Here is a 57,671-nt window from a genome sequence, read left to right as displayed (position 1 = left end):
CGTGAGTGACGGGTCCGTGCTGGGCTGGGGCCGGGTCCGCTCGTCGTCGATCGCGTTGCGGACCTTCACCGACACCAACGAGCCGGAGCACTCCTGCGCAGCGGTGGCCGGGTCGGGCGACGGCACGACGGCCGGTTCCCCGTCCACCGGCGGCGGCACGCAGGCGGGCTCGCGCACCCACAGGTCGAGGGTCAACTCGTCCCGGCGCCAGCACGTGTAGCTCCCCTTGGCCGGCTGCTCGGGGCAGCGGCTCACCTTCCACGGCCGCCAGCCGTCGTCGGTCAGCGCCCGCTCGTAGACCTGGGTCGTCTCCCCGGGCGACCGCTCGGACGTGGCCGTGCGTTCGCGGAGTCGGCAGTCGAGCAGGCACCACCGGCTGCCGCTGACGTCGTCGACGGGTTGCACCGCCGCCCAGCCCGGCACGTCCAGCTCGTCGAGGGTGCCGAAGACCGGATCGCGGCTGAGCGTACGGATGCCGAAGTAGAGCGGGATCGCGCCGAGCAGCAACACGCTGACCAGGGCGAGGATGCCCGCCCGCAGCCGTCGCCGCTCACGCATCTGGCGGCGCAGCTCGGACCGTGCGCCGCGCAGTCCGCCGGAGCCGGCCGCGTCGTCGTCCGGCGACTCCGGCTCGACGGGTGGGCGCGGCACCGGTGCGTCGGCCGGCGCGGCAGGCGGTACGACCGCCGCGGCGGCCCGCGCCACCACCGGTTCGGCCGCGCCTGGCCGCGGCGGCACCGGCGGGACACCCGACGGCTCCGGCCGCCCGGGCTCGCGGTGGGGCGGGAGGGCCCGCCCGGCGGCGCGGTCCTCGGGCCCGGGGCGGGGCGCCGGGGCGGCCGCCCGGGCCACTCCGGACGGACCGCCCGGTCGAGGGCCCGCGCCGGACCTCGGCTCGGGCCCGTCCCGCCCGGCGGCCGGCGGCCGGACGGCGCCGGAGACCCCAGCGGGGCGGACCGGCTCCGGCGCGGCGCCGGCGGGGCGGTTCGGGTCGGCCGACATCTGGCCGGTCGGCCCCGGGCCGGGGGCGCCCGCTGCGGGCCGGGTGGAGCCCGGCGAGGGCTCGGGGAGGTGCCCCTCGTTCCGGCCGGGCCCGGGGAGGCGCGGACCGGGCCGGGTGTTCGGGCCCGTCTCGGACGGCACCGGCACGGCGGCGGTGCCGGGCGACGCGACGGGACGCGCGGACCCGGCCGGACCGGCGTCCGGGCGCGCGGCACCCCGCACGGGACCCGCCGGACCGGCATCCGGGCGCGCGGCACCCCGCACGGGACCCGCCGGGGCCGCATCGGGACGCGCGGCACCCCGCACGGGCCCGGCCGGGGGCACGTCCGGGCGAGCCCGGCCGGCCGGGCTCGGGCCGCCGGGCGGCGACGGTGGGCCGGCCGGCGCGGGGCGGGCGGCGCCCCGGGCCGGTGCGCCGGGATGGGGCTGGTCGGCGGGCCGGGGCGGCTCGGCGACGGGTCGGCCCCGCCCTGCCGGCGAGCCGGCCTCGGGGGCATCGTCGGTTCGCGGCTGCGCTGCGGGCCGCGCCCGGCCGGTGGGGACCGCGCCGGTATCGCCGCCGCGCTGCTCCGGTGCCGGGCCGCCCGGCAGGGGCGGCGGCACGGACCGCTTGATCGTCGGCAGGGCCGGATCGGTGTGGTGGGCACGGCCGGCCTGCCGCAACCAGTCGGCCGGGCGCTCCGGCCGGCCGGCGCGGGATTCACCGGGCTGGCGCCGGCGCCCCGCTTCCCCGTCGACCGGGAGCCGCGGGTGGGCAGGGTCCTCCGCCCCGTCCGCAACGGCCGGGCGGCCCGGGGCCACCGCGTCGTCCGCACGGTGGGCGGGCGGTGGACCCGCCACAGCGGCGCGGTCGGCCCGGCCGGCGCTCTCGTCGTCGCCGGCCGCGCGCCGGCCCCGACCCGCGACCTCGCCGTCGTCGGGCGCGGCGCGCCGGCCGCGGGCGGCGGGCGGCGGGGGGGCCCCGACGCCGGGCGGCGCGGCGGACGCGGGTGGGGTGTTGCCGGAGCGTGGGACCGGCGGCACGTTGCCGGACAGCGGTACCGGCGGGGCGTTGCCGGACAGCGGTACCGGCGGGGCGTCCTCCTCGGCGGCGCGGCGCCGGCCGGTCGGCGCTTCGGGGCGCCGGTCCCGGTCGGTCGTCCCCTGGCCGCCCGGCACGGCGCCGGGCGACGGCGGGGCGGTCGTCGGCACGGACCGGGTGCCGTCGGCCGGCACGGGCACGTCGGCGTCGGCCGGACCTCGTCGCATCCGGCCGGAGCGGGGGTCACGTCCCTCGGCCGGTGCGCCGCGCAGCTCGGCGGTCGGCGGCTGCGCAGCGCCGGGAGGCGGGACGCTGACCCGGGCCGCGCCCACGGCACCGCCGGGCAGCGCGGCGGACGGCGGCGTACCACCCGGCACCGCCGCCCGCCCGTCGGGACGCCGACCCGGCGTCGCCCCGGCAGGGTGCGGCGCGTCCGGTGCCTCGGGGTACGGGGGCACCGCCACACCCGGGCGGGGTCCGCTCGGCACACCGGTGGGGGGGTGGGAGGGCGGGCCGGGCTGCGGCCGGGTCCGGGGGGCGGACTGCGGGTGCGCCGGGAGACCGGCGCGCGGATTCGGCGGAATCCCCTGCGGGCCGGCCGGAGGGACCGCCGGGCCGGGCGCGTGCGGGCCGGGCGCGGCGCCGGCCGGCGGGCCCGACGGACCGGCCTGCGGTCCCGTCGGGGTGCCCGGGGCGGGGCGGGGCTGCCGCTGCGGGCCGTCCGGGCCCGGTTGCGGCAGGCCGGCGGCCGGGGGCCGGCGGCCGGGCTGGTGCGGGGGGACGGAGCCGGGGGCTGCGGAGCCGACCGGTCGGGGCGGTTCCGGCGCGCCCGGCCACGGTCCGTCGACCGGGCGGGACCGCGGGGGCTCGGCCTCGCCGCGGCGCACCGGGGGCGTGGCGGCCGGACCGGGGCCACGGTGGGGCGGCGGCCCGGCGGGGCCCGCAGCCGTCGGGTCACCCGGGCGGGGGCCGGCCGGCGAGGCGGGCTCCGCCCCGTCCGGACCCAGCTCGGTCCGCTGCTGCTTGGCCGAACGCAGGTCGTCGATCCAGCCGAACTCCTCGCCGCTGACCGGCTCCTCCGGCTCGGCCTCGGCCTTGCCCCGCCCCCATCGGCGCCCCTTGGCGCGGGAGTCGCGCCGCTCGTCGGGGCCGTCCTCCGGTCGCTCCGAACCACGCGATCTCACTGGTGACCCTCCCCGGCGGCGTCGCTGCCGCCCTCTCGCGCCGCGTCGGCGCCGCCCGTTTCCGTCTGTCGGCGGCCGTTGCCGGCCGATCCACCCCCGAGGGCCGCCGGCGCCTCCGGGGGCGCGGCCGGCAGCCCCCGGACGATACGGCGCAGCAGCGGCAGCCGCGTGGCGACCGCGCGCTCCGCGCCGTGCTGGCTGGGCCGGTAGTAGTCGGTGCCGGCGAGGTCGTCGGGGGCGTACTGCTGGGTGACCACGCCACGCTGGTCGTCGTGGGGGTAGCGGTAACCGGTCCCGTGCCCCAGCCCCTTGGCGCCCGCGTAGTGCCCGTCGCGCAGCCCGCGCGGTACCGGACCGCCCCGACCCGCGCGCACGTCGGCGATGGCCGCGCCGATCGCGGTCGTCGCCGAGTTCGACTTCGGCGCGGTGGCGAGGTGGATCACCGCCTGGGCGAGGTTGAGCTGCGCCTCGGGCAGCCCGACGTACTCCACGGCGTGGGCGGTGGCGGTGGCCACGCTCAGCGCGCTCGGGTCGGCCATGCCGACGTCCTCGCTGGCGAAGATGACCAGGCGGCGGGCGATGAACCGGGCGTCCTCGCCGGCGACCAGCATCCGGGCCAGCCAGTGCAGCGCGGCGTCCACGTCGGAGCCGCGCATGCTCTTGATGAAGGCGCTGGTGACGTCGTAGTGGGCGTCGCCGGCCCGGTCGTAGCGCACGGCCGCCACGTCGACCGCCTGCTCGGCGGTGGCGAGGTCGATCCGTCCGGTGCCGAGAGCCGTGGCGGAGGCCGCCGCCGCCTCCAGCGCCGTCAGCGCCTTGCGCACGTCGCCGGCCGCGAGGCGTACGAGATGGTCCTCGGCCTCGGTCTCCAGGGTGAGCGCGCCGCCGAGCCCGCGCTCGTCGGCGACCGCGCGGCGCAGCAGGTCGCGCACGGCCGCCTCGTCCAGCGGCTGGAGGGTGAGCAGCACGCACCGCGACAGCAGGGGTGAGATGACCGAGAAGTACGGGTTCTCGGTGGTCGCCGCGAGCAGCGTGACCGTGCGGTCCTCGACGGCGGCGAGCAGCGAGTCCTGCTGGGTCTTGCTGAACCGGTGCACCTCGTCGATGAAGAGCACCGTCTGCGGGCCGCCCGAGCGGCGCTGGCGGCGGGCGGTCTCGATCACCGCACGCACGTCCTTGACGCCGGCGGTGAGGGCCGACATGGCGACGAACCGGCGGTCCGTGGCCCGGGCCACCAGGTGTGCGATGGTCGTCTTGCCGCTGCCCGGCGGGCCCCAGAGGATGACCGACATCGGCGCGGTGGCCGAGACGAGCTGGCGCAGCGGGGCACCGGGCGCGAGCAGGTGGTCCTGCCCCACCAGCTCGTCGATGCTGCGCGGGCGCATCCGGACGGGCAGCGGCGAATCCTCCCCCACCGCCGTGAACCCGTCCACGCCGACGGAACCCGCGGGCGCGGGGGGCGCTCCGGCGGGCTCACCGAGGGAGAAGAGGGCGTCGGACTCCATCACGGGAACAGTACCGGGCCCGGCCCACGGCGTCGGAAGCGCGCCGCAGGGCCGGGCCCGCGATGATCGGTTACGGTCAGCCGCGGCCGGGACGCCGGCCCCGGTACCACCGGCCGCCACCTCCGCCGCCCCCGCCGCGCGGGCCCCGGCCGACCCCGGCGAGGTAGAGGGAGAGCAGCAGCAGGCCGATGAGCACGAGAGTGTTCCAGTTGAACAGGTCCGGGGCACCGAAGTTGGTGTCCAGCAGGTCGATGAGCAGGGCGAAGCCGAAAACGATCGCCGCGAGAATGGCGAGCATGGCGTTCCTCCGGTGGGGGTTACCAGTGGGTCGGCGCGGGATGTACCCAATCGGTCCGTCCGTCAATCTCCACGGTGGATCGGCCGGACTGCGACCAGCTCCGACGGCGGCCGGGGCGACGTCGGCTTCCTCGCCGGCCTGACCGTCGCCCCCGACCGGCGGGGCCGGGGTCTGGGCGCGGCGCTGACCGCCGCGATGACCCGGGCCCTGCTCTCCCGCCACGACACCGTCGCGCTCGGCGTCTACAGCGTCAACGTCGCCGCGATCCGGCTCTACCGGCGGCTCGGCTTCACCGGCGCCCTGGCCCGCAGCTCGGTGCAGCTGGCCTGAACGCCCGCCGCGGTCAGGCCCCGCGCCGCGTGCCGGAGACGGGTGCCGCGTCGGGGACGCAGTCCGATCCGGCACGGGCACCCGAGACCGGCCCGGCCGCAGGGGCGCGGTGGCGGGCCCGCCAGGCCGGCAGGTAGAGCGGCGCGGCGAGGGCCAGCACCACGGCGCCGACCAGCATCGCGACGGAGACGCTGACCGCGTCCGCGAGGGCGGTGAGCACGATGGCGCCGGCCGCGAAGCCGGGCTGGCCCATCATCGAGTTCAGCGAGAGCACGCTGGTCCGGTAGGGGCCGTCGACCTGCCGGTGCAGCAGCCCCATGTGCAGCGGGTTGGACGCCCCGTGCACCGTGTAGCAGGCGAGGTAGGCGACCAGCACCCCGACCGGGCCGGCCAGCAGGCCCATCCCGACGATCGTCGCGCCCTGCACGATCCGCAGCAGGGCGGCGCTCGGCGCGGCGCCCAGCCAGCGCAGCAGCAGCGGGGTGAGCGCCGCGCCGGCCGCACCGGCGAGCCAGGCCGCCGAGCTGGCCGGCCCCAGCAGCGCCGCCGCCCGGTCCGGGTCGCCGACCACCTCGGCCAGCCGGACCGGCAGCAGCGACTCGAAGGTGACCATCCCGAAGCCCCAGAACAGCTCCACGCAGACCAGGGCGAGCAGCACCCGGGAGCGGCGTAGCAGCCCGAGCGCCTGCCCGACCATCCGGGGCGCCTCGACGACCGACGCGCGCAGTGCGCCGGCGCCCCGGGCCGGGCGGACCTCCCGCAGCAGCACCAGCAGGGCGACCAGGGCCGCCGCCTGGAGCGTGATCGCGAACAGCACCGGAACGGTCAGCGCGCTGACCGGCCCGATCGGCCCCAGCGCGACCAGGGCGCCGCCGAGCAGGGCGCCCGCGCCCATGGCGACACCGACGACCGTGCCGGCGTGGCCGAGACCCGGCTCGTAACGGGCGTCCGGGTCGGCGGCGAGGGTGGCGTCGACGTACCAGGCTTCCATCGGGCCGCTGTCGAGGGCCCGGAAGACGCCCTGCAACGCCCAGACCAGGAAGAAGAGGGCGAACGAGTCGGCCACGGCGAAGAGCGTGAGCGAGCCGAGGTTGACCAGCCAGGCCACCACCAGGACCGGGCGGCGCCCGAGGGCGTCGGCGAGGCCGCCGGTGGGCAGTTCCAGGGCCAGCACGACCAGGCCCTGGGCGACGGTGACCAGGCCGATCTGCGACAGCGTCAGGCCACGCTCCTGCATCAGCAGGATCATCACCGGGACCATCAGGCCGGTGGGCAGCCAACGCAGCCCGTGCAGCACGAGGAAACGACGCCGGACCTGGCGTACGGACAGCGTGCTCACCGGCTGCCCTCGATCCGGGGGAACGCGGCCAGGAAGACGAGCACCGGCTCCGCCTCCGGCTCGTCGGGAACCTGTTCGTCACGGTAGCGTTCGAGCAGCTCCCACACCTCGTCGTTGAGGGCCCGCAGGCGTGCCGGGCCGAGCGTCAGCAGGATGTCGCTCATTCCGGCGGCGTCGCGCCACTGCCGGGAGTAGCCGTGCGCGGCGGCCATCCAGCGCTCGGCCTGCTCGGCCATCAGCCGCGCCTGGTCAGCCTGGATCCACTGCACCGCCGCCCGGGCGTCCGGGTCGTCGTCGAAGTCGGTCGGCTCGAAGTTGCTGATGTCGTGCGCCGCCTGCCACCACCGCTGCCGGCCGGTGCCCCGGTCGAGGTCCTCGGTCACCAGCCCCACCTCGGCGAGCTGGCGCAGGTGGTAGCTCGTCGCCCCGGTGTTGGTGTCCAGCTTCCCGGCCAGCGTGGTCGCGGTCGCGGGACCGTCCGCGCGCAGCGTGCCGAGCAGCCGCATCCGCAGCGGATGGGCGAGGGTGCGCACCTGTCGGGCGTCCAGGTGGACGGTACGCGGGGCGGTCGCTCGCTCGTTCTCCATGGATGCAGAATAGTGCTGCACACTTTCTGTGCACAATAGGTGTGCACAGAAAGTGTGCATAAGTCGTACGCGGATCCTCCGAAGGGCGAGCAGTTCGCGGACGCCGCGCAGGCGGATCGGCAGCAAGGCGGACCACTGCCTCCCGCTTCCGGCCGTGGATCATGAGGTTCGCGCCACGTCATCCGACGAATGTCGACGCGAACCTCATGATCGACGCGTGGGCCGGGGGCCGGGGCGGGTACCGCCGGCCGGCGGGACGGATCAGGTGGGGTCGGCGACCGGGGCGGCCGGGCCGGCCGTGCCGGTGTGCGGCGCCGCTACGGCCTTCGGCTTGGCGTCGATGCCGGCCTCGGTGCGCTGCTGGCCGGTGATCGGCGTGGGCGCGCCGGTCAGCGGGTCGAAGCCGCCCCGGGTCTTCGGGAAGGCGATGACCTCGCGGATCGAGTCCGCGCCGGCGAGCAGCATGCAGACCCGGTCCCAGCCGAAGGCGATGCCGCCGTGCGGCGGGGCGCCGTACTTGAACGCCTCCAGCAGGAAGCCGAACTTGTCCTGCGCCTCCTCCGGGGTGATGCCGAGCAGGTCGAACACGCGCTTCTGCACGTCGCCCCGGTGGATACGGATCGAGCCGCCACCGATCTCGTTGCCGTTGCAGACGATGTCGTACGCATAGGCCAGGGCCCGGTCCGGCGCCTCCTCGAACCGGTCGACCCACTCGGCGTTCGGCGAGGTGAACGGGTGGTGCACGGCCGTCCAGCCGCCCTCGTCGGTCTTCTCGAACATCGGTGCGTCGACCACCCAGCAGAACGCCCAGGCGCTCTCGTCCACCAGCCCGGCCCGCCTGGCGATCTCGATGCGGGCCGCGCCGAGCAGTTCCTGCGCCTCGCGGGTGTCGGCGCTGGCGGCGAAGAAGACCGCGTCGCCCGGCTTGGCGCCGACCGCGTCGGCGAGCCCGCCCAGGTGCTCGGCGGAGAGGTTCTTCGCCACCGGCCCGCGCGCCTCGCCGGTCTCGGCGTCGAGCACCACGTACGCCAGGCCGCGCGCGCCGCGCGCCTTGGCCCAGTCCTGCCAGCCGTCGAGTTCCTTGCGGCTCTGCGCCGCGCCACCCGGCATGACGACGGCGCCGACGTAGCCGCCCGCGTCGATCGCGCCGGCGAAGACCCGGAACGCGGTGCCGCGCAGGTAGTCGGTCAGCTCGGTCAGCTCGACGCCGTAGCGCAGGTCGGGCTTGTCGGAGCCGTAGCGGGCCATCGCGTCGTGCCAGGTGATGCGCGGGATCGGCCGGGAGATCTCGTGGCCGGCCAGGTCCTTCCACAGTGCCGAGACGATCGCCTCGCCGAGGTCGATGACGTCGTCCTCGGTGACGAAGGACATCTCGATGTCGAGCTGCGTGAACTCCGGCTGCCGGTCGGCACGGAAGTCCTCGTCGCGGTAGCAGCGCGCGATCTGGTAGTACCGCTCCATGCCGCCGACCATCAGCAGCTGCTTGAACAGCTGCGGCGACTGCGGCAACGCGTACCAGCTGCCGGGCTGCAGGCGCACCGGCACCAGGAAGTCGCGGGCGCCCTCCGGCGTGGACCGGGTCAGCGTGGGGGTCTCGATCTCCAGGAAGTCCCGCTCGTGCAGCACCGTCCGGGCGAGCTGGTTGGCCCGGGAGCGCAGCCGCATCGCCTTCGCCGGGCCGCTGCGGCGCAGGTCGAGGTAGCGGTAGCGCAACCGGATGTCGTCGCCGGCCTCGACCTGGTCGTCCACCGGCAGGGGCAGCGGCGCGGCCTCCGAGAGCACCTCCAGCTCGGTGGCGGTCACCTCGATCTCGCCGGTCGGCAGCTCCGGGTTCTCGTTGCCCTCGGGGCGGCGGGTCACCTCGCCGGTCACCCGGACGCAGAACTCGTTGCGCAGCGCGTGTGCGTCCTCCTCGCGGAACACCACCTGGACCACGCCGGAGGCGTCGCGCAGGTCGACGAAGATCACGCCGCCGTGGTCGCGCCGGCGGGCCACCCAGCCGGCGAGCGTCACCGTGGTGCCGGCGTCCGTCGCGCGCAGGCTGCCGGCGTCATGGGTACGGATCACGACTCGCGTCTCCTCATCTGCGGTACAAGCGTTACCCCTGGCATTCTGTCAGCCGTCCCCCGCGCCCCGTTGCGGGGTGAGGAAGGCGGGGTCGGCCGACGACGCGGATCCGCTCTCGCCCCTACAGCGGGATGTCCCAGGCCTTCGCGGTCAGCACCACCGTGCCGTCGTCGTTGACGTCCGTGACCTGCACCAGGGCCATCTTCCAGGTGTCGCCGCGCTCCCGGGCGTCGGTCAGGTTGGTCCGGATGCAGAGCACCACGCTCTTGCGGGCGGGGACGTTGATGTCCGTGCCGATGCCGCCCTTGTCGATCCGGTCGTCGCAGTCCGCGGCGCTGAGCGTCGCGGCGTCGACCTGGGCGCCCTTCGTCCCGGGGGCGAGGTTGAAGTACGACGAGTTGCCGCCGCACCGGGCGGTGAACCGAAGCTCCTCGCCGTCGCTGACCCGCACCTCGGGCTTGTCCAGGTCGATGTCCAGGTTGGTGTTGCAGCTGGCCCGCAGGGTGAGGCGCTCGTCGACGTACTTCTCCTTGAACGGGGTCTGCGGGTCGATCGACGGTTCGGCGCTCCCGCTGGTGCCTGGCTCCGGCGGCGGCTCCGCCCCGGTCGTCGCCGGAGCCGGCGGGGTCGACGTCTGCGCCGGCTCGCCGGTGCCCGGCGGCTCGCCCACCCGGCCCGCCCCGGCCGCCCGGGCGATGTCCCGGGCATCGTTGGCCTGGTCGAGCGCCCGCAGCGACAGCACCGTGGCGAGCAGGCCGAGGACGACGGCCAGCGCGGCGGCGCCGACCGCCACCAGGGGCCACCGGCTGCCGCCACGTGGCTTCGCCGGTGGTGGGCTGCCCGGCTTGGGAGGCGGCGGCAGCGCAGCGCCGTGCTGGTCCGAGCTCATCTCGTGCTCCTCACGTCGGTGGCCGTCCGACCGCCGCCCGGGCAACGTGTGACGGGCGGCCCGCCGGGCACGGGGCGCATTTATCCCAGAAAGCCGGCAAGATCGCTGTCAGCAACCCGTCACCGGTCGGGAACGCCTCGTCACCGCCGAGTCGGGATAATGAACCGCCCCTCGATCTTGTGCAGGTGAGCCCCCATGACCGAGCCGTCGACCGGCACGGACTCCTCCCGCCGCCGGCGCGGTCTGACGCCCGGCGAGAAGACCGGTGCGACGATCGGTCTGGCCAGCCTGCTCGTCGCCGTGCTCGCCTGGCAGTGGCCCCGGCAGGGCCAGGACCCCCGGCCCACCCCGCCGCCGAGCCCGTCCCGGGTGTCCACGACCGCGCCGGTCACCACCCCGGCCAGCACCGGCAGCGTCGAGCCGGGTCGGGCGTACCTCGACACGCTGACGCCCGAGACCGGCGCCGGCTACCTGCGACCGTTGCCGCGCGCGCTCGCCGGCCGGCCCGATCTGCCGCACCCGGTCGTGCTCTCCTGCCCGACCAACGACGGCGAGGACCGCAGCCGCTCGGTCAGCTACCCGCTGAAGCGGCGCTACCTCGCCTTCTCGGCCACCTTCCATGCCTGGTACCCGCCGGGGCAGGACCCGGAGTCCGCCGTACGGATCAGCGCCGTGGTGACCGTCCGACAACCCGACGACACCCTGACCCGGCAGCCCAGGCCGGGCCGTACGACCACCATGTCCCGCCCGGCGGAGTCGCTCTCCTTCTCTGTGGAGGGGGCCGACCTGCTGACCCTGACCGTGGAGTGCGACCTCGGCGAGGGCCTCGCCGTGCTCAGCGACGCGGGGCTCACCCGCTGAGCGATCTCCCCCGACGGTCGACCCCGGGCCCCGGTCGGCGCCGGTGAGCCGGCCGCCGCGCTGGCACAGGTGCTCCCCCCAGGAGGGCAGTTGGTGGACCTGTTCGCCCGGCGAACCGCTCGCGGCACGCGGACGGGCCGCCGGGATCACCCGGCGGCCCGCTGCGGTGCGTTCGATCAGAAGATGCTGACGCCGTAGCGGCTCAGCGCCTCGCCGACCGGCTGGAAGTAGGTCGTGCCGCCGGTGCGGCAGTTGCCGCTGCCACCGGAGGTGAGGCCCAGGGCGGTGGAGCCGCTGAACAGCGAGCCGCCGCTGTCGCCCGGCTCGGCGCAGACGGTGGTGCGGATGAGGCCGGAGACCGAGCCCTCGGCGTAGTTCACCGTGGCGTTGAGCGCGGTCACCCGGCCGCTGTGCAGGCCGGTGGTGCTGCCGGAGCGCTGCACCGACTGGTTGACGTAGGCGTTGCCGGCGGCGGTGATGTCCCGGTAGCTGCCGTTGTAGAGGTAGACGTTGCCGGCGGCGTTACCGGAGTTGTTGTGCCGCACGATGCCGTAGTCGTTGCCCGGGAAGCTGCTGCCGGCGCGGCTGCCGAGCAGGCTGGTCTGGCCGGAGTTGCTGTACCAGCTCGAGGAGATGTTGGTGCAGTGCCCCGCGGTCAGGAAGTAGTAGGTGCTGCCGCTGCGGACGTTGAAGCCGAGGGAGCAGCGACCGCCGCCACCGGCGTAGATGGCCTGGCCGCCGGAGATGCGGGTGCTGAGCACGCCCGACTCGGCCTCGATGCGGATCGCGCCGTTCATCTTCGCGGCGGCGGCCTTCACCCGCTCCAGCTTGGCACCGGTGACCGTGCTGTCGACGGAGACGACGACCTGGTTGGTGGCCGGGTCGGTCCACCACGCCGTGCCGGGGATCTTGGCGGAGCGGTCCAGCTCCGAGGTGGCCCGGGCCAGCTCGCTGGCGCCGCGCTTGACGATCTTCGGGGTGGCGCCGGCGGCGCTGACCTGCCGGGCGGCGAGCGCGTCGGTCACGGTGACGACCATCTTGCCGTTGGCGTCGGCGTACGTGCCGGCGGACCGGTCGCCGAGGCGCTCGGCCAGGCCGGCGGCGGCGTCAGGCGAGGCGAACGAGGGTGCGGCCTGGGCGGGCGCGCCGATCAGCGAGCCGGCGACCATGGCGCCGGCCGCGGCGACGACGGCGGCACGACGGAGCGAGGACCTCGTGGGTCGCATGCAACAACCTCCAGGGAGGGGTGACGGACCCGCGTCGGGGCGACACGGGCCGGGAGCAGCCCTGCCGATCTGGGGGTACCGGCCGAGCTCACTGAAGTATTCACATACTTGAGTTCGTAGGCAAGACCCGACTTTGTCCTTTTCGCCCCTGCTACGGCGGCCATCAGCCCGAAACATTGTGGACACTTACGCGCATCGATATGCTCGCCCCACCGTCCCACCATCCGGTACGCGTGATCCGGAGGCCACCATGAAGTCCGTCCGACGGCTGCTCGCTCCCCTCGCCACCCTCACCGCCCTCGTCCTGCTGGCCGGCAGCCCGGCCGCCGCCGACCCCGGCCCGCCCCCGAACTCGATGGCCAGTCTCGGCGACTCGATCACCCGCGGCTTCAACGCCTGCGGCTGGTACGTCGACTGCACCTCCCGGTCCTTCAGCACCGGCGACAACTCCACCGTGAACAGTCAGTACCTGCGCATCCGCGCGACCAACACGGCCATCAACGGGCGCAACCACAACGACGCGCGCAGCGGCGCGAAGTCCGCCGACATGTACGGCCAGGCCGGCACCGCCGTCAGCCAGGGCGTCGACTACGTCACCATGCTGATCGGCGCCAACGACGCCTGCACCGGCACGGAGGCGGCGATGACGCCGGTGGCCACCTACCGCGCCAACATCGACTCCGCACTCGGTCGCCTCAAGGCCGGGCTGCCCACCGCCCGGGTGCAGTTGATCAGCGTGCCGGACGTCCACCGGCTCTGGGCCGTCGGCAAGGACAGCGGCAGCGCCCGCAGCGCCTGGTCGCTGTTCGGCATCTGCCAGTCGATGCTCGCCAACCCGACCTCCACCGCGCAGGCGGACGTGGACCGGCGCAACCGGGTACGCCAGCGGGTCGTCGACTACAACACCCAGCTCGCCCAGGCCTGCGCCGCGTACGGGCCGAACTGCGACTTCGACGACAACGCCGTCTTCAACTACCCGTTCGCCCTCGGTCAGCTCTCCACCTGGGACTACTTCCACCCGAACGCCTCGGGTCAGCGGGTCCTGGCCAGCGTCTCGTACGCCGCCGGTTTCGGCTGGTAGCGGGCCCGGTGCGACGCGCGGACGGGCGGACCATCCCGGCCCCCGCACGTCCGCGCGTCGCGCCGGCAGCCCTCCGGACCGGTTGGGCGGGGCGGGGCGGGGGTCAGCGGGCGGCCAGGCGGGCGGCGCGGGCGTCGCGCTTCTCCTCGAAGCGGGCCGCGGCGCGCTCCAGGTCGTCCAGGTGCGTCGCGATCTGGTCGCGGGCGGCCTCGCCGTCGGCGTCGAGCCCGGTCACGTTGAACACGTCCCACTGGCGCAGCACCGGCATAACCACGTCGTCGCGGTGCTGGCGCAGGTCGTAGATGCCGGCGAGGGCGATCGCCACGGACTTGCGGGCGAAGCCGTCGATGCCGTTGCCCGGCATCTGGAACTGGGCCAGCACATCGGCGACGGCCCGCATCGTCTGCCCGGGAGCCACCTCGAAGGCCGCGCCCAGCAGGTTGCGGTAGAAGACCATGTGCAGGTTCTCGTCGGCCGCGACCCGGGCCAGCAGCGCCTCGCACGCCGGGTCGCCGGCCGCCCGCCCGGTGTTGCGGTGCGAGATCCGGGTGGCCAGCTCCTGGAACGAGACGTACGCGAGGGAGTGCAGCATCTCCTCGTCGTGAGCGTTGCGGTAGCCGGCGGACATGTGCGTCATCCGGGCCCGCTCCAGCGCCACCGGGTCGACGGCCCGGGTGACGGTCAGGTAGTCGCGGATGGCGGTGCCGTGCCGCCCCTCCTCGGCCGTCCACCGGTGCACCCACGTGCCCCAGGCGCCGTCCCGGCCGAACAGGGTGGCGATCTGGTGGTGGTACGAGGGCAGGTTGTCCTCGGTCAGCAGGTTGACGATCAGCGCGGTACGGGCCACGTCGGGGATCGTCGAGTCGCTCTCGGCCCACGCCTCGCCGCCCAGCGGCCCGTCGAAGGTACGCCCCTCGCTCCACGGCACGTACTCGTGCGGGAACCACTCCTTGGCGACGGCCAGGTGCCGGTCGAGGTTCTTCTCCACGGCGGGTTCCAGCTCACGGAGCAGGGCGGTCTGGCTGAGTGTTGTCACGACGATCTCCCTACGGTGACGTAACTTACGCCACCGTAGGTCCGATCGTGCGTACGCGCCAGTAATGTCTCAGCTGACCAGCGGCCTGAGATCCGCCCGGGGCGGCGTCCACTCCCCCGCCGCAGCGGCGGCCTGCTCGCCGGAACGGATGTCCTTCACCTCGTCGGCCGCGCCGTCCGCCCCGGGGAACCAGACGTACGGGATGCCCCGCCGCTCGGCGTACCGGATCTGCTTGCCGAACTTGGCGGCGCTGGGCGACACCTCCGTCGGCACGCCCCGCGACCGCAGCGCCTCGGCCACCCGGTTGCTGGCGGCGCGCTGCTCCTCGCTGGTCACCGCGACCAGCACACAGGTCGGCACGTCCCGGGACACCGACAGCGCGCCGGCGCCGAAGAGCAGCCCGAGCAGCCGGGTCACCCCGATCGAGATGCCCACCCCCGGGAAGCGGACGTTGCCGGAGCTGGCCAGGTTGTCGTACCGGCCACCGGAGCAGATCGAGCCGAACCGCTCGTAGCCGACCAGCTGCGTCTCGTAGACCGTGCCGGTGTAGTAGTCCAGGCCACGGGCGATGCGCAGGTCGGCCACGCAGAGCCCCGGGGAGTGCGCGGCGGCGGTCTCCACCACCCGGGCCAGCTCCTCGACGCCCTCGTCGAGCATCGGGTCGCTGACGCCCAGGGCCCGGACGGCGTCGGCGAAGGAGGCGTCCGGCGCGGAGATCTCGGCCAGCGCCAGGCACGCCTTCGCCTGCGCCTCGCTCGCCCCGGCGGTCTCGGCGAGCAGCTCGGCCACCTTCGCCGGGCCGATCTTGTCGAGCTTGTCCACCGCGCGCAGCGCCGCCTCGGGGTCGGTCAGCCCGATGCCCCGGTAGAAGCCCTCGCAGATCTTGCGGTTGTTGACCTGGATGCGCACCGGCGGGATCGGCAGCGAACGCAGCGCGTCGCCGATCACCAGCGGCATCTCCGCCTCGTGGTGCGGGGCCAGGGTGTCGCGGTCGACGATGTCGATGTCGGCCTGGAGGAACTCGCGGTAGCGCCCCTCCTGCGGCCGCTCGCCCCGCCACACCTTCTGGATCTGGTAGCGGCGGAACGGGAACTGGAGCTTGCCGGCGTTCTCCAGCACGTACCGGGCGAACGGCACGGTCAGGTCGAAGTGCAGGCCGAGCGCGTCGTCGCCGGCCGGGCCGTCGGCGTCGGCCTGAAGGCGCCGGATCAGGTAGACCTCCTTGGAGGTCTCCCCCTTGCGCAGCAGTTGGTCCAGCGGCTCCACCGCGCGCGTCTCCAGCGGGGCGAAGCCGTACAGCTCGAAGGTGTCGCGGATCTTGTCGAGGACGTACTGCTCGATCATCCGCTGCGCGGGCGTCCACTCCGGGAAGCCGGAGATGGGCGTGGGCTTGCTCATGGATGCTCCGTTCGCGGTCCCGCGCGGTCGGCGCGGGCGAAGTGTCGGCGCGGCCGGCCACGGCCGCGGGGCGGGAAAGTCGGCGCGGCCCGGCTGGAGGCCGCGGGGCGGGAGGTCGGTGCGGCCGGTCAGAGGCCGCGGGTGGGGGCCGCCGGTCGCGCGCCGCCACCCGCCACCTCGACGAGGTACGGGTTGGTCGCGCGCTCGCGGCCGATGGTGGTCGCGGGGCCGTGGCCGGGCAGCACGACGGTGTCGTCGGCCAGCGGGAGGATCTTGTCCCGCAGGCTGTTGACCATCCTCGTCATGCTGCCGCCCGGCAGGTCGGTACGGCCGATGGAGCCGGCGAACAGGACGTCGCCGGAGAGGCAGAGCTGATCCGCCTCCCACGACGAGCCGGCGGCCGGCAGCCGGAAGAGCACCGACCCGCCGGTATGGCCCGGGGCGTGGTCGACGGTGATCTCCAGCCCGGCGAGGGCGAGCGTGGCGCCGTCGGTCAGCTCGGCCACGTCCTCCGGCTCGGTGTACGGCAGCCGCCCGCCGAAGAGCGCCCTGAGATCCGCCGACAGCCCCTTGGCCGGGTCGGCGAGCATCTCCCGGTCGCCGGGGTGCACGTACGCGGTGATACCGCGCGCGCCGCAGACCGGCGCCACCGAGAAGGTGTGGTCGAGGTGGCCGTGGGTGAGCAGGACGGCGGCCGGGTGCAGCCGATGCTCGGCCAGCAGGGCGTCGAGCCGGTCGAGCACCCCGATGCCGGGGTCGACCACCACGCACTGCTCCCCCGGCGCGGCGGCGACCACGTAGCAGTTGGTGCCGAAGGCGTCCGCGGGAAAGCCGGCCACGAGCACGTCCGCTCCCCTTCCGTCGAATCCGTTGCCTGTCGGCAGCCTATCGGGCGGGGCGAGGAGGTTCCGCGCGTGCGTCCGGGGCATCGCACGCGGCGCCGATCGCGTACGTCCCTCGCGGCGCGGGCGGCGCCGATCGCGTACGTCCCGTGGGCCCGACCGGGCACAGTGACGCCTTCCGATGGATCCGGCCCGGACCTCGTACACCACTTTTCCAGCCGGTAGCCGTACACTCTGGCGGGCGTGTGGCGTGGCGCACCCGCGGCCGAACGGGCGCAGGACGCCCGACCACCGGTGACGACCAGGGCAGAGGAAGGGGAGCACGGGTGGCTTCCAGCAGGGACCGGCAGCGCAAACTGGCGCGCGCCAAGCTCGACCGGCAGCTCGCCCGCCGGGCCGCCAGCGTCAGACGTCGTCGGCAACTCCAGGCCGGCATCGGCGTCGCCGTCGTCCTCGTGCTCATCGTGGCCGGCTCGGCGTGGGCGCTGGGCGCCCTCGACGACGAGCCGAAGGAGAACACGGCCGCCGAGGACGTCTGCCTGTGGACCCCGCAGGACGCCGCCGCGAACACCAACCTCAAGGACGTCGGCACCCCGGCCACCCAGGGGCTGCCCACCGAGGGCGTACGCCCGATGACGGTCACCACCAACCAGGGCGCACCTATCACCGTCGAGCTGGACCTGGCCGGCGCCCCGTGTGCGGCGGCGAGCATCGCCCACCTGGCCAGCCAGTCGTTCTACGACAACACCAAGTGCCACGAGATCACCGCCGAGGGCGCGGTGCGCTGCGGCGACCCGAGCGGCACCGGGCTCGGCGGCCCCACCTACTCGTTCTACGACGAGAACGTCCCCACCGCGCCGTCGCCGTCGGCGAGCCCCGCGGCCGACCAGCCCGCGACCTACCCGAAGGGCACGGTCGCGATGGTCGCCAACCCGCCGGGCGCCAACGGCAGCCAGTTCCTGATGTTCTTCGAGGACTTCACGACGGCCGACCCGAAATACCCGATCATCGGCCGGGTCACCGGCGGGATCGACGTGGTGGCGAAGATCGGTGCCAAGCCGACCGTGGACAATGGGACCGGGGCCAAGGTCAAGCCCAAGGACGACGACGTGGTCGTGCAGAGCCTGACCGTCGGTGAGCCCGGCGCGCAGGGGGCCTCGGCGCCGCCCGCTTCGGGTGCTCCGGCGGCCAGCCCGAGTGCCGGCTGACCCGGCCGCCCCACCAATCTCAGCGGCACCGACCGCGCCACAGACAGCCCAGGAGGATCCAGGCGTGACGTCCACCAGAGAGCGGCAGCGCGCGGCGGCGCGCGCCCGGCTCGAGAAGGAGATGGCCGAGCGCGCGGCCAGGGCCCGCAAGCGCCGGCAGATCCAGGCGATCGTGGGGGCCGCTTCGGTCCTGGTCCTCGTCGTCGCCGGCACGGTCTGGCTCGTCACCACCCTCGGCGACGACGACAAGACCGACACCGCCGGCCCGGCGGCCGGCAACGTGCAGTGCGCCTGGAACGAGGTCCCCGCCGACCAGCGGTCCCCGCAGATCAAGGACGTCGGGCTGCCGCCCGTGCAGCAGTCGGCCACGGGCACCCAGACGATGACGATCGACACCAACCTGGGCCCGATCACCGCCACGATCGACCGCTCGGCGGTGCCCTGCACCGCGGGCAGCTTCACCCACCTGGCGGAGAAGAACTTCTTCGACGACAGCAAGTGCCACCGCCTGGTGACCGAGGGCATCAAGGTGCTCCAGTGCGGTGACCCGAGCGCGACCGGCAAGGGCTGGCGCCAGACCGACGGCACCGGCGGCCCGAGCTACCGGCTCGCCGAGGAGAACCTGCCCACCGACAAGCGGCCCCCGTACCCGGAGGGCGTGATCGCGATGGCCAAGTCGAGCGAGCCGGGCAGCACGGGCAGCCAGTTCTTCATCGTCTACGGTGACTCGCCGCTGGACCCGAACTACACCGTCCTGGGCACCGTCACCGGCGGCATGGACCTCGTGAAGCAGGTCGCGGCGGCCGGCGACGACAAGGCGTTCGCGAAGCAGGCCGGTGGCGGCCACCCGAAGAAGGAAGTCGTCATCAAGGACCTCACCATGAGCTCCCCCCAGGGCTGACAACGCCCCAGCCGTACGACGAGCGCCCGCCGGCCCCGCCGGCGGGCGCTCCCCTGTCCCACCCCGACCCACCCACCCCGGCCCGCCCCTCCGGCCCCGCTCTCGGCGATCATGAGGTTGGCGGCGATTTCGATCTACCTGGCTGCCGCCAACCCCATGATCGCCGGGACGACGAGGGTGGGTTGGTGGGTGTAGGGCGGTAGGTGCAGGGTGGCGGGGCGGGGCTCGTGGGAGGGCGGCATGGGCGGCAGAGCGGTGCGCCCCGGCTCGGTCGGTGCCGGGCCGGGGCGCACCGTTGGGCGAAGGATCGGGCGGGGTCAGGCGAGCGCCAAGGGCAAGGGCTACCGCGAGACCGACGGCACCGGCGGCCCATCGTATAGGTAACGCCAACGAGTACCTGCCAACCGACGACCGACCGGCGTACCCGGCCGGCGTGGTCGCGCTAGCCAACAGCGGCCCGGACACCAACGGCAGCCAGTTCTTCTTCATCTACCAGGACGTCCAGCTCGAACCGAACTACACGGTCCTCGGCAAGATGGACGACGCGAGCATCGAGGTCGTGAAGAAGGCCACCGAGGCTGGCCACGACGGCGCGTTCGGTCCGAACCCTGGTGGGGCCACCCGAAGAACGACATCGAGATCAAGGATCTGACGGTGTCTTCCTCCTGAGACAAGCAACTCCAGCATCGGGGCGGCCGTTCGGTGCGCCCCGATGCTGCCTGCACCTAGACGACGACCAATCCAAAGGAAACACAAGAAACCCTGAACTGCCGCTACGGCGTTCAGGGTTTCTTGCGCGGGTATCGCTGAATCTCGTTTGGAGCGGCTTCAGCTACCGGCGTGGTCGCTGGAAACCCGTCTCATTGACGAGCCGGCGAATCATGTCTGACTAAAAAATCGAGACAGACCGAGAATTCTTCCCGGGAAGCGGCCACCGTGCAGTTTGACCCGGCATGAGAAGCGTAGCAGACCCGTCCGCGAACTGCACCGAAGCATCGTTGGCCCCGGATTTGAACACTACGACGTTGGTGGTGAAGGTAGTAGTCCCGATGCCCGAGAAGCACGTGGTGATGTTGAGAGCGTTGGTGATTTGCACGGTCGAACTAGTGCACGGCACAGCCGAGATGGCGAATGCCGGCGTGCTGGGCAGAGCCAGTGTGGTGAGCCCCATCGCAACTGAAGCAACGAGAGCTCGCTTGACTCCTCTTCGCATTGAATCACCTTTCTCGCGCAGACTGGATTTCGCAGGGTGCAGCGCCCCCGCTCTGAGGATCACTCCCCGAAATCAAGCTATCACGGATTGTCATATGCCGATACCGCTGATCGCGATCTCGCTACGGTGGCCACGATTGCGCAAGGGGTTGCCGTGGTAGGCGCCGTCGACCACGACCGGCCGCCCGAAATCACCTGCAACCCCGCGGCAACCATCGATGCAACAGAACCCAGGTTCAGGCGCCGGAGGTCACGCGGTAGGCGTCGAAGACGCCGTCGACCTTGCGGACCGCGGCCAGCAGGTGGCCCAGGTGCTTCGGGTCGGCCATCTCGAAGCTGAACCGGCTCACCGCCACCCGGTCGCGCGTGGTGGTGACCGTGGCGGAGAGGATGTTCACCCGCTCCTCGGAGAGCACCCTCGTCACGTCGGCCAGCAGCTTGTGCCGGTCCAGCGCCTCGACCTGGATGGCGACCAGGAAGGTCGACGCCGAGGTGAGCTTCCAGCTGACCTCCACCACCCGCTCGGCCTGCGCCCGCAGGTCCTCGGCGTTGGCGCAGTCGTCGCGGTGCACGCTCACCCCGCCGGAGCGGGTGACGAAGCCGAAGACCGAGTCCGGCGGCACCGGCGTGCAGCAGCGCGCCAGCTTGATCCAGACGTCGCTGACCCCGCGCACCACCACGCCCGGGTCGGCGCTGCTCTGCCGGCTGCGGGGCGGGCGGGTGGCGACGGCGGTCTCGGCGATGTCCTCCGCCGCGCCCTCCTCGCCGCCGTACGCGGCCATCAGCTTCTGCACGACCGACTGGGCGGAGACCTGGCTGTCGCCGACGGCGGCGTAGAGCGAGGCCACGTCGGCCAGGTGCAGGTCGCGGGCGATCGCCATCAGCGCGTCGGAGGTGAGCATCCGCTGCAACGGCATGCCCTGCTTGCGCATCGCCTTGACGATCGCGTCCTTGCCGGCCTCGATCGCCTCCTCGCGCCGCTCCTTGTTGAAGTACTGCCGGATCTTCGTACGGGCGCGCGGGCTCTTGACGAAACCCAGCCAGTCCTGCGTCGGGCCGGCGGTGTCGGACTTCGAGGTGAAGATCTCGATCACGTCGCCGTTGGACAACGTCGACTCCAGCGGCACCAGCTTGCCGTTGACCCGCGCCCCGATGCACTTGTGCCCCACCTCGGTGTGCACCGCGTACGCGAAGTCCACCGGCGTCGAACCCGTCGGCAGCGGGATGACGTCGCCCTTCGGAGTGAAGACGTACACCTCCTGGCTGGACAGGTCGAAGCGCAGCGCGTCGAGGAACTCGCTCGGGTCGGCCGCCTCCCGCTGCCAGTCCAGCAGCTGGCGCAGCCAGGTCATCTCGTCGATGTGCGCGGGCGGGCCGACGATCTGGGTGCCCTTGTGCTCCTTGTACTTCCAGTGCGCGGCGATGCCGAACTCGGCGGTGCGGTGCATCGCGTACGTGCGGATCTGCATCTCCACCGGCTTGCCGGTGGGCCCGATGACCGTCGTGTGCAACGACTGGTACATGTTGAACTTGGGCATCGCGATGTAGTCCTTGAACCGGCCCGGCACCGGCTGCCAGTTGGCGTGGATCACACCCAGCGCCGCGTAGCAGTCGCGCACCGTGTCGACCAGGATCCGCACCCCGACCAGGTCGTAGATGTCGTTGAAGTCGCGACCCCGCACGATCATCTTCTGGTAGATCGAGTAGAGGTGCTTCGGCCGCCCGGTGGTCTCCGCCTTGATCTTGGCGGCCTTCAGGTCGGTCTGCACCTTCTGGGTGACCTGACGCAGCAGCGCCTCGCGCTGCGGCTGGTGCTCCCCGATGAGGCGGTTGATCTCCTCGTAGCGCTTCGGGAAGAGCGTGCCGAAGGCGAGGTCCTCCAGCTCCCACTTGATCGTGTTCATACCCAGCCGGTGGGCCAGCGGGGCCAGGATCTCCAGCGTCTCCTTCGCCTTCTGCTCCTGCTTCGGGCGGGGCAGGAAGGTGAGGGTGCGCATGTTGTGCAGCCGGTCGGCCAGCTTGATCACCAGCACCCGCGGGTCCTTGGCCATCGCGACGACCATCTTGCGGATCGTCTCGGCCTTGGCCGCGTCGCCCAGCTTGACCTTGTCGAGCTTGGTCACCCCGTCGACCAGCAGCGCCACCTCGCCGCCGAAGTCGGCCCGCATCTGGTCGAGGGTGTATTCGGTGTCCTCGATGGTGTCGTGCAGGAGCGCGGCGACCAGGGTGGTGCTGTCCATGCCCAGGTTGGCCAGGATCGTGGCGACCGCGAGCGGGTGGGTGATGTAGGGGTCGCCGGACTTGCGGTACTGCCCGGAGTGCCAGCGGGCCGCCATGTCGAAGGCGCGCTGGAGCAGCCGCGCGTCCGCCTTGGGATGGGCATCGCGGTGGGTCGAGATCAGCGGTTCCAACACCTCGCTGACCTGCGAGGACTGCCACGGCGCGTTGAACCGCGCCAGCCGCGCCCGGACCCGGCGGCCGGTGGGCGCGGTGGAGAGCGCGAAACCGGCGCTCGGCATGTGGTCGCCGATGACGTCGGCGGGGAACGGAAGCACGACCCCCTCGGTCGCCGCGTCCGCGCCGCCGGCCGCCGCGATCGGCGTGTCGGGGCGTACGGGCTCGGCCGGGGCGGTCGCGCCGGAACCCGTCTCCGGGGCCTGCGCGTCACCGTTCCGTGCGGTCACCGAGCCGTCCGCGTCGCCTGTCGGGTACACCGTGCCCTCCACCGGAGGGGCGACATCGTGGGACACCGGCCTCCTCACCGCTCGCCGGGAAAACACCGACCGTGAGCCGGCCGGCCTGGTCTCGCGCCGCCCGGACTGCGTCCCGCCCGGTCAGCAAAGGGCAATGCTACCCGCACGCACGGTGCCCCGCCGCTCCGCCGGACGGTCCGCACCGCCTCGGCCCGACGGCCGGGGCGGGTCAAACGGTCAGCAGGGCATGCACCGGACGCGGGGCCAGCCGCTCCCGGCCGCCGAGGAAGGCGAGTTCCAGCAGGACGGTGAAGCCGGTGACCGTCCCGCCGGCCCGCTCCACCAGGCCCAGCGTCGCCTCGGCGGTGCCTCCGGTGGCCAGCACGTCGTCGACGACCAGGACCCGGTGCCCGGCGGTGAAGGCGTCCTCGTGCACCTCCAGCGTGGCCTCGCCGTACTCGAGCGCGTAGGAGGCCGAGTGGGCCGGGCGGGGCAGCTTGCCGGCCTTGCGCACCGGCACCACGCCGACGCCGCTCGCGTACGCGATGGCCGCCGCGACCACGAAGCCGCGCGCCTCGATGCCCACGACGACGTCGAACGAGTCCCGCCCGTGGTACGCGACGATCCCGTCGATGACCTCACGGAACACGTCGCCGTCGGCGAACAGCGGCATCAGGTCCTTGAACATGACACCGGGCTTCGGGAAGTCGGGCACGTCGAGCACCCGGCTGGCGACCAGCGCGGCGGCGGCCGGGCCGCTGTCTCCCCGTACTCCGGTGCGGTGGGTCTCCGTCACGGCTGTTCCGCTCCCCTTCACGACGACGGCGTCCTGCATGCTGCTCGCACAGCATGAAGGACGCCGTCGGATCGGTTCCTACCGGGTCTGTCCGGCCCGGCTCAGCGCCGCTTGCCGCCACCCGGCCGGTTGCCACCGCCGCCGGCCGGTCGGCCGCCCCGGGCACCGGTCGGCCGCTTCCCGGCCGGTCGGGCGCCCACCCTCGGTGCGACGCCGGCCAGCGCGGCCGACTCCGGGTCGACCGGCTCGTCGTCGGACTCGGCCGCCCGGGGGGCCGCACCCTTCGGGGTCACCTCGCCGCGGCCGATCGCGCCCCGACGGGCCAGCACCCGCTTGTTGTGCGCCTGGATGCGCGGCTCGAAGTTCTTGAGCAGCACCAGCAGCGGCGTGGCCAGCAGGATCGAGGTCAGGAACGCCACCGCCATACCGACGAAGAGCACCAGGCCGAGGTCCTTCAGGGTGCCCGCGCCGAGCAGGCCGGCGCCGATGAAGAGCAGACCACCGACCGGCAGCAGCGCGACGATCGACGTGTTCAGCGACCGCATGAGGCTCTGGTTGATCGCCAGGTTGGCCGCCTCGCCGTACGTCTGGTTGTTGTTGGCGGTGATGCCGCGGGTGTTCTCCTGCACCTTGTCGAAGACCACCACCACGTCGTAGAGCGCGAAGCCCAGGATCGTGAGGAAGCCGATGACCGTCGACGGGGTGACCTCGAAGCCGATCAGCGAGTAGACGCCGGCGGTGAGGATCAGGTTCATGATCAGCGAGGAGACGGCGGCGACCGCCATCCGCCACTCGAAGCGCAGGATCAGATAGATCATCACCACCGCGATGAAGATGACCAGACCGAGCAGCGCCCGCGAGGTGACCTGGCTGCCCCATGCCTCGCTGACCTGGTTGCCGCTGATCTGGTCCGCGGCGATGCCGAACTCGTCGGCCATCTCGACCTTGACGGTGTTGGACTGCTCCGCGCTGAGCTGCGTCGTGCGCACCTCGTAGAATTCGCCGCCGGTGCCGCCGACCTTCTGCGTGGTGACCACCTTGGCGCCGTCGCCGGCCGTGGCCAGGGCGTCCTGGACCTTCACCTCGGTCTGCTCCAGGGTGCCGACGCTGGCCGGGATCTGGAACGAGTTGCCTCCGGCGAACTCGATGCCGAGGCTGAAGCCGCGCAGCCCGAAGCTGAGCAGTGCGAGCAGGACCAGGGCGCCGGCGACGCCGAACCAGACCTTACGCCGACCGATGATGTCGAGGCCGGCCTCGCCGCGGTAGAGGCGGCTCGCGAGACCACTCTTTGCCATCTCAGGCCTCCTTGACGCGCGGGTTGCGGGGCTTGGCCGGCTCGGCCGTCCGGGGCGGGAGTGCCCGGCCGAGGCCGCTGACCCGCGGGGACAGGAACGCGGAGGTGCGGGCGAACATCGTCATGATCGGGTGCCGGAAGAGGAAGACCACCACCAGGTCCAGCACCGTGGCCAGGCCGAGGGCGAAGGCGAAGCCCTTCACCGCGCCGACCGAGACCACGTAGAGCACCACCGCCGACATCAGCGTGATCGCGTTGGCCGAGATGATCGTCCGGCGGGCCCTGATCCAGGCACGCGGCACGGCGCTGCGCGGGCTGCGACCCTCGCGGATCTCGTCCTTGAGCCGCTCGAAGTAGATGACGAACGAGTCCGCCGCCACACCCAGCGAGACGATCATGCCGGCGATGCCGGCGAGGGTGAGGGTGAAGCCGATCTGCCGGCCGAGCACCACCAGCGCGCCGAAGACCAGCAGCGCCGAGAGCACCAGGCTAAGGAAGATCACCGAGCCGAGCAGGCGGTAGTAGAAGAACGAGTAGATGATGACCAGCGCCATGCCGATACCCGCCGCGAGCAGGCCGGCCCGCAGGTGACTGGCGCCCAGGGTGGCGGTGACGTTCTGCTGCTCCTGCTCCTCGAAGGTCACCGGCAGCGCGCCGTAGCGCAGCTGGCCGGCCAGGGCGCTGGCGTCACCCTGGTTGAAGCTGCCGGTGATCTGCGAGTTGCCCGTCAGCACGCCCTGGATCTCGGGCGAGGAGACGATCTCGTTGTCGAGCACGACGGCCACGCGGCACTTGCCGTCCTGGCCGAGGGCGGTGGCGTCGCAGGCCTGGCCCTCGTTGTTGAACGCCTCACGGGTCAGGCCGGTCCACTTGTCCTGGCCGGCGCCGGTGAAGTCGAGGCTGACCACCCACTGGCTGGTCTGGTCCAGCACCGCGCTGGCGTCCTCGACGTCGGTGCCGAGCACCTTGGCCTGGTCGAGCAGGTACTTCGCGGCGCCGTCCTCGCACGCCACCACCTGCTGGTCGGGGGCGGAGATCGACGCCGGCGGGCGCTTGTCGAGCTGGGCGCAGCTGATCTGCGGCACGTTGAACTGCATCGTCGCCGGCAGCACCGCGACCTCGCGCGGGTCGAGGCCCGCGAAGGGCTTGAGCTTCTCCGCCAGCGACGGGTCGGCGGCCAGGTCGGCCGGGCTCTTCAGGCCGTTCGCGGCGGCCCAGGCGGCGGCGCCGACCTTCTGCTCGACGGCCTTGCGCTGCTCCTCGACGCTCTGCGGCACCGGCTCTTCGCTGGCGCTCGGCGTCGGGGTGGCGGCGCCGGCCGAGGGCGTGGCGCTCGGCGCGGCCGACGCGCTGGCGCTCGGGGCCGGGGCCATGCCGCCCTGGCCGCCGCTCGGCGACGCGGTCGCCTTCGGCGCGGCGCTGCCCGACGGGGCGGCGCTGCCCGAGGGCTTCGCGCTGCCCGACGGGGCCGGGGTCGCGCTGCCGCCGGGCGCCGGGGTGGCGGCGGGCGCCGGGGCCGTGCCGCTGCCGTCGGCGGCCTTGAGGACCTTGCGGAAGCGCAGCTCGGCGGCGCTGCCCACCTCGGTCAGGTCGCGGTTCTCACCGGGCAGGGAGATCACGATGTTCCGGTTGCCCTCGGTGACCACCTCGGCCTCGGCGACGCCGAACGCGTTCACGCGGCTCTCGATGATCTGGCGGGCCTCTTCGAGGTTCTCCGCCGTGGGGGGCTGGCCGTCGACGCTGTTGGTCGCCTCCAGCGTCAGCCGGGTGCCGCCGACGAGGTCCAGGCCGAGCTTGGGCTCGAGCCGGTCCTTCAAGCCGCCGCTGGCGCCGCCCGCGAAGAACACCAAAAGATAGAGGACGACGAAGATGAGCCCGAGCACGGCCAGTTGCCGTCCGGGGCGCATCTGTCCCTGAGGTGGTGCCACGGCTGTCCTGTCTCCCTGTACGGTCGCGCCGCTGGTGCGGCGGGTGGCGGCCGGTCCGGCCGGCGGTTCCGACGGGCCGGCGTCGGAGGCCGGCATCCGGCTCCGGGCCCGGCGCGGGGGCGCCGAGCGGAGCGGGACCGGCCGGTTTCCGGCGTCGGGCCCAACTATCCAGTTTTCACGTCGTCTCCGCTGCCCCGTCGGGCGAAGTCGTCACCGGAGCCCGGCGACCACCACGCAGGCGGGGCGGGAGCGACCGGTCACTCCTTGACGACGTCCGCGTCCTCGGTGACCGGCTCGGCGGGGCGCTCCGCCTGGCTGACCACCCGGGCGATGGCCGGACGGGCGTAGCGGGTCTGCACGCCGGGCGCGACCTCGAGCAGGACGGTGTCGTCGTCCACGCCGGTGACCGTGCCGTAGAGCCCGCCGATCGTGACCACCTCGTCGCCGGGAGCGAGGGCGGACTGCATGGATTCCGCCTCGCGGCGGCGCTTCTGCTGGGGGCGGATCATCATGAAGTACATGACGCCGAAGAGCAGAGCGATCATGAGGATCGGCGTCAGGCTGCCGGCACCCCCGCCGCCCTCTGCTGCGTAAAGCACGGTGAAAGACCTTCCCATTGGCCGCCGGCCCGGCGCGGGCGCGCCGGAGCGGAGGCGGATTCTCACGTCCTGTACAGACCGGCGCGAGTCTAATCCCTGCACCTGGGAACGCCGAATGCGGCACAGATCACGTTCACATCACGGCTGATCGACGTCCATCGAGAACAGATCGGGCGCGGGAGGGGCATCCGCGCCAAATGTACCATTAGGGGGCGTACGGCCCAGGTGCCGCCAGGCCGCCTCGGTGGCGACCCGGCCCCGGGGCGTACGGGCCAGCAGCCCGGCCCGGACCAGGAACGGTTCGCAGACCTCCTCCACCGTGTCCGGCTGCTCGCCCACCGCCACGGCCAGCGTGGAGAGGCCGACCGGCCCACCCCGGAACGAGTCGACCAGCGCGGTCAGCACCGCCCGGTCCAGCCGGTCCAGCCCCAGCGCGTCGACGTCGTAGACCTTCAGGGCGGCCCGGGCGGTCTCCAGGGTGACCACGCCGTCGGCCCGGACCTCGGCGAAGTCGCGCACCCGCCGCAGCAGGCGGTTGGCGATGCGGGGCGTGCCCCGGGAGCGGCCAGCGACCTCGGCGGCGCCGTCGTCGGTGATCGGCACGCCGAGGATCCGGGCCGAGCGGCGCAGCAGCACCTCCAGGTCGGCCGGCGAGTAGAAGTCGAGGTGCGCGACGAAGCCGAACCGGTCGCGCATCGGCCCGGTGAGCAGGCCGGAGCGGGTGGTCGCGCCGACCAGGGTGAAGGGCTCGACGTCCAGCGGGATCGCCGTCGCCCCCGGGCCCTTGCCCACGATCACGTCGACCCGGAAGTCCTCCATCGCGCTGTAGAGCAGTTCCTCGGCCGGCTTGGCGATCCGGTGGATCTCGTCGATGAAGAGCACGTCGCCCTCGGCGAGGCTGGTCAGGATCGCCGCCAGGTCGCCCGAGCGCTCGATCACCGGGCCGCTGGTCACCCGGATGCCCGAGCCCAGCTCGGCGGCCACGATGTTGGCCAGGGTCGTCTTACCCAAGCCGGGCGGCCCCGAGAGGAGGATGTGGTCGGGCGGGGAGCCGCGTCGCATCGCGCCCTGGAGCAGCAGGTCGAGCTGGTCGCGGACGCGGTGCTGGGCGATGAACTCCTCCAGCCGCTTCGGCCGTACGGTGGCCTCCGCGTCGAGGTCGGCGTCGTGCACGTAGGCGGAGACCAGCCCGCCGTCGGGGCCCGTCACCGGGTGCGGCCCAGCAGCCGGATGGCCTGCTTGAGCAGGACCGGCACCGGCGGGACGTCACCGTCGACGCTCTCCGCCACCGCCGCCACCGCCTGGTCGGCCTGCCCGGCCGTCCAGCCGAGCCCGACCAGCGCCTGCCGGACCTGCTCGGGCCACGCCCCGCCGGTGACCCCGGCCGCGCCGTCGGCGCCGACCGGCACCGGGCCCACCCGGTCACGCAGCTCCAGCACCAGGCGCTCCGCGCCCTTCTTGCCGATGCCGGGCACCCGGGTCAGCGCGGCGGTGTCGGCGTTGGCGATCGCCTTGCGCACCGCGTCGGGGGTGTGCACGGCGAGGACCGCCTGGGCCAGCCGGGGGCCGACGCCGCTGGCGGTCTGGAGCAGTTCGAACAGCTGCTTGGCGTCGTCGTCGGCGAAGCCGTAGAGGGTCAGCGAGTCCTCCCGCACGATGAGGCTGGTGGCCAATCGGGCGGGCTGGCCGATCCGCAGGTCGGCGAGGGTGCCCGGGGCGCACTGCACCGCCAGGCCCACCCCGCCGACCTCCACCACGGCGTGGTCCGGACCGGTCGCGGTCACCACCCCGCGCACGCTGGCGATCATCTGGCTCCTCCTCGTCGTACCCGGTCGGCCGCGGCCGCCAGCTTGGAGCGCGTCCCGCCGCGCCACACGTGACAGATGGCCAGGGCGAGGGCGTCGGCGGCGTCGGCCGGCCTCGGCGGCTCGGCCAGCCGCAGCAGCCGGGTCACCATGGCGGTCATCTGCGCCTTGTCCGCCTGGCCGGAACCGGTCACGGCGGCCTTCACCTCGCTGGGCGTGTAGGTCTGCACGGGCAGCCCGGCGCGGGCACCGGCGAGCACGGCGATCCCGCTGGCCTGGGCGGTGCCCATCACCGTGCGGACGTTGTGCTGGCTGAAGACCCGCTCGACGGCGACGCTGTCGGGCCGGTGCTCGGCGACCAGGTCGGTGAGCGAACGGTCCAGGTGCAACAGGCGCAACGGCAGCTCGTCGCCGGGGTCGGTGTGCACGACGTAGTAGGCGACCAGCGTGCAGGGCCGCCCCGGCACACCCTCGACCACGCCGACCCCGCACCGGGTCAGCCCCGGGTCGACGCCCAGCACCCGCACGCCGCCCCCTCCCCCAGCCGTCAGCAGTACGTGTGTTCGACACCCTACCGAGCCGGGCGACACCCCGCCGCCGGGGACACGCCGGGCGCGCCGACACGCCGCCCGGGCGCGCGGCGGCCACACACTCCGGCCGGCGAGTATGTGTCGTCGGCCCATGTGCGCCCGCACACACAGCTCGTAACTTCATGCGCCATGACGGCAGAACCCGTGGCGGTCCCCCACGTCGTACACGTCGACCTCGCTGGTCGTACCGCCCTGGTGACCGGGGGCGGCAGCGGCATCGGCCGGGCGTGCGCCCTGCGGCTGGCCGCCGCCGGCGCCGAGGTCCTGGTGGTGGACCGCAACATCGAGGCGGCCAAGGCGGTGGCGGCGGAGGCCGGTGGCCGGGCCGAGGGCGTGGACCTCGCCGACCCGGACGCGGTGGACCGGCTCGACGCCGACGTGGACATCGTGGTGAACAACGCGGGCCTGCAACACGTGGCACCGGTGCAGGAGTTCCCGGCGGAGCGCTTCTCTTACCTGCACCGGGTGATGGTGGAGGCGCCGTTCCTGATCATCCGCCGGGCGCTGCCGCACATGTACGCCCGGGGCTGGGGGCGGATCGTGAACATCTCCTCCGTGCACGGGCTGCGGGCCTCGCCGTACAAGTCGGCGTACGTCTCGGCCAAGCACGCGCTGGAGGGGCTGTCGAAGGTGGTGGCGCTGGAGGGCGCCCCGCACGGCGTCACCGCCAACTGCGTCAACCCCGCCTACGTGCGGACGCCGCTGGTGGAGAGCCAGATCGCCGACCAGGCCGCCAGCCACGGCATCCCCGAGGCCGAGGTGGTCGAGAAGATCATGCTGGCGCGGGCGGCGATCAAGCGACTGATCGAGCCGGAGGAGGTGTCCGAACTGGTGGCGTACCTCTGCTCGCCGCCGGCCGCGTTCATCACGGGCGCGTCCATCGCGCTCGACGGGGGCTGGACGGCGAACTAGTGGCAAGCCGCACAATGTCGGTCATGTCGTCACCGGTGGAGTTCCTGGAACTGCTCGCCCGCGAGGCCGCCGCGGTGGAGTTCGAGGGGCCGCTCGTCGCCGCCCGCGCCGCGGGCGTGCCGCCGGAGCGGCTCGCCGAGCTGGAGCAGGCCAAGACGGTGGCGCTGCGGGTCCGCGCGCTGCTGGAGCGCCGCCGCCGCCGGGAGGTCGAGCTCTCCGGGTTGTACGACACGGTCAGCGACCTGGCCGGGCTGCGCGACCTGGACGACGTGCTGCGCGCGATCGTGCACCGGGCGCGCAACCTGCTCGGCGCGGACGTCGCCTACATGACCCTCGACGACGACGAGCGCGGCGACACGTACATGCGGGTGACCGACGGTTCGGTCTCCGCCCGCTTCCAGCGGCTGCGGCTGCCGATGGGTGCCGGCCTCGGCGGTCTGGTGGCCCAGTCCGGCGCCCCGTACGTCACCGCGAACTACCCGGAGGACGAGCGCTTCCACCACACCGGCGAGATCGACGCCGGGGTCGGCGAGGAGGGCCTGGTGGCCATCCTCGGGGTGCCGCTGCGGCTCGGCTCGACCTCGATCGGGGTGCTCTACGCGGCCAACCGCTCGGCCCGGCCGTTCGTCCGGGAGGAGGTGGCGCTGCTGGTGTCCCTCGCCGCGCACGCCGCGGTGGCCATCGACACCGCGCGCCTGCTCGCCGAGACGCGGGCGGCGCTGGAGGAGCTGTCGGCGGCGAACACCACCATCCGCGCGCACAGCACGTCGGTGGAACGGGCCGCGGCGGCGCACGACCGGATGACCGCGCTGGTGCTGCGCGGCGGCGGCGTGGAGGACGTCGCCTCGGCGGTCACCGACGTGCTCGGCGGGGCGCTGCTGGCGCTCGACGCGGAGGGCCGGCGGCTGGCCCGGGTCGGTGAGATCGAGGAGCCGGACCGGGTGGACATGGTGGAGGCGGTGGCCGCGTCGCGTACGGAGGGCCGCAGCGTGCGCCGGGGCCGGCTCTGGTACGCCGCCGTGGTGGCCGGGGCGGAGAACCTGGGCGCGCTGGTGCTGCGCCCCGACGACGAGCTGGTCGACGCCGACCAGCGGATCCTCGAGCGGGCGGCGCTGGTGACGGCGCTGCTGCTGCTGTTCCGGCGTACCGTCGCCGAGGCCGAGGGGCGGGTCCGGGGCGAGCTGCTCGACGACCTGATCGCCCGGCCGCTGCGGGACACGGACGCCCTGCGCAGCCGGGCCCGCCGGCTCGGGGTGGACCTGGACGCGCCGCACGTGCTGGTGGCGGTCGGCGACGACGCCATCGCCCCGACCGGCTCGGCCCGGCAGCGGGTGCTCTCCTGGGCCACCACGTACGCCTCGACCCGCGGCGGGCTGGCCGCGGCGCGCGACGGGCGGGTGGTGCTGATGCTGCCCGGTCAGGACGCGGGCGGCAGCGCCCGGGCGGTGGCCCGGGACCTGTCCCGGGTGACCGGCCGGCCGGTGACCGCCGGGGCGAGTGGCCCGTCGGCGGGGCCGGCGTCGCTGGCCGCGACGTTCGCCGAGGCGGAGCGGTGCCTGACCGCGCTGGGTGCGCTGGGCCGCTCGGGGCAGGGGGCGAGCACGGCCGAGCTGGGCTTCGTCGGGCTGTTGCTGGGCGCGGTCGGCGACGGGGGCGACAGGGACGTGGACCGGTTCCTGACCGCCACGGTCGGGCCGGTGGTCGACTACGACGCCCGGCGGGGCACCGCGCTGGTGAAGACCCTGGAGGCGTACTTCGGGGTGGGTGGCAGCCTGGCGCGCGCCGCCGAGCTGCTGCACGTGCACGTCAACACCGTCACCCAGCGGCTGGAGCGGGTCGGGCAGTTGCTCGGCGCGGACTGGCAGCGGCCGGAGCGGGCGCTGGAGGTGCAGCTGGCCCTGCGCCTGCACCGCCTGCGTACGCCCGGCACCTGACCGCCGCCGGAGCGCCTGCGCGCCCGCCGCCGGGACCGCCGGGCGGGCCCGTCAGGGGGCGCGGATGCCGTCCAGGACGCCGTCGACGATGCGCTGTGGCAGGATCGCCTCGTCGAGGTCGGGGTGCCAGCGCAGGACGCGCTGCACCAGCATCGGGCCGGTCAGCATCGCCATGACCACCTCGACGTCGAGATCCGCGCGCAGCTCGCCGGAGCGCATGCCGCGGCGCAGCACCTCGCGCATCATCTCCCGCCGGGGCTCGATGATGCTCTGGTAGAGCTGGTACTGCTCGGGGCTGCGATTGACCTCCGGCACCAGGCAGGGCATGATCCGCGCCGCCCGCGGGTCGATGTGGTGGCCGACCGCCCCGACCAGCAGGATCAGGTCGTCGCGGACCGAGTGCCCGGCGGGCTCCGGCGGGGTGCCCTTGAGCGTACGCAGGGCGTCGCGCAGCAGCGCGTCCTTGCCGGGCCAGCGGCGGTAGATGGTGGCCTTGCCGACCCCGGCGCGGGCGGCGATCGCCTCGATCGAGATCACCTCGATCGTGCTGCCCTCGGCGAGCAGGTCGAGGGTGGCCTCGACGATCGCCTCGTCCGCGCGGACGCTCCTCGGCCGCCCGGGCGGCCGGGGAACGTCCGCGGTGGAAGTCATGTCGGACATTGTCCCCGAAGCTAGGCGGTCCCGGCCAACTCGGGTTCCGCCACCGGCGCGGGCGTTCCCGCCGGGGTCGCGGCACGGCCGGGCATCCAGCGCAGCACCACGACGATGCCGAGGGCGGCGACCGCCGCGGCGAGCCCCGCCGCCCAGTGCATCGCCGTCAGGAAGGCGTCGTCGGCGACCGCGATCAGCTGCGGCGCCGCCGGCCCGAGCCGACCCGCCGCGGCGTACGCGCCGGAGATGGACTCGCCCGCCACCTGGCCCGCCCCGGCGGGCAGGTCCCGCAGGGCGGGGTCGACCTCGGCCCGGTAGACCGCGGAGAGCACCGACCCGAGCACCGCCACGCCGAGCGCGCCGGCCACCTGCCGCACCGTGTTGCTGACCGCCGAACCGACGCCGGCCTTCTGTCGGGGCAGCGCGGACATGATGGACTCCGTGGCCGGCGGCATGATGTTGGCCATCCCGGTGCCCTGGAGGAAGAAGACGACCAGCACCACCCAGACCGGGGTGGTCGCGTCGACGAAGGCGAACGCGCCGAGCGCCACGACGGTCAACGCCAGCCCGACCGTCGCGACCGCCCTGCCGCCGTACCGGCGGACCATCGCCGCGCTGCTCGGGGCGAAGACGAGCTGGGCCGCGGCGAAGGGCAGGTAGAGCAGGCCGGTCTCCAGCGGGCTGAACCCGCGCACCAGTTGCAGGTAGAACGAGCTGAAGAACATCACGCCCATCGCGGCGAAGAAGACCAACCCGACGATGGCCACCGGCGCGGCGAAGCGGGGCACCCGGAACAGCCGCACGTCCAGCGACGGGTGGTCGCTGCGCCGCTCGTACCCCACGAACCAGGCCAGCACCGCCAGGCCACCGACGATCGCGGCCCAGACCACCGGGCGGCCGAAGCCGTGCTCGCCGCCGTCGATGATGCCGTACGTCAACGCGACGAGCCCGACCACCGACAGCAGCACGCCGACGACGTCGACGCGGCCCGGATCCGGGTCCCGCGACTCCGGTACGAGCAGCGCCACCAGCACCACGCCGAGCGCCACCACCGGCACGTTGATCAGGAAAACCGAGCCCCACCAGTAGTGCTCCAGCAGCGCACCGCCGAGGATCGGGCCGATGGCGACGGCCAGGCCGACCGCGCCGGCCCAGACGCCGATCGCCCGACCTCGCTCGCGGGGGTCGAACACGTTGGAGATGATCGAGAGCGTGACCGGCATGATGGCCGCGCCGCCGACCCCCATCAGCGCGCGGGCCGCGACGAGTTGCGCGGGGCTCTGCGCGTACGCCGACAGCAGCGACGCCAGCCCGAAGAGCACCAGCCCGATGAGCAGGAAGCGCTTGCGCCCGGCGCGGTCGCCGAGGACGCCGAAGGTGAACAGCAGGCCGGCGAAGACCAGCGTGTAGGAGTTGATCGACCACTCCAGCTCGGCCTGACTCGCGCCGAGGCCGTGCACCGGGTCGGCGAGCGTCCGCAGCGCGACGTTGAGGATCGTGTTGTCCAGGACGACCACGAGCAGGCTGATCACCAGCACCCCGAGGATCGCCCACCTCCTCGGGTGTCCCGTGTTCTCGTGCGGTGGCATCTTCGTGTTCTCCCCCGGCCCCGTTTCGATACGGGCAAGACTCGTAATTCAGTGCGAGCGTAGGCGGGTCGCTATCGATACGGAACCGGTTCGTATCTTATGTGGCGGCGGTCACTCGCCACCTCTTCCCGGGTGCGCTTCGCCGCCGGGTGGTCGCCCCGCCGTGCGGGATCCGGGCCCTGCTTCAGACCTTGGCGAGAAACGGCCCCTCCGAGGGCCGTCTCCTACCAGGATCTCCATCGGTCGCAGGTGACCCGCCTGCGACCGATGTCCGGTTGCGGGACGGCTGTCCGGGTGGCCCTGGCCGATCGGGCACCCCGGGTCGTCGTCGGGGCGCATGACGGCGGGGTGCCCGGTTTCGGCGTGTGACCGGGGGCATCGTGGGGGCGGAATCGTGGCCGGGGCGGGGTCGTTACACCCTGCGTACGACCGAGCAGGGCAGGGCCACGCCGCCGCGATGGCGTGCCGGGGCCCCCGGAATGATGGCGGGCCGGCGGTCGTTACACATGGTCCGACCGACGTGCGGGGCACCCCCCGCCCCGCGCAACAGCCCGGGTCCTTCCGACCCGCGCCGGTCACACATCCGGCCGACACGGCCGATCTGATCCTTCCTCCGGTACGACGCCGGAGATCTCCTCCGGCTCGACCGGAGATCCCCCGAGTTCACGAGCGCCGGACGGTGCTTGCACCCGCGCGAAGCCGATCCCCCTCGGTGTGTGGGTGCCGACCCCCGAATGGAGCATCTGCGATGAACACGATCATCCGTAAGAGCGTTCTCGGCATCGCGGGTCTGGCCGTTGCCGGTGGTCTGGCCGCCGGTCCGCTGAACCACAGCGACACCACCGCCCCGGTGCAGGCGGCGACCCCGATCACCGCCGTCGCCGTGCAGGCTGACAAGCCGGACATGGGCAAGCTGGTGCCGCATGGTGTGCAGGGCGCGCAGTCGCGTGTCGACCTGACCGACGAGCAGGTGGCCAACGTCAAGGCGATCATCGCGGCGACGAAGAAGGCCGGCATGGACGAGCGCGCCGCCGTGGTCTCGATCGCCACCGCGTTGCAGGAGTCGAAGCTGGAGAACCTGGGTCACCTGGGTGACCGCAACGACCACGACTCGCAGGGCCTGTTCCAGCAGCGCCCGTCCAGTGGTTGGGGCACGGTCGAGCAGATCACCGACCCCGAGTACTCCACCCTGGCGTTCCTCAAGGGCCTCAAGCAGGTCGACGGCTGGCAGGACATGCCCCTGACCGAGGCCGCGCAGACGGTGCAGGTGTCGGCGTACCCCGACCACTACGCCCAGTGGGAGCAGCAGGCCGCCGACCTCGTCGCCGAGCACTGGAACAACTGACCACAGACTTTCCACCACAAGGGGGATCGCTGGCCGGCACCCGAACCCGGGGTGCCGGCCAGCGGCACGTCCACTCGACGACGCGCCCCGCCGACGTACGCACCCGGCTGGCCGGTGACGCCTACCCGGCCCGCGCCCGCGTCAGGGCAGGAACGGCGCGGAGCAGGCGGCGACGGCGGCGGGCAGCGTGGACAGGCGGGTCGCCGGCGAGCTGAGCGGCTCGATCCAGCCCGGGCCGGCACCGTACACCCGGATGGCCGGGAGGTCGCGGGCGAAGCGCACCAGGCGGTACGCGCGCCCGGTGACCGGCGTCTGGGCCCAGACCACGACGATGCGCGGGCGGACGCGGCGGGCGGCGCTGGCGAGCGCCGTCCACGGCAGCGCCGGCCCGAGCAGCAGGCTGCCAAGTGACCGTTCCCGCAGCGCTGCGGCCAGCGCGAGCAGGCCGAGACAGTGCGTCTCCTGCTCGGCGCCCGCCAGCAGCACGCCGCCGGTGGGCAGTGGACGGCCCGGTACGCGCCGGAAGACGTCCAGGCCGACACGGATGCCCTCGACGAGTGCGTGCTCGACGGCGACCTCGATCGCGGTGTGCCCGGGCAACGCGGCCAGCATCGGCACGCAGACCTGCTCCCACAGGGCCGCCGCGCCCCACTCGTCGGCCACCTCGACGACGAGCGCGGCGACCCGGTTGGCGTCGAGGTCCTCGGCGGCCAGCGAGAGCTGCTTGTGCGCGGTCTCGACGGCCCCCACCGGCATGGGATCGGTCAGCACCAGACGTACCCCCGGGTAGACGTTCACTACCCGGGGCTTCGTCGGGAGGGGTGCGGATGGATGCGCCCAGGTGCGACTACCGCCGGCGGGACGCCGCCCAGCGCGTCGCCAGGGCCGCGGCGCTGCCCCAGACGCCGCGCCGGAACACCAGCACGACGAGGACGAAGATCCCGCCGGTGACCAGGCCGATCGCCTCGAACCCGGAAAACGACAGCCAGTCCTCCAGTCGGACCAGGATGCCCGCGCCGAGCACCCCGCCCCAGAGCGTGCCGATGCCGCCGAGCACCACCACGATGACCGCCTTGCCGGAGGTGGTCCAGTGCAGCACGTCGAGGGAGACGAAGCGGTGGCCGACGGCGAACAGCCCGCCGCCGAGCCCGGCGATGAAGCCCGACAGCACGAACGCGGTCAGCTTGTAGCGGTGCACCGGGTAGCCGAGCGCGCGGGCGCGGGCCGGGTTGTCGCGGATGCCGACCAGTACCCGCCCGAAGGGCGAGTGCACGATCCGCCAGGCGGCGGCCAGCCCGAGCAGCACGATCGGCAGGATCGCGTAGTAGAAGTAGTAGTCGTCGGTCAGGTCCAGCCCGAACAACTCCCGGGGCACCCCCTGCAGGCCGTTCTCGCCGCGGGTGACCGAGCGCCACTCGTTGGCGACGTAGTAGACCATCTGCGCGAACGCCAGGGTGACCATGGCGAAGTAGATGCCGGTCCGCTTCACCGCCAGATAGCCGATCGGCACCGCGAGGACGGCCGCCGCGAGCGCCCCGGCCAGCACCGCCGCCGGGAACGGCAGGCCGAGGTGGATGGCCGTCAACCCGGTGACGTACGCGGAGGCGCCCCAGAACGCCGTGTGCCCGAAGGACATCAGCCCGGTGAAGCCGAGCAGCAGGTCCACGGCGACGGCGAACAGCGCCCAGCAGAGGATGTCCACCGCCACCGCCGGGTAGAGCCCGTTGGGCAGCCAGAACGCCACCAGCAGCCCGACGGCGAGCAGCGCGTAGCGGACCCAGCCGGGGGCCCGGGTCACGGCGAGCAGCCCGGATCTCGGCGCCGGGCGACCGGCGTCGGTCTCGGTGTCGACGGTGCTCGTCACGCCGGTGCCTCCTCACGGCCGAACAGCCCGGCCGGGCGCCACAGCAGCACGACGGCCATCACGATGAAGACGATCGTCTGCGACACGATCGGGAAGTCGGACAGGTACGCCTCACCCCACGCCTGCACGAGGCCGATGCCGAAGCCGGCGGCGACGGAGCCGAAGATCGAGCCCAGCCCGCCGATCACCACCACCGCGAAGACCACGATGATGAGGTCGGCGCCCATCAGCGGGTTCACGGCCCGCATCGGCGCGGCCAGCACCCCGGCGAGCCCGGCGAGGCCGATGCCGAAACCGAAGACCGGGGTGACCCAGCGTCCGACGTCGATGCCGAACGCCCGGGTCAGCTCGGGCCGCTCGGTCGACGCCCGGACCACCATGCCGATCCGGGTGCGGGTGAGCACCCACCAGACGCCGACGCAGACGGCGACCGCGAAGCCGAGGATGAAGACCCGGTAGGTGGGAAAGTCGAAGAGTCCGAAGTCGACCGACCCGCTGAGCGCGGCCGGGGTCTCGTACGGGCTGGACTGCACGCCGTAGCGGAGCTTCACCAGGTCCTGGAGGATGAGTGTCAGGCCGAAGGTGAGCAGGAAGTTGTAGAGCGGGTCGAGCCGGGTGAGGCGGCGGATGAAGGCCCGCTCCAGTGCCGTACCCACCAGGGCCAACCCCACCGGCATGATCACCAACGCCGCCCAGAACGGCACGCCCGCCTCGGTGAGCAGCACGTACGCGCCGAAGGCGCCCAGCATGTAGAACGCGCCGTGGGCGAAGTTGACCACCCGCAGCATGCCGAAGATGACCGCGAGCCCGAGGGCGAGCAGGGCGTAGAACGCCCCGCCCACCAGCCCGTTGAACGTGTTCTGCAGGAAGCCGGTCATGCCCTGGTCACATCTTGCAGTCCGCCGACGGGGCGCGGAACGCCTCGGCGGCGGGAATGGTCTTGAGAACCTTGACGTAGTCCCACGGCTCGGCGACCTCGGACTGGGGCTTGACCTGGGCCAGGTACGCGTCGTGGATCACCCGGTGGTCCTCGGCGCGGATCTTGCCGTTGCGCAGGAAGACGTCGTTGACCTCCTTGCCCTCCAGTTCCCTGACCACCGTGTCGGCGTCGTCCGTGCCGGCGGACTGCGCGGCCTCCAGGTACTGGATGGCGGCGGAGTAGTTGGCCGCGTGCGCGAAGGACGGCCGGGTGCCGGTCTCCTTCTGGAACCGGTCGGCGAACTCGCGGTTCTGCTGGTCGAAGTTCCAGTACCAAGCGTCGGTGTACGTGGTGCCGGCGAGCGCGGCCGGGGTCAGCGAGTGGATGTCGGTGATGAACATCAGGCCCACGGCGAGCCCGACCCCCTTCTCCCGGAGCTTGAACTCGTTGTACTGCTTGACCACGTTGACCAGTTCCGCGCCGGCCTGCATGGTGCCGAGCACCTGCGGCTTCGGGTTGAGCGTCGGCGCCTTGAGCAGGAAGGTGGAGAAGTCGCCGCTGGTGTTCGGGAAGGGCGCCCCGTCCTTGCCGACGACCTGTCCGCCGGCGGCGGTGATGGCGGTGGAGAAGCTCTTCTCCATGTCCTGGCCGAAGGCATAGTTCGGGTAGAGGATGTACCAGTTCTTTCCGACCTGCTCCGTGGCGGTCCTCCCGGTGCCGTTGGCCAGCATGTAGGTGTCGTACGCGTAGTGGAACGTGTACTTGTTGCAGCTCTTGCCGGTCAGGTCGGTGGTCGCGGCGCCGATGTTGAAGTAGAGCTTCTCCTTCTCCTTCGCCACGTCGGCAACCCGCAGCGCCGCCGAGGAGGTCGGCACGTCGAGGATGAGGTCGACGCCCTGGCGGTCGTACATCTCCTGGGCCTTGGTGTTGGCGATGTCGGGCTTGTTCTGGTGGTCGGCGGTCTCCACGGTGATGTCCTTCGTCACCGCCTTGTCGCCGTGCTTGGCCTTGAAGTCGGCGATGGCCATCTCCACGGCCTTGACCGAGTTCCTGCCGGACAGCTCCGAGTACGCACCGGACTGGTCGTTCAGCACGCCCAGCACGATCCTGCCGCCGGTCAGCTTCTGGTCCCCGCCCGACTGCGGACCCCCGCCGCCGCAGCCCGCGACCAGCACCATCGCCGCCGCCGAAGCGGCGGCCACACCCACCGTCCCTCGCATGCCCATCCCTCCACCCCGCGCGCCGCGCGGGTCGTCGAATCGGAATTCAGATGCCGAGGTACGACAGCAGCTCCCGCTCCCGGGAGCGCACCTCGGAGTTGTCCATCGCCTCCACGACGCGTCCCTCGGCCAGCAGGTAGTGCCGGTCGGCGACACCGGTGGCGAAGTGCAGGTTCTGTTCGACCAGCAGCACGGTCACCCCGTGCCGCTTGGCCTCGCGCAGGAGGTCGCCGACCTGCTGCACGAGCAGCGGCGAGAGTCCCTCGGTCGGTTCGTCGCAGAGCAGCAGCCGGGCGCCCATCCGCAGCACCCGGGCCAGCGCGAGCATCTGCTGCTCGCCGCCGGAGAGCTTGGTGGCGGCCGAGTCCCGCCGCTGGTGCAGGGCGGGGAACGCCTCGTACACACGCTCCAGCGGCCACGGGTCGGGCCCGACCCTCGGCGGCAGGGTGAGGTTCTCCGTCACGCTCAGCGTGGCGTAGCTGCCCCGGTCGTCGGGGACCCAGCCGAGCCCCAACCGCGCCCGCCGGTACGCGGCCAGCCTCCCGATGTCCCGCCCGTCCAGCTCGATCCTGCCGCGCTGGCCGGCGTGCAGGCCCATCACGCAGCGCAGTAGTGTGGACTTGCCGGCGCCGTTGCGCCCGACGAGGGTGACCACCTCGCCGGCGGCGACGTCCAGCCCGACCTCCCGCAGCACCTGCGCCTCGCCGTACCAGGCGGACAGGTTCTCAATGCGCAGCACCGGCGGCTCCCAGGTAGGCGGTGATCACGCGCTCGTCGGCGCGCACCTGCTCGTACGGGCCCTCGACGAGGACCCTGCCGGCCTGTAGGACGGTGACGGTGTCGGCGAGCCGGCCGACGACGCTCATGTTGTGCTCGACCAGCACCACCGTCCGGCCCCGCCGGACCCGCGCGACCAACTCCACGGTGCGGTCGACGTCCTCCAGGCCCATCCCGGCGGTCGGCTCGTCGAGCAGCAGCACCTTCGGGTCCAGGGCGAGGGCGATGGCCAGCTCCAGCGCCCGCTTGCGCCCGTACGCCAGCGACTCGGCGGGGGCCTCGGACAGCTCGGCCAGCCCGACCATGTCGAGCAGTTCGTCGGCCCGGTCGGTGTAGCGGCGCATCAGCTTCGCCGAGCGCCAGAACCGCCAGCCCAGTCCGCTCGGGCTCTGCAACGCCAACTCGACGTGCTCCCGCGCGGAGAGCTGCGGGAAGAGGCTGGTGATCTGGAACGACCGGGCGACGCCGAGCCGGGCGACCCGCTCGGGGGGTAGCCCGGTCACGTCGCGCCCGTCCAGCTCGATGCGCCCACCGCTGGGTCGCAGGAAGCCGGTGAGCAGGTTGAACAGGGTGGTCTTCCCGGCGCCGTTGGGGCCGACGAGCGCATGGACGCTGTCCGCCGCGATGTCGAGGTCGACCCCGTCGACCGCCCGGAAACCCCGGAAGTCACGGGTCAGCCCGCGGGCCGCCAGGAGCGCTTGCCCGGCCATCGCCTACTCCTTCGTAGGTCCGGCGACAGCCTGATCGGTGACCGGGGTCACATGGCCGTCGTGTGCTGGAAACCTACGGCGACGCCGGGACGTCGAACTATGTCGATGGCAGCCACATTCCGGGACGCCGGACCGTGCGGGAACTCCACCCCGCCGCCCGGCCACCCCGCCCACCCGGCATCGACGATCGTGATCGACGGGTCGTTCCGCACCACGCCCATGTGGGCACGCCACGCCGCGCCCCACCCGCGCTCACCTTGACGGGTGCTCCTAGGGTGATGGCCCCCTCCTGCGAAAGGTGCCGAGCGAATGCCCTTCGGCTTCACAGTTGCCATCATCTTCGCCGTCGGCCTGGCGATCTCCGGCCTGCTCGCGCTCGCCGCCTCGCAAACGTCGACGAAGGGGACCGCCACCCTGGCCGCGTTCGCCTGCCTCGTCGGCGCGGTCGTGTTCACCGTCGGCTCCAGCGCCAACTCCGTGCCGATCCGCTCGGTCGGCATCGTCACCAGCTTCAACAAGCCGACGGGCAAGGTCACCGGCTCGGGCCTGAAGTGGGTCGCCCCCTGGCACAAGGTCGGCGAGTGGGACGCGGGCCGGCAGAAGTACGACCACATCGGCGGCGACCACTGCGTCCGGGTCCGCACCGGCACGCTCGCCGACGCCTGCGTCGAGGTGCTCGTCGAGTGGCAGGTCAAGCCGGAGAACGCGCCGAAGCAGTTCATGGACTACAAGGGCGACTTCGACAGCTTCCGGGGTCAGCGGGTGGGCGTCCAGCTCGACAGCGCCGTCAACGACGCCTTCGCCACGTACAACCCGCTGGAGAAGATCGACTCGAACACCGGCAGCCTGAACGTGGACCTGAAGCCCTTCGCCGAGAGCATCAAGACCAGCGCGGAGGCGCGGCTCTCCAGCGACGTCGACATCCTGTCGGTCACGATCACCCGGGTCAACCACGACGACAAGACCGAGGGCAACATCAAGGCCTTCCAGGACAAGCTCGCCCAGACGCGCAACCTGGAACAGGACCGCAAGAACGCCGCCATCCAGAAGCAGATCACCGAGACGAACGCGAAGGTCGACAAGGTCTCGCGGTGCCTGGAGATCGCCGAACGCAACGGCAGCAACCCCGGCCTCTGCATCAACCCCGGCATCGTCACCGGCACCAAGTGACCGCCCGACGGCGCTGACCGCGCCCCGGACGCGCCCCGGTTCAGCCGGTGAGCGCGTCCAGGGCGAGGTCGACGTCGTCCTCGGTGGAGTAGACATGGAAGGACGCCCGGACCCGGCCGGCGCGGACCGCCGCCCGGACGCCGGCCCGCTCCAGTCGCTCGGCCGCGCCGGGCACCTCCACCGCGACGATGGCGCTCTCCCCCGGCGGACGGCCCAGCCCGGCAAGGAACCGGTTGGCCAGGGCGACGTCGTGCGCGTGCACGGCCGGCACGCCGATCTCGGCGACCAGTTCCAGGGCCGGGGCCGTGCCGACCCAGCTGAACCAGGCCGGCGAGATGTCGAACCGGCGGGCGTCGGCGGCCAGGCGCAGCGGCGGACCGTAGTAGGAGTCGTGCGGGTCCTCCCCCGCGTACCAGCCGGCGGCGTCGGGGCGCAGCCGCTCCCGCAGCGCGGGCGCCAGGTAGGCGAACGCGGAGCCGCGCGGGGACATCAACCACTTGTACGCCCCGACCGTGACCACGTCGGCGAGGCCCGCGTCGAACGGCAGCCAGCCGCACGCCTGGGTGGCGTCGACCGCGACGAGGGCGCCGTGCGCCCGGGCCGCCGCGACGATCTCGGCGTACGCGGCGACCGCCCCGTCGGCCGACTGCACCAGGCTGAACGCGACCAGGTCCGTGTCGGCGTCGATCGCGTCGACGAGACCGGCCAGCGGCACGGTACGCACCCGCACGCCCCGCTCGGCCTGCACCAGCCACGGGAAGAGGTTGGAGGTGAACTCGACCTCCGGCACCACGACGGTCGCGCCGGCGGGCAGGGCGGCGGCGACCGGGGCCAGCAGCTGCGAGACCGTGCTGCCGACCGCGACGTCGGCGACCGGCACCCCCACCAGGCCGGCGAACGCCGCCCGGGAGCGTTCGGTGGCCGCGCCCCAGCCCTCCCACGAGGTACGCCCGGCCCGCCAGTCGACCAACGCGTCCTGCACCGCGTTCCACGCCGGCTCGGGCGGAAGCCCGTAGCTGGCGGTGTTCAGCCAACCCGGCTGCGGCTGCCACAACTTCTGCGCCTGTGCGATCTCCACCCCACCGACGCTAGCCACCCGCACCGCGTACCGCCGATGGCCAATCCCGCACTCGCGGCCCCGGCCGGCGCACGGGTCGCGCCCGACGCCCGCCCGGCCGAGGATCGCGGGGCTGCCGGTGCGCGGCGGCGTCAGCTGACGTTGGCGGGGCCGAGGACGCTCTTCAGGTCGCCCATCAGCGCGGTGGTGGCCGCCACCCGGAACGGCCCCAGCCGCAGGGTGGTGGTCCGCCCGCCGTTGAGCAGCTTGACGTGCACCTCGGTGTCGCCCGGGTGCAGCACCAGGGTCTCCTTGAGCCGCTCCACCAGCGGCGGGGTGCACCGGTGCACCGGAATGGTCAGGGTGATCGGCTTGCTGCCCGGGGTGCTGCTGACGTCCGGCATGGACATGTCCATGGCCATGATCCGGGGGGTGTCGTCGCGCCGGTCCACCCGCCCCTTGACCACCACGATGGCGTCCTCGGCGATGTACTGCCCGATCACCTCGTAGGTGTTGGGGAAGAAGAGGGTCTCCACGCCGCCGGCGAGGTCCTCCAGGGTGGCCGACGCCCAGGCGCGGCCCTGCTTGGTGACCCGCCGCTGCACGCCGGAGAGGATGCCGGCGAGGGTGACCACGGCCCCGTCTCCGACGGTGCCCTCCTCCGACAGTGCGGCGATGGTGGTGTCCGCCGCCGCGCCGAGCACGTGCTCCAGGCCGAAGAGCGGGTGGTCGGAGACGTAGAGGCCGAGCATCTCGCGTTCGAAGGCGAGCTTGTCGCGCTTGTCCCACTCCCCGTCGCCGATCACCGGCATCACCGTGGTGCTGTTGGTGTCGGCGTCGCCGAAGCCGGCGCCGAAGAGGTCGTACTGGCCGACGGCCTCCTTGCGCTTGACGTCGGCGTACGCGTCGATCGCCTCCGCGTGCACCGTGAGCAGCGCCTTGCGGGAGTGCCCGAGCGAGTCGAACGCCCCGGCCTTGATCAGCGATTCGATGGTCTTCTTGTTGCAGACCACGGCGTCGACCTTGGACAGGAAGTCGTAGAAGTCGGCGTACTCGCCCTTGGCGTCGCGGCAGCGCATGATCGCGGCCACGACGTTGGCGCCGACGTTGCGCACCGCGCCCAGGCCGAACCGGATCTCCTTGCCGACGGGGGTGAACGGCCCGGCTGAGGTGTTCACGTCCGGCGGCAGCACCTGGATGCGCATCCGGCGGCACTCCGACAGGTAGAGCGCCATCTTGTCCTTGTCGTCGCCGACGGAGGTGAGCAGCGCCGCCATGTACTCGGCCGGGTAGTGCGCCTTCAGGTACGCGGTCCAGTACGACACCAGCCCGTACGCCGCCGAGTGCGCCTTGTTGAAGGCGTACCCGGCGAACGGGACCAGCACGTCCCAGACCTTCTGGATCGCCTCGTCGGAGTAGCCGTGTGCCCGGCAGCCGTCCCGGAAGGGGATGAACTCCTTGTCGAGGATCTCCTTCTTCTTCTTGCCCATCGCCCGGCGCAGCAGGTCGGCCTGGCCGAGGGTGTAGCCGGCGAGGATCTGCGCAGCGCGCTGCACCTGCTCCTGGTAGACGATCAGGCCGTGGGTGGGCGCGAGGATCTCCCGCAGCGGCTCCTCCAGCTCCGGGTGGATCGGGGTGATCTCCTGCAGGCCGTTCTTGCGCAGCGCGTAGTTGGTGTGCGAGTCGACGCCCATCGGGCCGGGCCGGTAGAGCGCGAGGACGGCGGAGATGTCCTCGAAGTTGTCCGGCTTCATCATCCGCAGCAGGGAACGCATCGGCCCGCCGTCGAGCTGGAACACGCCCAGCGTGTCGCCCCGGGCCAGCAGCTCGTACGCGGGCTTGTCGTCCAGCGGCAGGGCCAGCAGGTCCAGCTCCTTGCCGTGGTTGAGCTGGATGTTCTTCACCGCGTCGTCGATGATCGTCAGGTTGCGCAGGCCGAGGAAGTCCATCTTCAACAGCCCGAGCGATTCGCACGTCGGGTAGTCGAACTGGGTGATGATGACCCCGTCGGAGTCCCGGCGCATCAGCGGGATGTGGTCGACGATCGGTTCGGCGGACATGATGACGCCGGCGGCGTGCACGCCGGTCTGCCGGATCAGCCCCTCGATGCCCCGGGCCGTGTCGATGACCTTCTTGACGTCCGACTCGGCCTCGTACATGCCCCGGAGCTCGCCGGCCTCGGCGTAGCGCGGGTGCTTGGGGTCGAAGATCCCCTCCAGCGGGATGTCCTTGCCCATCACCGCCGGGGGCATCGCCTTGGTGATCCGGTCGCCGACCGCGTACGGGTAGCCGAGCACCCGGGCCGAGTCCTTGATCGCGGCCTTCGCCTTGATGGTGCCGAAGGTGGCGATCTGGGCGACCTTGTCCTCGCCCCACTTGTCGGTGACGTACTTGATCACCTCGCCGCGCCGACGCTCGTCGAAGTCGATGTCGACATCCGGCATCGAGACGCGCTCGGGGTTGAGGAACCGCTCGAAGATCAGGCCGTGCTGGATCGGGTCGAGGTCGGTGATGCCCAGCGCGTACGCCACCAGCGAGCCGGCGGCGGAGCCACGGCCGGGGCCCACCGCGATGCCCTGGTTCTTGGCCCACTGGATGAAGTCGGCGACCACGAGGAAGTACGACGGGAAGCCCATCTGGGTGATGACGCCCAGCTCGTACTCGGCCTGCCTGACGTGCCCCTCGGGGATGCCGCCGGGGTAGCGCCGGTCCAGCCCGGCGAAGGTCTCCTTGCGGAACCAGGACGCCTCCGTCTCCCCCTCGGGCACGGGGAAGCGGGGCATCAGGTTGTGGAACTCGAACATCCCGGCGGGGTCGACCTTCTCGGCCACCAGCAGGGTGTTGCGGCAGCCCTCCAGCCACAGGTCGGAGTTGTCGACGGCGCGCATCTCGTCGGCGGACTTGATGTAGTAGCCGCTGCCGTCGAACCGGAACCGGTTCGGGTCGGCGACGTTCGCCGCCGTCTGCACGCAGAGCAGTACGTCGTGCGCCTCGGCCTGGGACTCGTGGGTGTAGTGCGAGTCGTTCGTGACCACGGGCGGGATGTCCAGCTTGCGGGAGATGTCGTGCAGCTCCTGGCGGACCCGGCGCTCGATGCTGATGCCGTGGTCCATGACCTCCAGGAAGTAGTTCTCCTTGCCGAAGATCTCCTGGTATCTCGCGGCGGCCTTGAGCGCCTCGTCGTACTGGCCCAGGCGCAGCCGGGTCTGCACCTCACCGGAGGGACAGCCGGTGGTGGCCATCAACCCCTCGGAGTTGTCGGCCAGCAGCTCCGCGTCCATCCGCGGCCACTTGACGAAGAACCCCTCGGTGTAGGAGCGACTGGTGAGCTTGAAGAGGTTGTGCAGGCCGGTCTTGTTCTTCGCCCAGATCGTCATGTGGGTGTAGCCGCCGCTGCCGGAGACGTCGTCGCTCTTCTGCTCCGGCCGGCCCCAGCGCACCCGCTGCTTGTGGAACCGCGACTCGGGCGCCACGTACGCCTCGATGCCGAGGATCGGGGTGACGCCGGCGGCCATCGCCTGCTTGTAGAAGTCGTTCGCGCCGTGCATGTTGCCGTGGTCGGTCATCGCCACCGCCGGCATGCCCTGCCGCTTGACCTCGGCGAAGAGGTCCTTGAGCCGGGCCGCCCCGTCGAGCATCGAGTACTCCGTGTGCACGTGCAGATGCGCGAACGAATCGCCCATGCGTGGCGCCCCCCGGGTCGGATCTTGGGATGGTCGAGCTCGGACGGCCTACCCTATCGCCGCCACCGGGGGCCCCTGAAGCTGCCGCGCCCGCCGGAGCGGGCCGGGGTGTCCCGGGCCTCCCCGACCGCCCCGGCCCCGGCCTCCGGCAGTCGGTTCCCGGACTCGTGGCACCCCGTCCGGCGGCGGCGACCGTAATCTGAGCGGACGGTGTCCGGAGCCTGAGCCGACGGCATCCGGCGAGCATTGGACGACCTGATGCCCCTCCCGGACGGTGTCGAACAATTGGCCGCCTCGGCGTCGCGCGGCGATCCCGTGGCGCTCGACGCGCTGCTGGTCGCGGTCCGCCCCGAGGTGCTGCGGCTCTGCGCCCGCCTGCTGCCCCACCGCGAGGACGCCGAGGAGGCGTGCCAGGACGCGCTACTCGCCCTGGCCCGGGGCGTCGGCCGGTTCGAGGGCCGCTCGTCGTTCCACACCTGGCTGTACCGGCTGTCGGCCAACCGGGCCCGCTCCACCTACCGGGTGCTCCGGCGGCGCTGGCTGGTGGAGGCCGGCGGCGTACCGCTGCCGGAGCCGGTGGATCCGCGCCGCACGAGCGTGGTCGCCGGCACCCGGCTGGACCTGCTCGACGCCCTCGACGCGCTCCGTCCCGAACTGGCCGAGGCGGTGACCCTGCGCGACGTGCTCGGGCTCGGCTACCGGGAGATCGCCGCCCTGCTCGGCCTGCCCGAGGGCACCGTCAAGTCGCGCATCCACGAGGCCCGCCGACAACTGCGCCACCGGCTCTCCGGCGAGCCCGCCGCCGAGCGGCGGCGGCGGTGAGCGCGCGGCGGCTCGTCGGGATCGCGGTGGTCGCCGTGACCGTGGCCGTCGCGGGGTGCGGCGGCGGGGAGGCGCCCGTCTCGCCCCTGCCAGTGCAGACACCGGCAGCGCCGACCTCCCGCTCCCCCGGCCCGCCGTCGGCCACCCCGTCGTCCGCCACCCCCTCGTCCGCCTTACCGTCGTCCGGGCCCGGCACGTCGGCCGTCGTCCCCCCGGCCCGACGGCCCCCGCCGGCCGCGCGCCCGACGACCGCCGCCGGGCGTACGCCGGGCACGACGCGGTCGCCGAGCGGGCCGCCCGGCACCTGCTTCGGGGCGGTGCGCCACGACGTGGTGCTGGCCGAGACCGAGCTGGCGCTGCTCACCTCGCTCTGCTTCGCCACCGCCGGGGTGCTGCGGATCATCGGCATCGGCCCGGGCGAGGTGACCGTGGACCGGGAGGACCTGGTCTCCCGCAGCTACGAGGCGGGGGTGGTCGACATCCGGTTCGTCCGCCCCGGCGCCGTGGCCGTGCTGATCCCGCAGGGCGGCACGACGCACACGGTCACCGTGGTGGTGCGGTGACCGGCGGGCTCACCCCACCCGTACCCCGGCCAGCAGGGTGTCGACGAAGTTGGCCCGACTGTCGGTCGGGGGTGTGACCTGCACGTAGATCAGGCCGGTGCGGCCGGGGGCGAGCGCGGCGGCCTCGACGATCTCGGGCCGGCCCTGGTCGCAGGTGAACCGGGCGACCACCCACTCCACGCCGGCCTGCCGGGTGCGGCGTACCGGCGCGGCGGCACAGGCCGCGTGCGGACGCTCGGCTACGAATCCCGCCGGGGTGGTCCGCGCGGCGAGGCCCGCCGACAGCCCGACGAAGGCGCCCGGCACACTCGGGTCGGCCGCCCACCGGCGCGGGTCGGGCGACATCACCAGGGCCGGTTCGAGCCGGCCGTCGTCGCCGTACCGGCCGGCCCAGCCGGTGCCGACGGCTCGCCATCCGGGCGGCAGCGCGACGGTCACCCGCCCGCTCGTCCAGCTCCCGGTGTCCCGTCCGCCCGTCGTGCCGTCCCCGGCCGTGGCTCCGGCCCCGACGAGGGCCAGCACGCCCAGCGCCAGCACGCCGAGCCGCCCCCGGGCGACCGGCCGTACCCGTGCACGCGCAGGCCGGGGCGGGCTGCCGGACGGTCCGGCGGTGGGTGCGGGGGCGACTCGCGAATTCCTCGGTGACCCGCCGGCGACGACCCGGGCAGGCGGCGGGCCGGGCGGCCCGGGTGCCGACGCCGGGCAGACGGACCCGGGCGGCCCGGTGGCGGCGTGCCGCAGGGCGACACGGAAGGCGGCGGCGTCCGGGTACCGGTCGGCGGGTCGGCGCGCGGTGGCCCGGCGCAGGACCGCGGCCACCCCGGGCGCGACGGTCGCCGCACCACCGCCGGTGTCGGCCCCGGCAGTCGCACCGGCGTCGACGTCGGCGGCGGCAGTCGCGCCGTCGCCGGCAGTCGCGGCGTCGGCGGCGGCGTCGGCGTCGGCGTCGGCTGCGTCCCCGGCGGCTGCGACGGCGGCGACCGGGCCGAGGAGCCGCAGGCCGAGGCGGCCCAGGCCGTACACGTCGGCGCGGGTGTCGACGACGGCCAGCGGGTCGTCCTGCTCGGGGGCCATGTAGCCGGGGGTGCCGGCCCGGGCGGTGAGACCGGAGGCGGCGGCGAGGGCCTTGGCCAGCCCGAGGTCGGCGATCAGCACCCGCTCGCCGTCCGGGCCCGAGCGGAACAGGACGTTGCCCGGCGTCAGGTCGCGGTGCACCACGCCGTGGCGGTGCAGGACGGCGACCCCGACGGCGATCTCGGCCAGCAGGTCCAGGGCGGCGGACGGAGGCATCGGGCCGGCCGCCAGCCGGTCCTGCAAGCTGCCACCGTCGGCCCAGGCCATCACCGAGTACGGCCGGCCGTCGGCCAACTCGCCGGCGGCGTGGACACGGATCAGCCGCTCGTCGTCGAGGCGGCGCAGCAGGCGGGCCTCGTCGAGGAAGCGTTCGCGTACCCGCAGGTCGTGGTGCCAGTTCTCGGCCAGCACCTTGATCGCGACCCGGGAGTCGAGCACCGGGTCGTAACCCAGCCAGACCGTCGCGAACGACCCGGTGCCCAGCAGCCGCTCGATCCGGTAGGGCCCGATCCGCTCCGGACTGGTCACCGCACCACCCCCGACACCGGCGCCGCCGGCCGCCGTTCCGCCTCGACAGTAGACGGCGCGTCGGCCCGGCGGCAGCCCTCGACAGCGCGGCCGGGCCGCCCCGCGGCGCGTCGGTCGGAAACCCGACGAACCGATCCGGTCGGCGGGGAGACCAAGAGGACAAGGACACCCGCACCATCGAGGAGGAGATCCCCGTGCACCGTCTCTCGTACACCGTCGTCACCGCCCTGCTGGCCACGGCCGGGCTCGTACCGATCACCCTGGCGGCCCCGGCCGCCGCCGCACCCCGGCCGCCCGTCGCCGCCGGCCACCCGACCGGCGCCCCCGGCACGGCGGCCCGGGTCGCCGCCGAGCGCGACGAGGTCCGGATCATCAGCGTCCGGGGCGCCGGACCGTTCCGGATCGGGGCCGCCCTGGCCCGCCTCACGGCGGCCGGCCTGATCGACTGGGTCGCCCCCGACTGCGACGGCACGGTCCACACCGGCGTCACCGGGGCCTGGGCGGGCAAGATCCTGCTGACCTTCCGCGACGGGCGGCTGGTGGGGGTGGGCACCGCCTCCGCGCCGCCGCGTACGCCCGCCGGGGCGGGGGTGGGCATGTCCTTCACCGCCCTGGAGGAGATCTACGGCCCGCGCGGCTCGATGATCCGCAACGACGCGGGCGACGCCTCGGCGTACCTGGTGCGCGTCGGCTCCCGGGTCGAGTTGTTCACCGGGCACCCGTTCCGGCCCGGGGTCGGCTATCTCCAGGTCGGGCCGGCGTCCGTCGTCGAGCGCGGCTTCCGCGAGGGCCGGTCCTGCTGAGCGTTCGTCGTCCCACGGCGGCGGATCCCGGCGAGGGGTCCGCCGCCGCCTGCTCCGTCCGAACACACTGATGGTGACGCACACGATGTTGTTCCACTGGACGATAGTGTGTGGCACACAGTATCGTGTGACGCATGGTTAGCGATGAGATCCTGCGAACGCACCTCCAGGAGTTGCGTCGGGGCACCGTGGTGGTGGCGAGCCTCGTCGCGCTGCGCCGCCCCGACTACGGTTACGCGTTGCTGCAACGCCTCTCCGACCACGGCTTCCCGGTCGACGCCAACACGCTCTACCCGCTGCTGCGGCGGCTGGAGGAGCAAGGGCTGCTGACCAGCGAGTGGAACACCGAGGAGAGCCGGCCACGCAAGTTCTACCGGACCAGCGAGGAGGGCGAGTCGGTGCTGGGCCGGCTCCTCACCGACCTCGCCACCGTGCAGACCTCCCTGACCGGGCTGATCGAAGGAGCCGACCGATGACCACCCTGACCGACCGATACCTCGCCGCGACCCTTCGCTCGGTGCCGGTCGCGCGCCGTGCGGAGATCGCCACCGAGCTGCGCGCCTCGATCGAGGACATGGTCGAGGGCCGCACGGCCGGTGGGCAGGACGCCGCCGCCGCCGAACGGGAGGTGCTCACGGAGCTGGGCGACCCGGACAAGCTCGCCGCCCGCTACGCCGACCGCCGGTTGCAGCTCATCGGCCCGGCCTACTACCTGGCCTGGTCGCGGCTGATGAAGCTGCTGCTCAGCTTCATCCCGGTGCTGGTCGGCGTGCTGGTCGGCCTCGTGACGACCGCCGAAGGCGGCAGCACGGGCAGGGGAGTCGGCACCGGCGTCGTCGTCGCCTTCCAGGTGGCGGTCCAGATCTCCTTCTGGGTGACCGTGGTCTTCGCGGTGCTGGAGCGCACCAGGACTCCCCTGCACCTGCCCGAGTGGAGCGTCGACCTGCTCCCCGAGAACACCCCCGACCGCAAGATCAGCCTGGCCGACATCGCCGCCTCGGTCACCTTCCTGGGGCTGCTCATCGCCTACCTGGTGATGCAGCACTTCCGGTCGTTCGTCTCCACCGACGGTGGCGAGAACCTGCCGATCCTCGACCCGGCGCTGTGGAACTTCTGGCTCCCGTTCCTGATCGCGGTGCTGGTGGCCAGCATCGGCCTGGAGTTCGCGAAGTACCGCACAGGTCGCTGGACCTGGCCGCTGGTGGCGGCCAACGTGGTGCTCAACCTGGCGTTCGCGGTGCCGGTGATCTGGCTGACGTCGACCGACCGGCTGCTCAACCCCGAGCTGATCGCCCGCTTCGAGTGGCTCGGCGAGGCCAACCACCTCGACCTGCTGGCCGCCGCCGTCATCGCCGGCACCGTGCTGGTGGCGTTCTGGGATGTCCTCGACAGCGTCATCAAGACCTGGCGTGACCGCGGCTGATCTGACCGACGCGTCAGCCCGGCACGCCCACGCGTGCCGGGCCGGCGCGCGTACCGGCCCGCCCACCGTCAGCATCCGCCACCACCGAGGGCCCCGGCCGGGTGGCGGATCGGCGGCGGGATGAGATCCTGACCTGGATGAACAGCGACACCGACGAGGACTGGCGGCGACCGGGGCCCACCCCGGAGCAGCGCCGGCTGGACGTCTACACCGGGCTGGCCGCGACCGTCCTGGCGCTGTTCAGCCTGACCCTGGCCCGTAGCACCGGCGCGTTCCTGCTCGGGCCGCCGCCGTCCGGGCCGGAACAGATCTTCTGGACCGTCGCGGTGCCCCTGCCGCTGATCTGGCGACGCCGGTTCCCCGCCGCCGTCACGCTGGTGGTCTCGGTCGCGTTCATCGCCGCGCAGGCCCGCTCCGCCCCGGAGACGCAGCTCGCCTCGTGGGCGCTCTTCGCCGCCCTCTACACGCTGGGCGCGTGGGGCCGGGACCGGCGGCTGTCCCGGCGGCTGCGGATCGGCGTCATCGCCACCATGTTCCTGTGGCTCGGGGTCTACTACGCGACCACCTACACCAGCATCCCGGCCGACGCGTTCGCCAGGGCGGTCGGCCCGGTGCCCCCGGTGCTCGCCGCGATGGTCAGTGGCGCCCTGGTCAACGTGCTGTACTTCGGTTTCGCGTACTTCTTCGGCGAGACCGCGTGGCTGGCGGCCCGCCGCCAGCACGAGCTGTCCGCCCAGGCGGAGCGGCTGCGTCGCTCGCAGGCCGAGGTCCGCGAGCACGCCGTGGTCGGCGAGCGGCTCCGCATCGCCCGCGAACTGCACGACGTGGTCGCCCACCACGTGTCGGTGATGGGTGTGCAGGCGTCCGCCGCCCGCCGGGTGTTCGACAAGGACCCGGTGAAGGCCCGCGCCGCGCTGAGCGCCATCGAGGAGACCGCCCGCACCGCCGTCGACGAGCTGCGCCGGATGCTCGGCCTGCTGCGCGCCCGCGACGGCGGTCCGGACCACGCCGACCAGCCGGGACCAGCCGGGATCGACCGGGTCGCGGCCGTGGTCGAGCACGCCCGCGAGGCCGGCCTCCGGGCCACCATCGGGGTGTACGGGGAGCCGACGCCGCTGCCGGAGTCGGTCTCCCAGGCCGCGTACCGGGTGGTCCAGGAGGCCGTGACGAACGCGCTCAAGCACGCCGCCGGGGCGACCGCGCTCGACGTGCGGATCCGCTACCTGGTCCACGAGGTGGAGGTCGACGTGACCGATGACGGACGGGCCACCCGCCCGGCCAACGCCGACGGGCTCGGCCTGGTCGGGATGCGCGAGCGGGTCGCCACCCACGGCGGCGCGCTGGAGATCGGCCCGCGGACCGGCGGCGGCTGGCGGGTGCGGGCGCGGTTCCCGCTGCCGATGCCGGCGGGGCGGCCGGCGTGAGCGCCGACCACGCGGCGCCCGGGACCGACCGGCCGATCCGGGTGCTGCTCGCCGACGACCAGCACCTGGTGCGCACCGGCTTCCGGGTCATCCTGGAGGTGGAGGACGACATCGAGGTCGTCGGGGAGGCCGCCGACGGGGGACGTGCCGCCAGCATGACCCGGGCGCTGCGTCCGGACGTGGTGCTGATGGACGTGGAGATGCCCGGAGTCGACGGGTTGGAGGCCACCCGGCGGATCACCACCGAGGACGACGGGCCGGGCGGGCCGGCCGTGCTGATCCTCACCACCTTCGACCGGGACGACTACCTCTTCGCCGCGCTGCGCGCCGGGGCCAGCGGCTTCCTGCTCAAGAACGGCACCCCGGAGGCCCTGATCGAGGCGATCCGGGTGCTCGCCCGCGGCGACGGCCTGCTCGCCCCGGAACTCACCCGGCGGGTGATCGCCACCTTCGCCCGCCCCGGGGAGCCAGTGCCGCCCGGCGGGCGACGGACGGCTCCCGGGGAGGCGCTGCGCGAGCTCACCCCCCGCGAGCGGGAGGTGCTGGTCCTGGTCGCCGGCGGCGCCAGCAACAGTGAGATCGCCGCCGAGCTGCACCTGGGCGAGGCGACGGTGAAGACGCACGTCAGCCGGGTGCTCGCCAAGCTCGGCCTGCGCGACCGGGTGCAGGCGGTGGTCTTCGCCTACGAGCACGGGGTGGTGCGCCCCGGCGGCTGACCGGCCTCCGCCACGAGGGGGACGGCACGCTCGATCCCGGGACGGACGGCGCGCGACGCCCGACGACCTAGCGTGGACGCCGTGACCAATGTGCTCCGCCTCGACGGCGTCGACCGCAGCTTCGGCGACCGACGGGTACTCCAGGACGTGTCCTTCGACGTGGCCGCCGGCCGGATGACCGGCTTCGTGGGCGGCAACGGCGCCGGCAAGACCACCACCATGCGGATCGTCCTCGGGGTGCTCGCCCCGGACGCCGGCGCGGTCACCTGGCAGGGGGCGCCGCTGACCCGGGAGGCCCGCCGCCGCTTCGGCTACATGCCGGAGGAGCGCGGTCTCTACCCGAAGATGAGCGTCCGGGAGCAGGTGACCTACCTGGGCCGGTTGCACGGCATGACCGCCGTCGCGGCGGGTCGGAGCACCGACGCGCTGCTGGAGCGGGTCGGCCTCGCGGAGCGCGGCGACGACCTGCTGGAGACCCTGTCGCTGGGCAACCAGCAGCGCGCGCAGATCGCCGCCGCCCTGGTGCACGACCCCGAGGTGCTGGTGCTCGACGAGCCGTTCTCGGGCCTCGACCCGTTGGCCGTGGACACGGTCGTCGCCGTCCTGCGGGAGCGGGCCGCCGCGGGGGCGCCGGTGCTCTTCTCCAGCCACCAGCTCGACGTCGTCGAGCGGCTCTGCGACGACCTGGTGATCATCGCCGACGGCGTGATCCGGGCCGCCGGCAGCCGGGAGGAACTGCGCGCCACGTACACCGTGCCCCGCTACGAGCTGGTGGTGCAGACCGACGCGGGCTGGCTGCGCGACGAGCCCGGGGTGACCCTCGTCGACCTGGACGGCGCGCGGGCCGTGTTCGACCTGGCGCCCGGGGCGGACGAGCAGCCGGTGCTGCACGCGGCACTGGCCCGCGGCCCGGTCCGCGTGTTCCGCCCGGTCAGCCCGTCCCTCACCGAGATCTTCCGAGAGGTCGCCCAGTGAACACCATGCAGGCCACCCGGTTGGTCGCCGCCCGCGAGATCCGGGTCAAGCTGCGCGACCGCACCTTCCTGTTCGGCACCCTGTTCTTCCTGCTGATCGCCGCCGCCGCGACCATCCTGCCGCCGCTGCTCTCCGGCGGGCCGTCGAGCGTGGCGGTGACCGCGGCGGCTGCCGGCCCGCTGCGCGAGGCGGGGCTCCAGGTGCGTACGGTCCCCGACGACCGCGCCGCCGAGCAGGCCGTACGCGACGGCGACGTCGACGCGGCGGTGGTCTCCGGGCCGGCGGTGCTGGCGATGGACGAGGCCCCCGACGACGTGGTGACGGCGCTGAGCACGCAGCCCGCGGTCCGGCTGCTGGACCCCGACGCCGTGGACCCGGTGGTGGCCTTCCTGGTGCCGTTCGCCTTCGCGTTCATCTTCTTCATCACCTCGCAGACCTTCGGCGTGCAGATCGCGCAGAGCATCGTCGAGGAGAAGCAGACCCGGATCGTGGAGATCCTGGTGGCCGCGGTGCCGGTACGCGCGCTGCTGGCCGGCAAGATGATCGCCGGCACGATACTGGCGCTCGGGCAGATCGCCCTGATCGCCCTGGTCGCCCTGGTCGGAATGCAGTTCGGCGACAGCGGCGGGCTGCTCTCGCTGCTGGCCCCGGCGATCGGCTGGTTCCTGCCGTTCTTCCTGCTCGGCTTCGTGCTGGTCGCGGCCATGTGGGCGGCGGCCGGGGCGCTGGTGAACCGCCAGGAGGACATCGCGGGGGTGTCGACGCCGGTGCAACTCGCGGTCATGCTGCCGTTCTTCGCGGTGATCTTCCTGAACGACAACGCGACGGCCATGCGGGTGCTCTCCTACCTGCCGTTCTCCGCGCCGACGGCCATGCCGCTGCGGCTGTTCACCGGGGACGCCGCCGGCTGGGAGCCGCTGGTGTCGCTGGTCCTGCTGCTGGTCGCGGCCGCCGCGTTCGTGGCCGCCGGGGCCCGGGTGTACGAGGGTTCGCTGCTGCGCACCAACGGCCGCACCTCGGTACGGGCGGCGTGGCGCTCGCGCGAGACGCCGGGCTGAGCAGGATCGAGCGGCACGGATACGCAGCCGCCCGCCGCCGTTCTCCGGCCGGAGCCGGGGATCGACGGCGGGCGCGGCGGTGCCGGCTCGCGTACCGGGGGCGTCAGGGTCAGCCGACGGCCTCCATCACCTCGTCGCTGACGTCGAAGTTCGCGTAGACGTTCTGCACGTCGTCGCAGTCCTCCAGCACGTCGATCAGCTTGAAGATCTTGCGGGCGCCGTCCTCGTCGAGGGGGACGTTGACGCTCGGGATCAGCGACGACTCGGCCGACTCGTACTCGACGCCGGCGTCCTGCAACGCGGTGCGGACCGCGATCAGGTCGGTCGGCTCGCAGACCACCTCGAACGCCTCGCCCAGGTCGTTGACCTCCTCGGCGCCGGCGTCGAGGACCGCCATCATCACGTCGTCCTCGGTCGTGCCGGCCTTGGGGACGATCACCACGCCCTTGCGGGAGAACATGTACGACACCGAGCCCGCGTCGGCCAGCGAGCCGCCGTTGCGGGTCAGCGCGGTGCGCACCTCGGTCGCCGCGCGGTTGCGGTTGTCGGTGAGGCACTCGATCAGCATCGCCACGCCGCTCGGGCCGTAGCCCTCGTACATGATGGTCTGCCAGTCGGCGCCGCCGGCCTCCAGACCCGAGCCGCGCTTGACGGCGCGGTCGATGTTGTCGTTGGGGACCGAGTTCTTCTTCGCCTTCTGGATGGCGTCGTAGAGCGTCGGGTTGCCGGCCGGGTCACCGCCACCGGTCCGCGCGGCGACCT

The 57,671-nt window shown here is 73.2% G+C and carries 50 protein-coding genes (2 of these 50 only partly in view); 19 read left to right on the top strand and 31 right to left on the bottom strand.

Translation table 11 applies throughout. The features are described from left to right. The 3 genes from KBX06_RS12130 to KBX06_RS12120 form a co-directional block, all read right to left on the bottom strand. Positions 1–558, bottom strand: partial view of a hypothetical protein gene (locus KBX06_RS12130; protein WP_210834671.1) — the 5' portion only. It extends 66 nt beyond the left edge of the window; 558 of the gene's 624 nt are visible here — the first part of the coding sequence; its start codon is at positions 556–558; its stop codon lies beyond the left edge, outside the window. 2,645 nt (positions 559–3,203) lie between these two features. After that, complete coding sequence (locus KBX06_RS12125) at positions 3,204–4,712, bottom strand: replication-associated recombination protein A (protein WP_210834578.1); 1,509 nt, start codon at positions 4,710–4,712, stop codon at positions 3,204–3,206. A 76-nt stretch (positions 4,713–4,788) separates the two neighbouring features. Beyond that, the gene (locus tag KBX06_RS12120) at positions 4,789–5,010 is read right to left on the bottom strand and encodes a hypothetical protein (RefSeq protein WP_210834577.1); all 222 of its coding nucleotides are present in this window, start codon (positions 5,008–5,010) and stop codon (positions 4,789–4,791) included. Between the two features lie 12 nt (positions 5,011–5,022). Between KBX06_RS12120 and KBX06_RS27750 the strand changes: the two genes are divergently transcribed. Continuing rightward, on the top strand, positions 5,023–5,340 hold the full coding sequence (locus KBX06_RS27750) for a GNAT family N-acetyltransferase (protein WP_210834576.1): 318 nt from the start codon (positions 5,023–5,025) through the stop codon (positions 5,338–5,340). Between the two features lie 13 nt (positions 5,341–5,353). Here the strand turns inward: KBX06_RS27750 and KBX06_RS12110 are convergent, their stop codons facing one another. The 4 genes from KBX06_RS12110 to KBX06_RS12095 form a co-directional block, all read right to left on the bottom strand. Beyond that, positions 5,354–6,679 (bottom strand): MFS transporter, encoded by a 1,326-nt coding sequence (locus tag KBX06_RS12110; RefSeq protein ID WP_210834575.1) that lies wholly within the window; start codon positions 6,677–6,679, stop codon positions 5,354–5,356. Then, entirely contained in the window at positions 6,676–7,266 is a 591-nt protein-coding gene (locus KBX06_RS12105; RefSeq protein ID WP_210834574.1) for a helix-turn-helix domain-containing protein, read from the bottom strand. The genes KBX06_RS12110 and KBX06_RS12105 overlap by 4 nt, the downstream gene beginning before the upstream one ends. A 261-nt stretch (positions 7,267–7,527) precedes the next feature. Next, the gene (aspS, locus tag KBX06_RS12100) at positions 7,528–9,333 is read right to left on the bottom strand and encodes an aspartate--tRNA ligase (RefSeq protein WP_210834573.1); all 1,806 of its coding nucleotides are present in this window, start codon (positions 9,331–9,333) and stop codon (positions 7,528–7,530) included. 121 nt (positions 9,334–9,454) lie between these two features. Further along, entirely contained in the window at positions 9,455–10,222 is a 768-nt protein-coding gene (locus tag KBX06_RS12095) for a hypothetical protein (RefSeq protein WP_210834572.1), read from the bottom strand. A gap of 195 nt (positions 10,223–10,417) precedes the next feature. Between KBX06_RS12095 and KBX06_RS12090 the strand changes: the two genes are divergently transcribed. Next, positions 10,418–11,083 (top strand): hypothetical protein, encoded by a 666-nt coding sequence (locus KBX06_RS12090; RefSeq protein WP_210834571.1) that lies wholly within the window; start codon positions 10,418–10,420, stop codon positions 11,081–11,083. A 176-nt stretch (positions 11,084–11,259) separates the two neighbouring features. Here KBX06_RS12090 and KBX06_RS12085 read toward each other — a convergent pair whose 3' ends face one another. Then, the gene (locus KBX06_RS12085) at positions 11,260–12,309 is read right to left on the bottom strand and encodes a S1 family peptidase (RefSeq protein WP_210834570.1); all 1,050 of its coding nucleotides are present in this window, start codon (positions 12,307–12,309) and stop codon (positions 11,260–11,262) included. A gap of 250 nt (positions 12,310–12,559) precedes the next feature. Here KBX06_RS12085 and KBX06_RS12080 point away from each other — a divergent pair, with 250 nt between their 5' ends. Then, entirely contained in the window at positions 12,560–13,390 is an 831-nt protein-coding gene (locus tag KBX06_RS12080) for a GDSL-type esterase/lipase family protein (RefSeq protein WP_210834569.1), read from the top strand. Between the two features lie 103 nt (positions 13,391–13,493). Here KBX06_RS12080 and KBX06_RS12075 read toward each other — a convergent pair whose 3' ends face one another. From KBX06_RS12075 to KBX06_RS12065, 3 genes are all read right to left on the bottom strand, one after another. Next, a complete protein-coding gene (locus KBX06_RS12075; protein WP_210834568.1) occupies positions 13,494–14,426 on the bottom strand; it encodes an acyl-ACP desaturase in 933 nt (310 codons plus the stop codon). A gap of 69 nt (positions 14,427–14,495) precedes the next feature. Continuing rightward, entirely contained in the window at positions 14,496–15,824 is a 1,329-nt protein-coding gene (gene hisS / locus KBX06_RS12070; RefSeq protein WP_210834567.1) for a histidine--tRNA ligase, read from the bottom strand. A gap of 128 nt (positions 15,825–15,952) precedes the next feature. Beyond that, the gene (locus KBX06_RS12065; protein WP_210834566.1) at positions 15,953–16,669 is read right to left on the bottom strand and encodes an MBL fold metallo-hydrolase; all 717 of its coding nucleotides are present in this window, start codon (positions 16,667–16,669) and stop codon (positions 15,953–15,955) included. Positions 16,670–16,992: 323 nt separating this feature from the next. Here KBX06_RS12065 and KBX06_RS12060 point away from each other — a divergent pair, with 323 nt between their 5' ends. The 3 genes from KBX06_RS12060 (at position 16,993) to KBX06_RS12050 (ending at position 19,427) form a co-directional block, all read left to right on the top strand. Continuing rightward, complete coding sequence (locus KBX06_RS12060; protein WP_210834565.1) at positions 16,993–17,874, top strand: peptidylprolyl isomerase; 882 nt, start codon at positions 16,993–16,995, stop codon at positions 17,872–17,874. A 121-nt stretch (positions 17,875–17,995) separates the two neighbouring features. Beyond that, on the top strand, positions 17,996–18,775 hold the full coding sequence (locus KBX06_RS12055) for a peptidylprolyl isomerase (RefSeq protein ID WP_247685761.1): 780 nt from the start codon (positions 17,996–17,998) through the stop codon (positions 18,773–18,775). Between the two features lie 274 nt (positions 18,776–19,049). Beyond that, positions 19,050–19,427 carry a peptidylprolyl isomerase gene (locus KBX06_RS12050; RefSeq protein ID WP_210834563.1) on the top strand — a complete coding sequence of 126 codons (378 nt, stop codon included), beginning with the start codon at positions 19,050–19,052 and terminating at the stop codon, positions 19,425–19,427. A gap of 796 nt (positions 19,428–20,223) precedes the next feature. Here the strand turns inward: KBX06_RS12050 and KBX06_RS12045 are convergent. From KBX06_RS12045 to ruvC, 8 genes are all read right to left on the bottom strand, one after another. Then, positions 20,224–22,713, bottom strand: a complete 2,490-nt coding sequence (locus tag KBX06_RS12045; RefSeq protein ID WP_210834670.1) for a bifunctional (p)ppGpp synthetase/guanosine-3',5'-bis(diphosphate) 3'-pyrophosphohydrolase — start codon at positions 22,711–22,713, stop codon at positions 20,224–20,226. A gap of 196 nt (positions 22,714–22,909) precedes the next feature. Continuing rightward, complete coding sequence (locus tag KBX06_RS12040; protein WP_210834562.1) at positions 22,910–23,476, bottom strand: adenine phosphoribosyltransferase; 567 nt, start codon at positions 23,474–23,476, stop codon at positions 22,910–22,912. Between the two features lie 101 nt (positions 23,477–23,577). Further along, entirely contained in the window at positions 23,578–24,771 is a 1,194-nt protein-coding gene (secF, locus tag KBX06_RS12035) for a protein translocase subunit SecF (protein ID WP_210834561.1), read from the bottom strand. Between the two features lies 1 nt (position 24,772). Continuing rightward, the gene (gene secD, locus KBX06_RS12030; RefSeq protein ID WP_210834560.1) at positions 24,773–26,698 is read right to left on the bottom strand and encodes a protein translocase subunit SecD; all 1,926 of its coding nucleotides are present in this window, start codon (positions 26,696–26,698) and stop codon (positions 24,773–24,775) included. Positions 26,699–26,955: 257 nt separating this feature from the next. After that, positions 26,956–27,297, bottom strand: coding sequence for a preprotein translocase subunit YajC (yajC, locus tag KBX06_RS12025; RefSeq protein ID WP_210834559.1), 342 nt, complete (start codon positions 27,295–27,297; stop codon positions 26,956–26,958). Positions 27,298–27,435: 138 nt separating this feature from the next. After that, positions 27,436–28,506, bottom strand: a complete 1,071-nt coding sequence (gene ruvB, locus KBX06_RS12020; RefSeq protein ID WP_210834558.1) for a Holliday junction branch migration DNA helicase RuvB — start codon at positions 28,504–28,506, stop codon at positions 27,436–27,438. Continuing rightward, on the bottom strand, positions 28,503–29,105 hold the full coding sequence (gene ruvA / locus KBX06_RS12015) for a Holliday junction branch migration protein RuvA (protein ID WP_210834557.1): 603 nt from the start codon (positions 29,103–29,105) through the stop codon (positions 28,503–28,505). Before ruvA ends, ruvB begins: the two co-directional genes overlap by 4 nt. Continuing rightward, positions 29,102–29,629 (bottom strand): crossover junction endodeoxyribonuclease RuvC, encoded by a 528-nt coding sequence (ruvC, locus tag KBX06_RS12010; RefSeq protein WP_210834556.1) that lies wholly within the window; start codon positions 29,627–29,629, stop codon positions 29,102–29,104. The genes ruvA and ruvC overlap by 4 nt, the downstream gene beginning before the upstream one ends. A 192-nt stretch (positions 29,630–29,821) precedes the next feature. Between ruvC and KBX06_RS12005 the strand changes: the two genes are divergently transcribed. Beyond that, complete coding sequence (locus KBX06_RS12005; protein ID WP_210834555.1) at positions 29,822–30,604, top strand: 3-hydroxybutyrate dehydrogenase; 783 nt, start codon at positions 29,822–29,824, stop codon at positions 30,602–30,604. 14 nt (positions 30,605–30,618) lie between these two features. Next, the gene (locus tag KBX06_RS12000) at positions 30,619–32,538 is read left to right on the top strand and encodes a helix-turn-helix domain-containing protein (RefSeq protein ID WP_210834669.1); all 1,920 of its coding nucleotides are present in this window, start codon (positions 30,619–30,621) and stop codon (positions 32,536–32,538) included. Positions 32,539–32,589: 51 nt separating this feature from the next. On the opposite strand, the gene KBX06_RS11995 is transcribed toward KBX06_RS12000, so the two are convergent. Continuing rightward, positions 32,590–33,198: a TetR/AcrR family transcriptional regulator gene (locus tag KBX06_RS11995; protein WP_210834554.1), complete on the bottom strand. Its 609-nt coding sequence runs from the start codon at positions 33,196–33,198 to the stop codon at positions 32,590–32,592. An 11-nt stretch (positions 33,199–33,209) separates the two neighbouring features. After that, a complete protein-coding gene (locus KBX06_RS11990; RefSeq protein ID WP_210834553.1) occupies positions 33,210–34,778 on the bottom strand; it encodes an MFS transporter in 1,569 nt (522 codons plus the stop codon). 748 nt (positions 34,779–35,526) lie between these two features. Between KBX06_RS11990 and KBX06_RS11985 the strand changes: the two genes are divergently transcribed. Further along, positions 35,527–36,123, top strand: a complete 597-nt coding sequence (locus KBX06_RS11985; protein ID WP_210834552.1) for a hypothetical protein — start codon at positions 35,527–35,529, stop codon at positions 36,121–36,123. Positions 36,124–36,264: 141 nt separating this feature from the next. Here KBX06_RS11985 and KBX06_RS11980 read toward each other — a convergent pair whose 3' ends face one another. Genes KBX06_RS11980 through KBX06_RS11955 form a run of 6 tightly spaced genes read right to left on the bottom strand, consistent with a single transcriptional unit; the run spans position 36,265 to position 41,613 of the window. After that, positions 36,265–36,921, bottom strand: coding sequence for a transcriptional regulator (locus tag KBX06_RS11980; protein ID WP_307854604.1), 657 nt, complete (start codon positions 36,919–36,921; stop codon positions 36,265–36,267). A gap of 49 nt (positions 36,922–36,970) precedes the next feature. Beyond that, entirely contained in the window at positions 36,971–37,987 is a 1,017-nt protein-coding gene (locus KBX06_RS11975; protein ID WP_210834551.1) for a branched-chain amino acid ABC transporter permease, read from the bottom strand. Beyond that, on the bottom strand, positions 37,984–38,865 hold the full coding sequence (locus KBX06_RS11970) for a branched-chain amino acid ABC transporter permease (RefSeq protein ID WP_210834550.1): 882 nt from the start codon (positions 38,863–38,865) through the stop codon (positions 37,984–37,986). The genes KBX06_RS11975 and KBX06_RS11970 overlap by 4 nt, the downstream gene beginning before the upstream one ends. Positions 38,866–38,872: 7 nt before the next feature. Continuing rightward, a complete protein-coding gene (locus tag KBX06_RS11965) occupies positions 38,873–40,132 on the bottom strand; it encodes an ABC transporter substrate-binding protein (RefSeq protein ID WP_210834549.1) in 1,260 nt (419 codons plus the stop codon). 40 nt (positions 40,133–40,172) lie between these two features. Next, positions 40,173–40,865 (bottom strand): ABC transporter ATP-binding protein, encoded by a 693-nt coding sequence (locus KBX06_RS11960; RefSeq protein ID WP_210834548.1) that lies wholly within the window; start codon positions 40,863–40,865, stop codon positions 40,173–40,175. Next, positions 40,852–41,613, bottom strand: coding sequence for an ABC transporter ATP-binding protein (locus tag KBX06_RS11955; protein ID WP_210834547.1), 762 nt, complete (start codon positions 41,611–41,613; stop codon positions 40,852–40,854). Before KBX06_RS11955 ends, KBX06_RS11960 begins: the two co-directional genes overlap by 14 nt. 309 nt (positions 41,614–41,922) lie before the next feature. Here KBX06_RS11955 and KBX06_RS11950 point away from each other — a divergent pair, with 309 nt between their 5' ends. Continuing rightward, positions 41,923–42,783: an SPFH domain-containing protein gene (locus KBX06_RS11950; protein ID WP_210834546.1), complete on the top strand. Its 861-nt coding sequence runs from the start codon at positions 41,923–41,925 to the stop codon at positions 42,781–42,783. A 40-nt stretch (positions 42,784–42,823) separates the two neighbouring features. On the opposite strand, the gene KBX06_RS11945 is transcribed toward KBX06_RS11950, so the two are convergent. Both KBX06_RS11945 and dnaE read right to left on the bottom strand, forming a co-directional pair. Beyond that, complete coding sequence (locus tag KBX06_RS11945; protein WP_210834545.1) at positions 42,824–43,861, bottom strand: aminotransferase class V-fold PLP-dependent enzyme; 1,038 nt, start codon at positions 43,859–43,861, stop codon at positions 42,824–42,826. Between the two features lie 131 nt (positions 43,862–43,992). Next, a complete protein-coding gene (gene dnaE / locus KBX06_RS11940) occupies positions 43,993–47,523 on the bottom strand; it encodes a DNA polymerase III subunit alpha (protein ID WP_210834544.1) in 3,531 nt (1,176 codons plus the stop codon). Between the two features lie 258 nt (positions 47,524–47,781). On the opposite strand from dnaE, the gene KBX06_RS11935 reads away from it, so the two are divergent. Together KBX06_RS11935 and KBX06_RS27745 are read left to right on the top strand one after the other, a co-directional pair. Beyond that, positions 47,782–48,345, top strand: coding sequence for an RNA polymerase sigma factor (locus tag KBX06_RS11935; protein ID WP_210834543.1), 564 nt, complete (start codon positions 47,782–47,784; stop codon positions 48,343–48,345). A gap of 317 nt (positions 48,346–48,662) precedes the next feature. Continuing rightward, positions 48,663–48,908 (top strand): hypothetical protein, encoded by a 246-nt coding sequence (locus KBX06_RS27745; RefSeq protein ID WP_247685711.1) that lies wholly within the window; start codon positions 48,663–48,665, stop codon positions 48,906–48,908. Between the two features lie 9 nt (positions 48,909–48,917). Here the strand turns inward: KBX06_RS27745 and KBX06_RS11925 are convergent, their stop codons facing one another. After that, on the bottom strand, positions 48,918–50,510 hold the full coding sequence (locus tag KBX06_RS11925) for a serine/threonine-protein kinase (RefSeq protein ID WP_210834541.1): 1,593 nt from the start codon (positions 50,508–50,510) through the stop codon (positions 48,918–48,920). A gap of 194 nt (positions 50,511–50,704) precedes the next feature. On the opposite strand from KBX06_RS11925, the gene KBX06_RS28355 reads away from it, so the two are divergent. From KBX06_RS28355 to KBX06_RS11890, 7 genes are all read left to right on the top strand, one after another. Continuing rightward, complete coding sequence (locus KBX06_RS28355) at positions 50,705–51,313, top strand: hypothetical protein (protein WP_210834540.1); 609 nt, start codon at positions 50,705–50,707, stop codon at positions 51,311–51,313. A 134-nt stretch (positions 51,314–51,447) separates the two neighbouring features. Then, positions 51,448–51,789: a PadR family transcriptional regulator gene (locus tag KBX06_RS11915; protein ID WP_089001033.1), complete on the top strand. Its 342-nt coding sequence runs from the start codon at positions 51,448–51,450 to the stop codon at positions 51,787–51,789. Further along, positions 51,786–52,736: a permease prefix domain 1-containing protein gene (locus KBX06_RS11910; RefSeq protein WP_210834539.1), complete on the top strand. Its 951-nt coding sequence runs from the start codon at positions 51,786–51,788 to the stop codon at positions 52,734–52,736. Before KBX06_RS11915 ends, KBX06_RS11910 begins: the two co-directional genes overlap by 4 nt. Positions 52,737–52,873: 137 nt before the next feature. Next, positions 52,874–54,160, top strand: coding sequence for a sensor histidine kinase (locus tag KBX06_RS11905; protein WP_210834538.1), 1,287 nt, complete (start codon positions 52,874–52,876; stop codon positions 54,158–54,160). Next, on the top strand, positions 54,157–54,876 hold the full coding sequence (locus KBX06_RS11900) for a response regulator transcription factor (protein ID WP_210834537.1): 720 nt from the start codon (positions 54,157–54,159) through the stop codon (positions 54,874–54,876). Before KBX06_RS11905 ends, KBX06_RS11900 begins: the two co-directional genes overlap by 4 nt. 81 nt (positions 54,877–54,957) lie before the next feature. Continuing rightward, on the top strand, positions 54,958–55,851 hold the full coding sequence (locus KBX06_RS11895) for an ABC transporter ATP-binding protein (RefSeq protein ID WP_210834536.1): 894 nt from the start codon (positions 54,958–54,960) through the stop codon (positions 55,849–55,851). Next, the gene (locus KBX06_RS11890) at positions 55,848–56,909 is read left to right on the top strand and encodes an ABC transporter permease (protein ID WP_210834535.1); all 1,062 of its coding nucleotides are present in this window, start codon (positions 55,848–55,850) and stop codon (positions 56,907–56,909) included. The genes KBX06_RS11895 and KBX06_RS11890 overlap by 4 nt, the downstream gene beginning before the upstream one ends. A gap of 109 nt (positions 56,910–57,018) precedes the next feature. Here KBX06_RS11890 and KBX06_RS11885 read toward each other — a convergent pair whose 3' ends face one another. Next, positions 57,019–57,671, bottom strand: the 3' portion of a protein-coding gene (locus KBX06_RS11885; protein ID WP_210834534.1) for a YebC/PmpR family DNA-binding transcriptional regulator. The gene runs 97 nt beyond the window's last position; only the last 653 of its 750 coding nucleotides appear in the window; the start codon falls outside the window, past its right edge; its stop codon occupies positions 57,019–57,021.

Source organism: Micromonospora sp. C31 (genome assembly GCF_018070575.1).
GTDB lineage: Bacteria > Actinomycetota > Actinomycetes > Mycobacteriales > Micromonosporaceae > Micromonospora.
The sequence above is the reverse complement of the archived record's forward strand: the minus strand, read 5'-3'. Positions and strand labels throughout refer to the sequence as shown.

What these genes read in the sequence shown, in the direction of transcription:
- KBX06_RS12125 (WP_210834578.1), bottom strand. Translation starts at nt 4,712, where the DNA reads ATGGAGTCCGACGCCCTCTTCTCCCTCGGTGAGCCCGCCGGAGCGCCC.
- KBX06_RS12120 (WP_210834577.1), bottom strand. Translation starts at nt 5,010, where the DNA reads ATGCTCGCCATTCTCGCGGCGATCGTTTTCGGCTTCGCCCTGCTCATC.
- KBX06_RS12105 (WP_210834574.1), bottom strand. Translation starts at nt 7,266, where the DNA reads ATGGAGAACGAGCGAGCGACCGCCCCGCGTACCGTCCACCTGGACGCC.
- KBX06_RS12095 (WP_210834572.1), bottom strand. Translation starts at nt 10,222, where the DNA reads ATGAGCTCGGACCAGCACGGCGCTGCGCTGCCGCCGCCTCCCAAGCCG.
- KBX06_RS12090 (WP_210834571.1), top strand. Translation starts at nt 10,418, where the DNA reads ATGACCGAGCCGTCGACCGGCACGGACTCCTCCCGCCGCCGGCGCGGT.
- KBX06_RS12085 (WP_210834570.1), bottom strand. Translation starts at nt 12,309, where the DNA reads ATGCGACCCACGAGGTCCTCGCTCCGTCGTGCCGCCGTCGTCGCCGCG.
- KBX06_RS12080 (WP_210834569.1), top strand. Translation starts at nt 12,560, where the DNA reads ATGAAGTCCGTCCGACGGCTGCTCGCTCCCCTCGCCACCCTCACCGCC.
- hisS (WP_210834567.1), bottom strand. Translation starts at nt 15,824, where the DNA reads ATGAGCAAGCCCACGCCCATCTCCGGCTTCCCGGAGTGGACGCCCGCG.
- KBX06_RS12055 (WP_247685761.1), top strand. Translation starts at nt 17,996, where the DNA reads ATGGCCGAGCGCGCGGCCAGGGCCCGCAAGCGCCGGCAGATCCAGGCG.
- secF (WP_210834561.1), bottom strand. Translation starts at nt 24,771, where the DNA reads ATGGCAAAGAGTGGTCTCGCGAGCCGCCTCTACCGCGGCGAGGCCGGC.
- ruvA (WP_210834557.1), bottom strand. Translation starts at nt 29,105, where the DNA reads ATGATCGCCAGCGTGCGCGGGGTGGTGACCGCGACCGGTCCGGACCAC.
- KBX06_RS12005 (WP_210834555.1), top strand. Translation starts at nt 29,822, where the DNA reads ATGACGGCAGAACCCGTGGCGGTCCCCCACGTCGTACACGTCGACCTC.
- KBX06_RS12000 (WP_210834669.1), top strand. Translation starts at nt 30,619, where the DNA reads ATGTCGGTCATGTCGTCACCGGTGGAGTTCCTGGAACTGCTCGCCCGC.
- KBX06_RS11995 (WP_210834554.1), bottom strand. Translation starts at nt 33,198, where the DNA reads ATGTCCGACATGACTTCCACCGCGGACGTTCCCCGGCCGCCCGGGCGG.
- KBX06_RS11990 (WP_210834553.1), bottom strand. Translation starts at nt 34,778, where the DNA reads ATGCCACCGCACGAGAACACGGGACACCCGAGGAGGTGGGCGATCCTC.
- KBX06_RS11985 (WP_210834552.1), top strand. Translation starts at nt 35,527, where the DNA reads ATGAACACGATCATCCGTAAGAGCGTTCTCGGCATCGCGGGTCTGGCC.
- KBX06_RS11970 (WP_210834550.1), bottom strand. Translation starts at nt 38,865, where the DNA reads ATGACCGGCTTCCTGCAGAACACGTTCAACGGGCTGGTGGGCGGGGCG.
- KBX06_RS11965 (WP_210834549.1), bottom strand. Translation starts at nt 40,132, where the DNA reads ATGGGCATGCGAGGGACGGTGGGTGTGGCCGCCGCTTCGGCGGCGGCG.
- KBX06_RS11955 (WP_210834547.1), bottom strand. Translation starts at nt 41,613, where the DNA reads ATGGCCGGGCAAGCGCTCCTGGCGGCCCGCGGGCTGACCCGTGACTTC.
- KBX06_RS11950 (WP_210834546.1), top strand. Translation starts at nt 41,923, where the DNA reads ATGCCCTTCGGCTTCACAGTTGCCATCATCTTCGCCGTCGGCCTGGCG.
- dnaE (WP_210834544.1), bottom strand. Translation starts at nt 47,523, where the DNA reads ATGGGCGATTCGTTCGCGCATCTGCACGTGCACACGGAGTACTCGATG.
- KBX06_RS11935 (WP_210834543.1), top strand. Translation starts at nt 47,782, where the DNA reads ATGCCCCTCCCGGACGGTGTCGAACAATTGGCCGCCTCGGCGTCGCGC.
- KBX06_RS11915 (WP_089001033.1), top strand. Translation starts at nt 51,448, where the DNA reads ATGGTTAGCGATGAGATCCTGCGAACGCACCTCCAGGAGTTGCGTCGG.
- KBX06_RS11910 (WP_210834539.1), top strand. Translation starts at nt 51,786, where the DNA reads ATGACCACCCTGACCGACCGATACCTCGCCGCGACCCTTCGCTCGGTG.
- KBX06_RS11905 (WP_210834538.1), top strand. Translation starts at nt 52,874, where the DNA reads ATGAACAGCGACACCGACGAGGACTGGCGGCGACCGGGGCCCACCCCG.